The sequence below is a fragment of the Rudanella paleaurantiibacter genome (genome assembly GCF_009184635.1).
GTDB lineage: Bacteria > Bacteroidota > Bacteroidia > Cytophagales > Spirosomataceae > Rudanella > Rudanella paleaurantiibacter.
In genome coordinates, this window is sequence record NZ_WELI01000005.1 from 634,385 (window position 1) to 692,055 (window position 57,671).

At 54.3% G+C, this 57,671-nt stretch carries 49 protein-coding genes (2 of these 49 running past the window's edge); 26 read left to right on the plus strand and 23 right to left on the minus strand.

Annotation, left to right across the window (positions count from 1 at the left end):
• From F5984_RS14775 to F5984_RS14785, 3 genes are all read right to left on the minus strand, one after another.
• A protein-coding gene (locus F5984_RS14775; protein ID WP_152124994.1) for a M24 family metallopeptidase crosses the window boundary here: on the minus strand, window positions 1-907 show its 5' portion. Its footprint begins 440 nt before the window's first position; only the first 907 of its 1,347 coding nucleotides appear in the window; the start codon lies at window positions 905-907; its stop codon lies beyond the left edge, outside the window.
• 124 nt (window positions 908-1,031) lie between these two features.
• Entirely contained in the window at window positions 1,032-1,877 is an 846-nt protein-coding gene (locus F5984_RS14780; RefSeq protein ID WP_152124995.1) for an SDR family NAD(P)-dependent oxidoreductase, read from the minus strand.
• A gap of 64 nt (window positions 1,878-1,941) precedes the next feature.
• Window positions 1,942-2,448, minus strand: coding sequence for a Uma2 family endonuclease (locus F5984_RS14785; RefSeq protein WP_246169021.1), 507 nt, complete (start codon window positions 2,446-2,448; stop codon window positions 1,942-1,944).
• A gap of 135 nt (window positions 2,449-2,583) precedes the next feature.
• Here F5984_RS14785 and F5984_RS14790 point away from each other — a divergent pair, with 135 nt between their 5' ends.
• Window positions 2,584-4,215: an ABC-F family ATP-binding cassette domain-containing protein gene (locus F5984_RS14790; protein WP_152124996.1), complete on the plus strand. Its 1,632-nt coding sequence runs from the start codon at window positions 2,584-2,586 to the stop codon at window positions 4,213-4,215.
• A gap of 88 nt (window positions 4,216-4,303) precedes the next feature.
• Here F5984_RS14790 and F5984_RS14795 read toward each other — a convergent pair whose 3' ends face one another.
• The 3 genes from F5984_RS14795 to F5984_RS14805 form a co-directional block, all read right to left on the minus strand.
• A complete protein-coding gene (locus F5984_RS14795; protein ID WP_152124997.1) occupies window positions 4,304-5,713 on the minus strand; it encodes a glucoamylase family protein in 1,410 nt (469 codons plus the stop codon).
• A 232-nt stretch (window positions 5,714-5,945) separates the two neighbouring features.
• Window positions 5,946-7,445 carry a RagB/SusD family nutrient uptake outer membrane protein gene (locus tag F5984_RS14800; RefSeq protein ID WP_152124998.1) on the minus strand — a complete coding sequence of 500 codons (1,500 nt, stop codon included), beginning with the start codon at window positions 7,443-7,445 and terminating at the stop codon, window positions 5,946-5,948.
• A 13-nt stretch (window positions 7,446-7,458) separates the two neighbouring features.
• Entirely contained in the window at window positions 7,459-10,473 is a 3,015-nt protein-coding gene (locus tag F5984_RS14805) for a SusC/RagA family TonB-linked outer membrane protein (protein ID WP_152124999.1), read from the minus strand.
• A gap of 409 nt (window positions 10,474-10,882) precedes the next feature.
• Between F5984_RS14805 and F5984_RS14810 the strand changes: the two genes are divergently transcribed.
• From F5984_RS14810 to F5984_RS14820, 3 genes are all read left to right on the plus strand, one after another.
• Window positions 10,883-11,263 carry a hypothetical protein gene (locus tag F5984_RS14810; protein ID WP_152125000.1) on the plus strand — a complete coding sequence of 127 codons (381 nt, stop codon included), beginning with the start codon at window positions 10,883-10,885 and terminating at the stop codon, window positions 11,261-11,263.
• Window positions 11,264-11,307: 44 nt separating this feature from the next.
• The gene (locus F5984_RS14815; protein WP_152125001.1) at window positions 11,308-12,114 is read left to right on the plus strand and encodes an SDR family NAD(P)-dependent oxidoreductase; all 807 of its coding nucleotides are present in this window, start codon (window positions 11,308-11,310) and stop codon (window positions 12,112-12,114) included.
• Window positions 12,115-12,749: 635 nt separating this feature from the next.
• Window positions 12,750-13,769 (plus strand): LLM class flavin-dependent oxidoreductase, encoded by a 1,020-nt coding sequence (locus F5984_RS14820; protein WP_152125002.1) that lies wholly within the window; start codon window positions 12,750-12,752, stop codon window positions 13,767-13,769.
• Between the two features lie 162 nt (window positions 13,770-13,931).
• On the opposite strand, the gene F5984_RS14825 is transcribed toward F5984_RS14820, so the two are convergent.
• The 3 genes from F5984_RS14825 to F5984_RS14835 all read right to left on the minus strand — a co-directional run bounded on the left by F5984_RS14825 (window position 13,932) and on the right by F5984_RS14835 (window position 16,369).
• Window positions 13,932-14,708, minus strand: coding sequence for an alpha/beta hydrolase (locus F5984_RS14825; protein WP_152125003.1), 777 nt, complete (start codon window positions 14,706-14,708; stop codon window positions 13,932-13,934).
• 35 nt (window positions 14,709-14,743) lie between these two features.
• On the minus strand, window positions 14,744-15,553 hold the full coding sequence (locus F5984_RS14830; RefSeq protein ID WP_246169022.1) for a hypothetical protein: 810 nt from the start codon (window positions 15,551-15,553) through the stop codon (window positions 14,744-14,746).
• Between the two features lie 72 nt (window positions 15,554-15,625).
• Window positions 15,626-16,369 carry a DoxX family protein gene (locus F5984_RS14835; protein ID WP_185155520.1) on the minus strand — a complete coding sequence of 248 codons (744 nt, stop codon included), beginning with the start codon at window positions 16,367-16,369 and terminating at the stop codon, window positions 15,626-15,628.
• Window positions 16,370-16,793: 424 nt separating this feature from the next.
• Between F5984_RS14835 and katG the strand changes: the two genes are divergently transcribed.
• The 8 genes from katG to F5984_RS14875 all read left to right on the plus strand — a co-directional run bounded on the left by katG (window position 16,794) and on the right by F5984_RS14875 (window position 24,220).
• Complete coding sequence (gene katG / locus F5984_RS14840; RefSeq protein WP_152125004.1) at window positions 16,794-19,076, plus strand: catalase/peroxidase HPI; 2,283 nt, start codon at window positions 16,794-16,796, stop codon at window positions 19,074-19,076.
• A 208-nt stretch (window positions 19,077-19,284) separates the two neighbouring features.
• Window positions 19,285-19,743 (plus strand): nuclear transport factor 2 family protein, encoded by a 459-nt coding sequence (locus tag F5984_RS14845; RefSeq protein WP_152125005.1) that lies wholly within the window; start codon window positions 19,285-19,287, stop codon window positions 19,741-19,743.
• 248 nt (window positions 19,744-19,991) lie between these two features.
• Complete coding sequence (locus F5984_RS14850) at window positions 19,992-20,738, plus strand: Fic family protein (protein WP_246169023.1); 747 nt, start codon at window positions 19,992-19,994, stop codon at window positions 20,736-20,738.
• 36 nt (window positions 20,739-20,774) lie between these two features.
• On the plus strand, window positions 20,775-21,212 hold the full coding sequence (gene arr / locus F5984_RS14855) for an NAD(+)--rifampin ADP-ribosyltransferase (RefSeq protein ID WP_152125007.1): 438 nt from the start codon (window positions 20,775-20,777) through the stop codon (window positions 21,210-21,212).
• Window positions 21,213-21,245: 33 nt separating this feature from the next.
• Window positions 21,246-21,830 carry a YdeI/OmpD-associated family protein gene (locus F5984_RS14860; RefSeq protein WP_152125008.1) on the plus strand — a complete coding sequence of 195 codons (585 nt, stop codon included), beginning with the start codon at window positions 21,246-21,248 and terminating at the stop codon, window positions 21,828-21,830.
• A 7-nt stretch (window positions 21,831-21,837) separates the two neighbouring features.
• The gene (locus F5984_RS14865) at window positions 21,838-22,242 is read left to right on the plus strand and encodes a ribosomal maturation YjgA family protein (RefSeq protein WP_152125009.1); all 405 of its coding nucleotides are present in this window, start codon (window positions 21,838-21,840) and stop codon (window positions 22,240-22,242) included.
• Between the two features lie 63 nt (window positions 22,243-22,305).
• The gene (locus tag F5984_RS14870; RefSeq protein ID WP_152125010.1) at window positions 22,306-23,556 is read left to right on the plus strand and encodes an MFS transporter; all 1,251 of its coding nucleotides are present in this window, start codon (window positions 22,306-22,308) and stop codon (window positions 23,554-23,556) included.
• A gap of 85 nt (window positions 23,557-23,641) precedes the next feature.
• On the plus strand, window positions 23,642-24,220 hold the full coding sequence (locus tag F5984_RS14875) for a Crp/Fnr family transcriptional regulator (protein WP_152125011.1): 579 nt from the start codon (window positions 23,642-23,644) through the stop codon (window positions 24,218-24,220).
• On the opposite strand, the gene F5984_RS14880 is transcribed toward F5984_RS14875, so the two are convergent.
• Complete coding sequence (locus F5984_RS14880) at window positions 24,217-24,612, minus strand: DUF6326 family protein (protein ID WP_152125012.1); 396 nt, start codon at window positions 24,610-24,612, stop codon at window positions 24,217-24,219. The genes F5984_RS14875 and F5984_RS14880 overlap by 4 nt on opposite strands.
• 229 nt (window positions 24,613-24,841) lie before the next feature.
• On the opposite strand from F5984_RS14880, the gene F5984_RS14885 reads away from it, so the two are divergent.
• The 5 genes from F5984_RS14885 (at window position 24,842) to F5984_RS14905 (ending at window position 28,234) form a co-directional block, all read left to right on the plus strand.
• Window positions 24,842-25,243, plus strand: coding sequence for a hypothetical protein (locus tag F5984_RS14885; protein WP_152125013.1), 402 nt, complete (start codon window positions 24,842-24,844; stop codon window positions 25,241-25,243).
• A 92-nt stretch (window positions 25,244-25,335) separates the two neighbouring features.
• Window positions 25,336-25,914 carry a Crp/Fnr family transcriptional regulator gene (locus tag F5984_RS14890; RefSeq protein WP_152125014.1) on the plus strand — a complete coding sequence of 193 codons (579 nt, stop codon included), beginning with the start codon at window positions 25,336-25,338 and terminating at the stop codon, window positions 25,912-25,914.
• A 79-nt stretch (window positions 25,915-25,993) separates the two neighbouring features.
• On the plus strand, window positions 25,994-26,887 hold the full coding sequence (locus F5984_RS14895; RefSeq protein WP_152125015.1) for an alpha/beta fold hydrolase: 894 nt from the start codon (window positions 25,994-25,996) through the stop codon (window positions 26,885-26,887).
• Window positions 26,884-27,303, plus strand: coding sequence for a VOC family protein (locus tag F5984_RS14900; protein ID WP_152125016.1), 420 nt, complete (start codon window positions 26,884-26,886; stop codon window positions 27,301-27,303). The genes F5984_RS14895 and F5984_RS14900 overlap by 4 nt, the downstream gene beginning before the upstream one ends.
• Before the next feature lie 592 nt (window positions 27,304-27,895).
• Complete coding sequence (locus F5984_RS14905) at window positions 27,896-28,234, plus strand: potassium transporter KefB (protein WP_152125017.1); 339 nt, start codon at window positions 27,896-27,898, stop codon at window positions 28,232-28,234.
• A 113-nt stretch (window positions 28,235-28,347) separates the two neighbouring features.
• On the opposite strand, the gene F5984_RS14910 is transcribed toward F5984_RS14905, so the two are convergent.
• Together F5984_RS14910 and F5984_RS14915 are read right to left on the minus strand one after the other, a co-directional pair.
• Window positions 28,348-29,451 (minus strand): alcohol dehydrogenase catalytic domain-containing protein, encoded by a 1,104-nt coding sequence (locus F5984_RS14910; RefSeq protein WP_152125018.1) that lies wholly within the window; start codon window positions 29,449-29,451, stop codon window positions 28,348-28,350.
• A gap of 223 nt (window positions 29,452-29,674) precedes the next feature.
• Window positions 29,675-32,272 carry a YfhO family protein gene (locus tag F5984_RS14915; protein WP_246169024.1) on the minus strand — a complete coding sequence of 866 codons (2,598 nt, stop codon included), beginning with the start codon at window positions 32,270-32,272 and terminating at the stop codon, window positions 29,675-29,677.
• Window positions 32,273-32,646: 374 nt separating this feature from the next.
• Here F5984_RS14915 and F5984_RS14920 point away from each other — a divergent pair, with 374 nt between their 5' ends.
• The 3 genes from F5984_RS14920 to F5984_RS14930 all read left to right on the plus strand — a co-directional run bounded on the left by F5984_RS14920 (window position 32,647) and on the right by F5984_RS14930 (window position 37,464).
• Window positions 32,647-33,471 carry a class I SAM-dependent methyltransferase gene (locus tag F5984_RS14920; RefSeq protein WP_152125019.1) on the plus strand — a complete coding sequence of 275 codons (825 nt, stop codon included), beginning with the start codon at window positions 32,647-32,649 and terminating at the stop codon, window positions 33,469-33,471.
• 219 nt (window positions 33,472-33,690) lie between these two features.
• Window positions 33,691-34,542: a GLPGLI family protein gene (locus F5984_RS14925; RefSeq protein ID WP_152125020.1), complete on the plus strand. Its 852-nt coding sequence runs from the start codon at window positions 33,691-33,693 to the stop codon at window positions 34,540-34,542.
• A 12-nt stretch (window positions 34,543-34,554) separates the two neighbouring features.
• Window positions 34,555-37,464 (plus strand): outer membrane beta-barrel protein, encoded by a 2,910-nt coding sequence (locus tag F5984_RS14930; RefSeq protein ID WP_152125021.1) that lies wholly within the window; start codon window positions 34,555-34,557, stop codon window positions 37,462-37,464.
• Window positions 37,465-37,467: 3 nt separating this feature from the next.
• On the opposite strand, the gene F5984_RS14935 is transcribed toward F5984_RS14930, so the two are convergent.
• A complete protein-coding gene (locus tag F5984_RS14935) occupies window positions 37,468-37,857 on the minus strand; it encodes a hypothetical protein (RefSeq protein ID WP_152125022.1) in 390 nt (129 codons plus the stop codon).
• A gap of 152 nt (window positions 37,858-38,009) precedes the next feature.
• On the opposite strand from F5984_RS14935, the gene F5984_RS14940 reads away from it, so the two are divergent.
• The gene (locus tag F5984_RS14940; protein ID WP_152125023.1) at window positions 38,010-38,786 is read left to right on the plus strand and encodes an MBL fold metallo-hydrolase; all 777 of its coding nucleotides are present in this window, start codon (window positions 38,010-38,012) and stop codon (window positions 38,784-38,786) included.
• A gap of 136 nt (window positions 38,787-38,922) precedes the next feature.
• On the opposite strand, the gene F5984_RS14945 is transcribed toward F5984_RS14940, so the two are convergent.
• From F5984_RS14945 to F5984_RS14955, 3 genes are read right to left on the minus strand one after another with little or no spacing between them, the layout of a single operon-like run.
• Window positions 38,923-39,552 (minus strand): gluconate 2-dehydrogenase subunit 3 family protein, encoded by a 630-nt coding sequence (locus F5984_RS14945; protein ID WP_152125024.1) that lies wholly within the window; start codon window positions 39,550-39,552, stop codon window positions 38,923-38,925.
• Window positions 39,553-39,579: 27 nt separating this feature from the next.
• Window positions 39,580-40,038 carry a four helix bundle protein gene (locus tag F5984_RS14950; protein WP_152125025.1) on the minus strand — a complete coding sequence of 153 codons (459 nt, stop codon included), beginning with the start codon at window positions 40,036-40,038 and terminating at the stop codon, window positions 39,580-39,582.
• A gap of 44 nt (window positions 40,039-40,082) precedes the next feature.
• Window positions 40,083-41,828, minus strand: coding sequence for a GMC oxidoreductase (locus tag F5984_RS14955; protein WP_152125026.1), 1,746 nt, complete (start codon window positions 41,826-41,828; stop codon window positions 40,083-40,085).
• A 353-nt stretch (window positions 41,829-42,181) separates the two neighbouring features.
• Here F5984_RS14955 and F5984_RS14960 point away from each other — a divergent pair, with 353 nt between their 5' ends.
• Window positions 42,182-43,135, plus strand: coding sequence for an L-threonylcarbamoyladenylate synthase (locus tag F5984_RS14960; RefSeq protein ID WP_152125027.1), 954 nt, complete (start codon window positions 42,182-42,184; stop codon window positions 43,133-43,135).
• Between the two features lie 3 nt (window positions 43,136-43,138).
• Here the strand turns inward: F5984_RS14960 and F5984_RS14965 are convergent, their stop codons facing one another.
• Window positions 43,139-44,047 (minus strand): 1-aminocyclopropane-1-carboxylate deaminase/D-cysteine desulfhydrase, encoded by a 909-nt coding sequence (locus tag F5984_RS14965; RefSeq protein ID WP_185155521.1) that lies wholly within the window; start codon window positions 44,045-44,047, stop codon window positions 43,139-43,141.
• Between the two features lie 69 nt (window positions 44,048-44,116).
• Between F5984_RS14965 and F5984_RS14970 the strand changes: the two genes are divergently transcribed.
• A complete protein-coding gene (locus F5984_RS14970; RefSeq protein WP_152125029.1) occupies window positions 44,117-45,151 on the plus strand; it encodes an RluA family pseudouridine synthase in 1,035 nt (344 codons plus the stop codon).
• Between the two features lie 43 nt (window positions 45,152-45,194).
• Here the strand turns inward: F5984_RS14970 and F5984_RS14975 are convergent, their stop codons facing one another.
• From F5984_RS14975 to F5984_RS14990, 4 genes are all read right to left on the minus strand, one after another.
• Window positions 45,195-46,175, minus strand: a complete 981-nt coding sequence (locus tag F5984_RS14975; RefSeq protein WP_152125030.1) for a nucleoside hydrolase — start codon at window positions 46,173-46,175, stop codon at window positions 45,195-45,197.
• A gap of 162 nt (window positions 46,176-46,337) precedes the next feature.
• On the minus strand, window positions 46,338-47,381 hold the full coding sequence (locus tag F5984_RS14980; RefSeq protein WP_152125031.1) for a phosphotransferase: 1,044 nt from the start codon (window positions 47,379-47,381) through the stop codon (window positions 46,338-46,340).
• A 250-nt stretch (window positions 47,382-47,631) separates the two neighbouring features.
• Window positions 47,632-49,950, minus strand: coding sequence for a type IX secretion system anionic LPS delivery protein PorZ (gene porZ, locus F5984_RS14985; protein WP_152125032.1), 2,319 nt, complete (start codon window positions 49,948-49,950; stop codon window positions 47,632-47,634).
• 27 nt (window positions 49,951-49,977) lie between these two features.
• Entirely contained in the window at window positions 49,978-50,607 is a 630-nt protein-coding gene (locus F5984_RS14990) for a thymidine kinase (RefSeq protein ID WP_019990701.1), read from the minus strand.
• 221 nt (window positions 50,608-50,828) lie between these two features.
• Between F5984_RS14990 and F5984_RS15000 the strand changes: the two genes are divergently transcribed.
• The gene (locus F5984_RS15000) at window positions 50,829-52,157 is read left to right on the plus strand and encodes a hypothetical protein (RefSeq protein ID WP_152125034.1); all 1,329 of its coding nucleotides are present in this window, start codon (window positions 50,829-50,831) and stop codon (window positions 52,155-52,157) included.
• Window positions 52,158-52,400: 243 nt separating this feature from the next.
• On the opposite strand, the gene F5984_RS15005 is transcribed toward F5984_RS15000, so the two are convergent.
• Entirely contained in the window at window positions 52,401-52,586 is a 186-nt protein-coding gene (locus F5984_RS15005; RefSeq protein WP_152125035.1) for a hypothetical protein, read from the minus strand.
• 345 nt (window positions 52,587-52,931) lie between these two features.
• Here F5984_RS15005 and F5984_RS15010 point away from each other — a divergent pair, with 345 nt between their 5' ends.
• Together F5984_RS15010 and F5984_RS15015 are read left to right on the plus strand one after the other, a co-directional pair.
• Window positions 52,932-54,983: a ComEA family DNA-binding protein gene (locus F5984_RS15010; protein ID WP_394367414.1), complete on the plus strand. Its 2,052-nt coding sequence runs from the start codon at window positions 52,932-52,934 to the stop codon at window positions 54,981-54,983.
• 206 nt (window positions 54,984-55,189) lie between these two features.
• The gene (locus F5984_RS15015) at window positions 55,190-57,241 is read left to right on the plus strand and encodes a S8 family peptidase (RefSeq protein WP_152125036.1); all 2,052 of its coding nucleotides are present in this window, start codon (window positions 55,190-55,192) and stop codon (window positions 57,239-57,241) included.
• Window positions 57,242-57,313: 72 nt separating this feature from the next.
• On the opposite strand, the gene F5984_RS15020 is transcribed toward F5984_RS15015, so the two are convergent.
• On the minus strand, window positions 57,314-57,671 hold the 3' portion of the coding sequence (locus F5984_RS15020; RefSeq protein ID WP_152125037.1) for a DUF4249 domain-containing protein. Its footprint extends 593 nt past the window's final position; the window shows 358 of its 951 coding nt (coding positions 594-951); the start codon falls outside the window, past its right edge; its stop codon occupies window positions 57,314-57,316.

The following is a 57,671-nucleotide window of genomic DNA, read 5'->3' on the forward strand; positions in this document are numbered from 1 at the left end:
GGCGAAGCACGTAGGCATGTTGTTGTTGATCGGTGTTCAGGCGGAGGTACGTGATGCCAAAGTCAACATGCAGCAAATCGCCGGGCATGATGACCTCGCCGGAGGGACGCTTGGCAAACGTACGGAGATGATCAAACTTGGCGTCGTCGGCCCGCTGAATATCGACTGTCGGGTGAAACCACGTATCGAGTCCCAGTTCTGTGACCCGTTGACGATACCACCACACCACGTCATCGGTGGTGGTGATTCCCGGCTGAATCACTTTTTCGGATAGTCCCTCCTGCACTATTTGATGCGACAACCGGCAGATAAGCGGGTACACCGCCATTTCTTTTTCGGTGCGGGTTTCGAGCCAGCCTACGGCCAGGCGCTCGGCCGACACAAGCCGCTTTTGCAGATCGGCGGGTAGCTTAGCTGTAAATTCTTTTTGCTCGGTAAACGTCAGGCCGTCCGCGTGGGCGTAATGCTCGGAAAAGTTCAGGCCGATTTTTTTAGGGTTGCGCTTCTGGATAATATCAATGAGGGCATCCCACTGATTAGGCCGCACATCGATGTTCCATTCGCCTTTGAGCAGATTACCCACATCGTAGCGGGCAATGGCGAGCCGTTCTACGTCTTTCCCATTGTCAAAAAACACCATAATTGTCCGCCGACGCGCCGATAGCCAATTGGCGGGTAGCATGGTCTTAAGCACCGGGTCTTCGTTGTATTCGCGGGAAATAATCACCCACATATCGATACCCTCCCGGCGCATCAGTGTCGGCAACAGATTCTGAAACCGGTCTTCCAGTACCTCATCCACAAACCGGGCCCGGTCGCGCTCAGAGAGGATGGCGGTTGGCGTTTGGGCAAAGGAGAAAGCGAAGGAAAACAGGAGAATGAAGGAAAGATAAATGTGTTTAGTCATGGTTGTTTCTGAAGGGGGTGGGTAACATAAGGTGTCCACAAGTCCAAAAATGAATCAGACCGGGCGTATCTCCTACACCGGAGGAACAGTTTTTCGGGAAAGAGAGCAGATTACCGCGCTAGGGCTACGGGGTAAAGGTTTTTTCGAGCTGCCGCTTAAACAGGCGGGTGTACGATTTGGGCAACAAACGGGTGAGCCAGTCAATAAGCCGTCCGTCGGCCCCGATTACAATGCGGGTATCGCCCTGCCGTACGCCCGTCCAGATCTGCCGGGCCGCTTCGTCGGGCGAGGTACGGGCCATTTGCTTAAAGCTTGTAGTGGTTTGCGCGTGCATGGCGTCGGTTACGTAGCCACTTGCTCCCCGCCGGGCCGCTCGGGCAATGTTGGTGTCGATACCGCCCGGATGCACGCAGCTAACGCCTACGCCGGTGCCCATCAGCTCCATACGCAGGGTTTCGGTAAAGCCCCGTACCCCAAATTTGGCCGTGCAGTAGGCCGATTGCCCCTGAATACCGGCAAAGCCAAACACACTCGACAGGTTGACAAGGTGGCTCCCTCCCCCACCCGATCGGCTTTGTTCGAGCATATACGGCAAAAACGCCCGCGTCATCCGAATTACACCAAATAGATTGATGCTCAACAGCCAGTCGAACTCCTCGGCCGATGTTTCGGAAAACGGACCGCTGTTCAGGGCCACGCCCGCGTTGTTGACCAGAATAAGCGGCCGCCCGGCCAACGTCGGGATTACCCGACTGGCGAAGGCCGGAATAGCGTCGGCATCAGCCACGTCGAGCCGGTGCAGCATCAGGCCCCCTCCCGCGAGTTGGTTTGTCTCGGCCAGGCCAGCCTCGTTAATATCGGTAGCGATTACCTGCCCCCCGAGTTGGGCCGCTTGAATAGCCAACGAGCGGCCGATACCCGACGCAGCCCCGGTAATCAGAATTACGGAATTAGTCAGCGAAGACTTCATTAAGGTCTATTGTGAGGTCAGGAAAAATATGGGAACTAACTATTTCGTCAGAAAAAAGAGGAGGTTACGCCTGAAACTTTCCATCCTGAAGCGTGTAAACCAGTACGTTGTCATAAGCAGGTTGTACGATCCAGTATTCTCTGACACCTGCTTCCTCGTAAGCCTCGAACTTTTCCTTCATTTCCTTATTGGTATTACCCTTCGACAGTACTTCAATAACCCAGTCCGGTGCTCCCTTGCACCCTGCGGTATCCAACTTTGTCGGGTCACTGATAACACATAAATCCGGCTGCGTCACGGTGGCAATTTCCTCGTTTGTTACCTTGTGTTTCCGAGGTAAGCGTACATCAAAAAGGGTCTGATAAACCCGACATGGCTTTCCACGCAAGTACATCCATGTGTTGCCATGCAAATCACTGACAATTTTTTGATGCCGACGATTTGGGGCCGATATTTTCCGGACATACCCCCAAATCAGTTCAACCCGCTCCGAAAACTGCCAGGTCAGGTAATCGGCATAGGTGTATTGCTTGTTGGGATCAAGTTGGTCAAGACTGGTAATCGAGGCCATAACTGAAATTGCTGGTTTACGGTCAAAAATACAAAAAAACGGGCCGTTTCGACAGGGGCATTCGTACAGGTATTCGGGCCAAAACGACCTGTAAACAGCTAAAATTCCGTATCTTTGCGGTTCAATTCAGCAATCATGGTCAATGTATCTAACGTCTCGCTGCGCTATGGCAAGCGAGTTTTGTTCGACGATGTTAATATCAAGTTTACGCCGGGCAATTGCTACGGCGTAATCGGGGCCAATGGCGCCGGTAAATCAACGTTTTTGAAAATTCTTTCGGGTGAAATTGAGCCCCAAACCGGCTCAGTATCCATCCCGACCGGGCAGCGCATGTCGGTGCTCAAACAAAATCAGTCGGCTTATGATGAGTTCCCGGTGTTGCAAACCGTCATCATGGGTAACCAGCGCCTGTACGACATTACGCAGGAGAAAGACGCCCTCTATGCTAAAACCGACTTTACCGATGCCGATGGCGAGCGGGCCGCCGAACTGGAAGCCGAGTTTGCCGAAATGAACGGCTGGGATGCCGAGTCAGACGCGGCTACGCTGCTCTCGGGGCTGGGCATCAAAGAAGATATGCACTACGCCCAGATGACCGACCTCAACGGTTCGGAAAAGGTGCGGGTGCTGTTGGCGCAGGCTCTGTTTGGCAACCCCGACATTCTGCTGCTCGACGAACCAACCAACAACCTCGACGTTGAATCGAGTATCTGGCTCGAAAATTATCTGGCCAACTTCAAGAATACCGTCATCGTGGTTTCGCACGACCGTCACTTCCTCGATCAGGTCTGTACGCACATTGTGGACATTGACTTCTCGAAGGTGAAAATGTACGCAGGCAACTACTCGTTCTGGTACGAATCGAGCCAGTTGGCCCTCCGTCAGCGGCAGGATCAGAACAAGAAAGTTGAAGACAAGCGGAAAGAACTGGAAGAGTTTATCCGGCGCTTCTCGGCCAACGCATCGAAGTCGAAGCAGGCAACCAGCCGGGCCAAGCTGCTCGAAAAACTCACGATTGACGATATCGCCCCTTCGTCGCGGAAGTACCCATACATCAACTTCAAGCCCGAACGTGAAGTTGGTGATCAGATTCTGACCGTTGAGAGCCTGTCGTACACGGCCGAAGACGGCACTAAGCTGTTCGAAAACCTGTCGTTTACGGTTGGGCGGAACGACAAAATTTTCCTCTACAGCCGCGATGGTCTGGCAGTCACGGCCCTGATGGATATTCTGGCGGGCGAGCGCAAAGCCGACTCGGGAACATTCCGCTGGGGTGTAACAATCACGATGGCGTATTTCCCCAATGATGCTGGCCGTGAATCCTTTTTCCAGAACGACCTGAATCTGGTTGACTGGCTGCGGCAATATTCGGAAGAAAAAGACGAAAGCTTTATCCGGGGTTTTCTGGGTCGGATGCTGTTTTCGGGCGAAGAGTCGCTGAAGAAATCGTCGGTACTTTCCGGGGGCGAAAAAGTGCGGTGTATGCTGTCGAAAATGATGCTTTCGGGGGCTAATGTGGTCATGCTCGACGAGCCGACCAACCACCTCGACCTCGAATCCATCGAAGCCGAAAACCGGGGTCTGATCGAGTTTAAAGGACCGGTGTTGTTCAGCTCGCACGATCACCAGTTTGTGCAGACTATTGCCAACCGCATTATCGAGATTACCCCGAACGGTGTACTCGACAAGCTGATGACTTACGATGAGTTCATTTCCGACGCCCGCGTGAAACAGCAACGCGAGGAGCTGTACGGCGCTGCGGTGTAAAATTGAATTAGAGCAAACGCCAAAAGCGTCTGGTTCTGGGCCACCCTTGGCCTAAAACCAGACGCTTTTGCGTTTGCAGGCACGGCCCTTACTGCTCTAACCAGCCGCCCGTGAAGCCCGCCTTCACCAGCCCCCGTCGGATATGCGGATTCTTCTGCATCAGTTTCCAGATAAAGCCCGAACGCAGGTTTTCGGCCATGAGCAAAATCGGCCCCTGATCAATGCCGAGATAATCGATGTCGAACCAGCCCTGAGCCGTAGACCCGTTGGCCGACAAAGCCCGGTACCGATACGTCGGGTTAAAAGCATCGCGAAAGCCGTACGGGCCGTACAGCTTTGAGCCATAGCGGGTTTTCATTGCCCGGAGGGCGGGCAAACAAATTTCGGGTGCAAAGGCCATCGACCCACCCGCGGCTGTGGGGGCAATGGTGCCGTCGTCTACAATCTGCGTGCTGGCAGCCCCGCGCGCCCGGTACGAAAAGAACTGTCGGCCGTTCACGAGTGTATCTTTCGGACCGTCGCAGGCGGTAAGCCCCCAAATAGTGGGGCCGTAGTCTTGCCAGCGGGCGGGGTTAGCCATGCAATAAGCCCGGTTGGCGTAGGTAGCCCGGCGCGAATTTTCAAAGTAATCAATACCCCGCCCCCGCATGTACTCGTCTTTGATACCCCGAAAATCAATCCAGACGTGCGAATACTGATGCCCAAACAAGGGGTCGAAGTTGACGTGCGGCTGGTCGTAGAACGTAGCCCATGGGTACGATTGGGTCCACGCCCGCCATACGGCTGGCTCTAGCGGATGCGTGGGCGAGCCCAGCGCCAGTACGTACAACAACATGGCTTCGTTGTAGCCCCGCCAGTCGCTCTTGATAAACCCTGACTCCGGGTGCCAGCCCATCGACACGAACTTATCTTTGTTCAAAAACCAGGTCCAATCGGCGCGACCGTAGATAAGATCAGCTAACTGACGGATTTCAGTTTCGGCCGGGGTGTTGCCGTCAAAATAGGTTTGCGCGCTCAGAATCCCACCCAACAGCAACGCCGTGTCGATAGTCGATAATTCGACCTGCTTGAAGCGTGCGCCCGTTTTCATATCCAGAAAATGGTAGAAAAACCCTTTGTAACCGGCCACGCCTGCCGCCTGTTCGGACTGGGGTGCGTTGGCAAAAAAACGGAGTGTTTGCAGGGTTCGCTCGGCGGCCTGCGCCCGTGTGATGTACCCCCGCTCCACGCCCACGAGGTACGAGGTCAGGCCGAACCCAACAGCGGCAATGCTGGCAAAGGAGTTGGTGGGGGCTCGGTCGGACACGAGGCCGTTTTGCGAATTTGTTGTCTCCCAGAAGTACCGAAACGTGTCGCGTTGCAGACTATCCAGAAACGTCGCATCGCTCCCCGACAGGCTAAATGCAGGCATGGTCGGGAGCACCGTTTGCGGTCGGGACTGGCAGCGCGCCAACTGAACACAGCCACCCAGAAGGCATAAAATAAGGAGTTGCTTCATGAAAGAAAGGTATAAAGCCAGCTGTCAGCCGACTATAAAGCACAGAGATGACATTTCGCTTGGAGAAATGTCATCTCTGCTAAGATAACGTGAGTTATAGGAAATTACCGACGCGTAGGCCTTCGATAGCAAAATCTGTACTACAGACAGTTACAATCCATATCACCCCCAACTCACGTTAAAATAACAAGTTGAATAAAACTCAAGCTAAAAACTAAGAACCAGGCCCATCTTAATACCCCGGATTCTGAGTTAGCTGCCCCCCGCTGAGCTGAATTTGCGGCTGCGGAATCGGGAACAGTTCGTGCTTACCGGCCACAAAGTTTTTGCCCAGCGCCCGGTACACCTCAGCGGCCCGCCCCTGACGCACCAGATCGAAGTACCGGTCGTGTTCGAAGGCCAGCTCGACCCGGCGTTCGCGCCAGATAGCCTGCCGCAGGTTGGTTTGCACGGTCGAGGTCAGGTCGGGCAAAACGCCCGTAGCTCCACCCCGCGCCCGCGCCCGAACCCGGTTGAGGGCGGTCAGGGCTTTGGCCGACTGCCCCAGCTCGTTGGCGGCTTCGGCATTCATCAGCAGTACTTCGGCATACCGTAGTACCCGTACGTTTTTGCCTGTTTCCCATGTATTACCATTGTTGGTTTCGCGCGTAAAACTCACGTAAGCCTTGTAGTTGTACCGCGGATTTTCGGCATTGGGGCTCACTACGCGGCCATCCCAGAGAGTGGTGCCGCGCTCTATGATGGTCCCCGTCCGGCGCGTGTCACCTGTTTCGTAGGCTTTGGCCAGATCCTCGGACGGTGTGTTAAAACCCCAACCCCAGCCGTTTTCGCCCCGTGCGCCCTGCGACTCAAAATACCCTTGTACCCCTTTGTTGGGCGTTACGCCCCGGCCCTGAATCTCAAAAATCGATTCGACTCCGTTCTCCGACGACTCGCGCCAGAGTTCGCCATAGTTAGGCAGGAGCGAGTACTGCCCGGAGGCAATTACCTCGTCGGTGAGCCGGAGCACCACATCCCATTTTTTCTGGTACATCGACACCTTCGCCAGCAGCGTTTTGGCGGCCCCTTTCGACACCCGACCCAAATCGGCCGCGTTGTACTGCGACTTTTCGGGCAGGTTAGCAATGGCTGTGTTCAGATCAGTTTCGATTTGGGCGTACACCTGAGCGGCTGTAGACCGTACGCGCCCGTTCTGAATATCGCTTTGGCTGGTTGGGTCGGCCACTTTAGTAATCAGCGGCACTCCGCCAAACGCACGCACCAGATTGAAGTAAAAATAGGCGCGCAAAAAACTGGCCTCGCCAATAAGCCGGTTTTTGAGCGTATCGTTGATGCTCAGAGCAGGCAGGTTGTCCAGCGCCTGATTAGCGCGGGCAATGGCTTCGTAATGCCCACCCCACACTTCGTTGAACGAAATGCTCGACGGGGTAAACGAAAAGTTATCGAGCTGATCTTTATCAGTGCCGGTATCGCCGGGCGAGCTGCCCTTGTCGGCATCGTCGGAGGCAATGCTGGTGATACCATTCCACGAGAACGAGTGAAAATTCCAGTCGACCATTTTGGCATACACCGCATTCACCAAGCTCGTAGCCGCGTCGGCATTGCTCGAAAAGAAATCCGTGGGTGTTTGCTGACCCTGCGGAGGCACATCGAGAAACGACTGCGAACAGCCACCCGCAACCAAAAGACCGCCAACACAGGCGTAGGTTAGAATATTTTGAAGCGTTTTCATCTGCGTTGTTTACTTAAAAGCCAATGTTCAAACCTGCCAGATAAGCCGACGTGACTGGGTACGTGCTCAACTCGATACCGGCATTGAGGGGGTTAGAGCCGGGCAGCTCGGGTGTGTACCCCGAAAATGCCTTGATGGTCAGGGCGTTTTGTGCCGTTACGTAGAACCGAACCCGGCTTACTTTTAGGCTCGATACCAGCTCGCGCGGTAAGGTGTAGCCCAGCGTCACGTTATTGACCCGGAAAAACGAGCCCGACTCCACATAGTACGTCGAGGCAATGGGCACGGCATTACTGGCCCGTGGCTCGGTGGTGCTGGGGTTGGCAGGTGTCCAACGGTCAGCGCGCGACGCTTCAATATTTTCATTACCAAAGCGCTGGGCTTTTTTGCCATTGTAGACTTTGTTGCCAAAGTTGGCGTACCAGTCTGTCGAGAAATCGAAATTACGGTACGTAAAGCCACCATTTACCCCGAAGTACAGCTTAGGCTGGTACGAGCCCACAAACACGCGGTCGTTGTCGTCGATGACCCCATCGCCATTCTGGTCTACGTAGCGAAAATCACCGGGCTTGGTACCCTGAACTTTAGCGCGGGTGTTGTTCACCTCTTCCTGCGTCTGGAAAATACCATCGGTTTGCCAGACCCAGAAACTCCCGATAGGTTGCCCCACGGCGGTACGGGTGGTAAACTGTCCGTTGCCCAGGCCCCCCTCATTGATAGGCAGCCCGCCCTGTACGTCTTCAAGCTGATTGCGGTTGATGGTCGCGTTGACGCCCACGTTGTACGAAAACCCGTTGGTCGCATTGTTGCGCCAGTTGAGGGCAAACTCAAACCCCCGGTTGCGCACACTGGCAGCATTGGTCAGGTACGAGCCGTCGACATCACCAAAAATGGCATCAATGGGGCGGGTAAAAAGCGCGTCGGTTGTCCGCTTGTTGTAATAGGTGAACTCACCGGTCAGGCGGTTGCGGGCCAAAGCAAATTCCAGGCCGATGTCGGTGCCGGTGGTCACCTCCCAACGTAGGTTCGGGTCAATCAGGTTAGTAATGGTGCGGCCCTGTTGCAGGGTCTGATTCGCCCCAAACGCATAATCGAGACCACTGGCAATGGTGTATAAAAACGCGCTAGGGCTGATGCGGTCGTTACCGGTTTTACCCCAACTTACCCGCGCCTTGAGCTGGTCGAACGGGGTTTTACCGCGCAGGAATGGCTCTTCGCTCAGTACCCAGCCTACCCCCACCGACGGGAAGAACCCCCAACGGTTATTGGTCGGAAATTTACTCGACCCATCGTAACGGGCCGTAGCCGTGAGCAGATACCGGTCAGAATAGTTGTAATTGACCCGCCCAATGTACGACTGCCGGGTTTGAATACTGCCCGACTCGGAGTTGGTTGCCGTCGACGCGTTGCCGGTGTTCAGGTAGAAATAGTTCGACTGCGGGGGTACGTCCTGCCGGGCTGCGCTCAGGATATTATCTTGAAACCGCTCGGCCACGTAACCAGCCAGAATCTTCACGGTATGCTTTTCGGCAAACGTGCTGTTGTATTCCGCCGTGTTGGTCCATAACCAGCGTGCACTGTTCGACCGGCCCGTGTTGAGCGCGCTGATCAGGTTGCGCTGATTGGCCGACACCTGATACACCGGGTTGTACGTGTAGGCCCGGCTACCATTGCTTTCGATACCAAAGTTAGAGAGCAGCGTTACCTTTTTGAAAACCGTCAGATTCCCGTAAAACGACCCTTGTAACCGCAGTCCGCGCGAGCGGTAGTTGGTGTAATCGAGCTGAGCCACAGGGTTGGCCACGTTATTGCGCGAGGTAAACCCATAGCTACCATCGGCGTTGCGCACGGGTACGGTTGGAGCTTGCTTGTAGGCATTGGTAAACGCCGAAAAAGCCGCCGTACTGGGTAAAGCCGGGTCGCTGGTACCGGTCAGGTTCGAGTTGTCGTTGGCCAGGCTCAGGTTATGCCCCAGCTTGAAAGCGGGCGTCAAGGTGTACTCGTTGTTGAGCCGCAGCGTCAGGCGGTTGTAGTCCGAACCTTTCAGAATCCCTTTTTCGGTGAAGTAGCCCGCACTGAAAAGGTACGTCGACCGGTCGGTACCTCCGCTCACCGAGAGCGCGTGGTTTTGCTGGAAGCCCGTGCGGGTAATAGCCTTGAACCAATCGGTGTTAGTAGCCGTAGCCGTGGCCGGGTCGAATGGAAGCGGGGCCGTGGGGTTATCGTACCGGACAGCCTCGTTGCTGTAGGCCGCAAATAACTCCGAATCGGCCATGCGCACCCGGTAAGCGGGCGTTCGGATGCCCACATACCCATCGTAGGTTACGCTCGGTGCGCCGGTTTTACCGCGCCGGGTTGTGATGAGCACTACCCCATTGGCCGCCCGAACCCCGTAGATAGCCGTGGCAGAGGCATCTTTCAGCACGTCGACGGAGGTAATGTCGGCCGTGTTGATGTTGCGAATATCTTCGGTAATAATGCCATCGACTACGTACAGCGGGTCAGCACCGCCCAGGAGCGTACCCGTACCCCGAATCCGAACAACAGGTGCCTGCCCCGGTGCGCCGGAGTTGATAATCTGCACCCCCGATACCTTGCTTTGTAGGGCCTGCGTGGCCGACAGCACCGGTTGGCGGGCCAGTTCTTCACCTTTCACCTGCGCCACGGAGCCCGTCACGTCTATTTTGCGCTGGGTGCCGTAGCCAACTACGACCACCTCTTCGAGGGCGCGGGCATCGTCGGCCAATTGAACGTTAATGACCGTCTGATTACCCACCGGTACCTCCTGACTCGTCATGCCAATCATGCTAAACTGGAGCACCGCCCCACTCGGCACATTGAGCCCAAAGTTACCGTTCACATCGGTGGCGGTGCCAGTAGTGGTCCCTTTCACCAGGACGCTGACACCGGGTAACCCCTGTCCATCGGTTTTGCTAACCACCCGACCCGTAACCTGCTGATCCTGTGCATAAACACGACCGCATACGACGAGCCATAATCCTGTTAAGATGTAAGCGAGTGTTCTCATACGTGAGTTAATTTGAAAATAGGGGGGCAAATATAAGCGACCAATAGGCTCATTATACATTTGATCTATATAGTCACATCCAATCAACAATGAATCAGCCGCTTAGGGATAAAAATTTTATTAAATACCAGCTGAATGGCCAGAAACGGCTTTTTGAACCGAAATACGACTGAGTAATGAGGCCTTATAGGGTAGGTTGAAGCGGCTTTACGGCGTCGTTCTCTATAAACTGGGCAGACTGATTCAGTGCGCGTGAATCGACTGTATTTCTTACGGTTAAATTATTATCTCAAATATAGATAATAGAAAAATGAGGTTTATATTTACCAGCCGGTTTGGAACCTCGGCCTTCAACCAAGGCCTTTCCGCCGACCAGAATCGTTCATTTCACCGTTAAACCCTTAGTCCAATGCAACGCTCCCTGTTGTTTCTGTTTGTTTTCGTGCTGGGCCTGACCGCCACCAGCTTTGCTCAATCAACTACCCCGGCCACACCCGATTTTTTCGCGGGCAAATGGGAAATTGCCGTTGTAGGCACCCCACGGGGCGATGTCAAATTCCAGACCGAACTGATTCGGAAAGAGGGCAAACTCACTGGCGACCTAGTACTGGCCGATGATACAAACGGCAAGCGCCCCATCACCCGAGTGGTTGAGAACGGCAACAAACTCACTATTTATTTCAGCTCCTCACAAGGCGACGAAATTTCGATTGATCTGGAAAAATCAGACGAGAACACGTTGAAAGGCTCCCTTATGAGCTTTGATGCTACCGCCAAGCGGGTTAAATAATTTGCGGCCTGGGCAACAGCCTCATTCACAGTAATCCCACATTCATGAAACTTCAGGATAAATTGGTGATCGTGACCGGGGCAGGCAGCGGTATCGGTCGGGAACTGACCCTCCAACTACTGCAAAAAGGGGCACGCGTTGCCGGGGTCGACATTCATGCCGATGCCCTTACCCAAACGGGCCAACTGGCAGGGGTTGGCAGTGACCGATTCAGGGGATTTACGCTCGATATTGCCGACAAATCCGGAGTCGATGCCTTTCCCGAAACCGTTGCCGCTCACTTTGGCCACCCGGCCGATGGGCTCATCAATAATGCGGGCATTATTCAACCGTTTAAACCCGTAACCGAGCTGACCACCGACGAAATTAACCGGGTGTTCAACGTCAACTTTTACGGTACGCTGTACCTGACGCGGGCATTTCTGCCCTCGTTTCTGCAACGCCCCGAAGCCCACATCGTCAACATTTCAAGTATGGGCGGGTTTCTGCCCGTACCCGGCCAAACAATCTACGGCGCAGCTAAAGCAGCCGTAAAGCTGTTTACCGAGGGGCTATATGCTGAGCTAATCGGTACCAATGTGCGGGTCACGGTGGTATTTCCGGGGGCCATTGCCACTAACATCACCGAAAATTCGGGGCTGGGCACGCCCAAGGCAAGCACAGAAAGTAGCTCGATAAAACCGATGCCTGCCGACAAAGCCGCCGGGGCAATTCTGGACGCGATAGAAACTAACCGATTCCGGGTTACGGTCGGCTCTGACGCCCGTTTCCTCGATCTGCTCTACCGGTTCAATCCGCGCTATGCTACTGAGTTTATCGAGAAAAAGATGCGGCAGTTCAGGAAGATGTAGAACACCATTGAATGGTATCAACAGTCAGGCCCCAAACCTGACTGTTTTTTTTGGGGTGCCCAATTGGTTTTCATCCAGTCAGCTGACCAACTTCTCGAAGCCATACGCCCCTTGTTAGTCTGGATTCAGTACTGGACATTCAGATATTAGATGTATTGAGTGATAAGGTTGTTCTCCTTTTGGCTGTCCTGTACACTCCCTGCCAGTGGTTCCTTGCGAGAACAGCCTTGTCACCCAATACAATTAGACGTTAGACTTAATAACATTCTGTAGGGAGGTCTAACGTTAATGTCCAACATCTAATGTCCGGTACTGAGTACTCTGGAGGAAATTTTCGGCTAATCAACTCGTAAAGAGGAATTTCACACAAATTCACATTGAGCAATAGCCTTATTCCTCCTTGTCGACGTATATAGTCTGGATTCGTATCCGGTCAATTAGTCTTCATAGGTTAGAAAGCGGGCCTCCTCCCGGTCATTGATCGGGAGAAGCCTCCCCCTCCGCTCCCACTTCTACAGCTCGGTTACGCTACGCCGGGCACTCATTCGCCCTCGCCTGATGTTATCCAGAAACACACCCGACGGGCCATTGCCAACCGGGTTATTTTCTCAACGACCGTTTTTGTATTTCCAATTATGGCATCCATTCCGTTTTCGATACTTGATCTGGCCCCTGTTCCAATGGGCAGCACAGCCGCGCAGGCCCTCCGCAACACGCTCGATCTGGCTCAGCACGCCGAATGCTGGGGCTACCACCGCTACTGGCTGGCCGAACACCATAACATGACCGGCGTAGCGAGTGCCGCTACAGCCGTGGCCATTGGCTACGTGGCCGGAGGCACCCAAACCATTCGGGTGGGCTCGGGCGGAATTATGCTCCCCAACCACTCGCCATTGGTTATTGCCGAGCAGTTTGGCACCCTGGCCTCGCTGTACCCGAACCGAATTGATCTGGGTGTAGGCCGGGCTCCCGGCTCCGATCAGCTCACCGCGCGGGCTCTCCGCCGGAACCTGACTGGCCCCGACACATTTCCGCAGGATGTAGTGGAGTTACAGCGGTATTTCCAGCCCGCAGCCGACGATGGGGCAATCCGGGCCGTGCCCGGCGCGGGGCTTAATGTGCCGGTCTGGATTCTGGGTTCGAGCTTGTTTGGGGCGCAGTTGGCGGCTTTGCTGGGTCTGCCGTTTGCGTTTGCGTCGCACTTTGCCCCGAACGCGCTCATGCAGGCTATTGATATATATCGGAGTCAGTTCAAGCCATCTGAAAATCTGGCAAAACCGTATCTGATGCTGGCTATCAATGTAGTAGCTGCCCATACCGACGTCGAGGCTCAACGGCTGTTTACATCGGTTCAGCAACAGTTTATCAATCTCCGAACAGGCACACCGGGCTTACTGCCCCCACCGATCGACCATCCCGAACTGCTCAGCTACGCAGCCGAACAGGCGGGTATCAATCAGGCGCTACGCTACGCGGTGGTGGGCTCCCCCGAGACGGTGCAGCAGGGGCTGGAGCGATTTATCGCCCAAACCCAACCCGACGAACTGATTACCACGGCTCAGATTTACGACCACACGGCCCGGCTCCGGTCATTTGAACTGACCGCACACGTGCGCGATGCTCTGGCTCAGCAAGCTACGGTCCAACTCGTGTAATTAATTTATGAAGAGCCCCATGCGATGTCGTCTTATTCAGAAAGATGACATCGCTCGCCCGAGCAAAGAGTCGGGAAAATGCTTTTTTCGGACTATTCAGCTGTAGAGATGACATCTTGTTTGGAAAGATGTCATCTCTGTTCTGCGCATCTCTATTTTGCGCTACATATACCGCCCGAAAAACAGCAGGGTATCTTCCAGATGCGTTTCCCAATAGGGCCATTCGTGCCCGCCGGGGTATTCGGCGTATTCGTGCGGGATACTGGCTTGCGTGAGCGTTTCGTGCAGGGTTTGGTTGGCGGGCAACAAGGTATCGTCGGTGCCGCAATCGAACCGGAACGGGGGCAACCGGTCACGGTTTCGGAGCAACAACGCCCCCACCGATTCGTCGGCCGGATCGGCTTGTCGGTACACATCGAGGGGCTCTTCGACAAAATCGGCCATCTGCGTCAATTCTGTGATCGACGATAGCCCCGAAGCCGCCCGAAACTGTTCGGGATAACGGGCCATGAGTCGTAAGGCACCATACCCACCCATCGACAAACCCGCGACGAACCGCGATGAAACCGCCCCCGGACAAGCCGCCGGCACATCGTCGATTATCCAGCGGTCAAACCCATACCCATTATGCGGCAGATATCCGCTGCCATCACCCCAAAGGCCATCGGAGGGCATAGCCAACCGAAACGGCGGCAATTGACCCGCCCGTATGAGCCGGTCGGCGGTGCGGTGAGCACCCGCTTTCAGGCTCCAGGCCCAATGACTACCATACACCCCATGTAGCAGAATCACGAGCGGCAAGGGCGTATCGGCATCAAACCCTTCGGGCGACCAAAACGTAATATCGCCCCGCCCACGCAGGTTTGGTGTTTTGACGGTTACAGAACGGAGGCCCTCGTGCTCAAAGCGGGGGTCCGACAGCTCAATGGTGCGAAACATACGCGTAGCATTAGTTAAGAGTCAGCAACGAGTCTTTATCGAATCTCCGATACAATGACCTCGTTGCCTTTGCGGGTGATACCGTACAGAACAAGCGTACCGGTCACGCTCCGGTCGAAGGCAAACGCCTGTCCCTCGCTTACCGTCGGAATCGTTTTTACGTATTGCAGCACCGAGCCACGGTCGGGCAGTTTAAGTACGTACAGTTCGGGTTTGTCGTGCCCTGTGCAATACAGGAGCCCGTCGGGCCCCCAGCTTCCGCCGGAAGTGCTATAGGGCGAAAATGCCTGAAGCACCGGGGCTGGAAAGGTCCAGGATTCTACCGCTTTCCAGTCGGGCGTGTATTTCACCAGCATGGTCCAGCGGTTGTCGCGCCCCTCGGCCGACGCTTTATTGGAGTAGTTGGCAAAGGCTACCCACCAATGGCCCCGGTAAAAATCGGCCCAGGTTACAGAACCGGGCATGAGCCCAAAGCTATGGGTATCTACGTGCCGCAACGTGCGCGTGTCGAACAGCTCAATAGAACTGGTCATGGGCACATCGGGGTAGTTTGAATGCGTACAAATGAGGGTATTGCCCCGCACCAAACCGCTGTTCATGTGCTTGAGCAGGCCCGTGCTGTCTTGCCAGGCCGCCACCTGACGTCCGTCTTTTTTATCGTGCTTCGTGAGCGAATGGTTGTTGATAACGTAGAAAAACGCCTTGTCGACAGCCACGCCCTGCTGCACTTGCCCCACGGCATACCGCCGAATTTCGACCGCCCGCTGCGCTTGCCCTATGGCCAGGTGAGGGGCGTAAACCATAATGACTAGCAGGAATCGGATAAAGGCGACACGAAACGGCATACGTGAATGGATAAAGAATCGGGCAAATCCCAAATCGAGGAGTATAGGGTAAAGATCCAGGGCCGGGTCTTCTTACTTTCTGGGGGCTACCCATGTTCCATTTGGCTGAGCCGCCACTGCCCGGTTGTACGCGTCCAGGCAGCGGTTGAGCGGTTGGCCCTGCTGATGAATACAATCGCAGAACTCGGCACAGGCCGCCGGGTTACGGCTATCCCGACAATTTTGCTGACAGTCGTTCAGGGTGTTATACGGTTTCATGTCGAACAGGTTCAATACGGTAAAGCCCACCGTAACCACCGTGATTAGCCCCCCCCCGAAAAAGGCCAGAGGGAACTCGTTTGAAACCCCTTTCGAACGATTGACCAATACGGTACGGGGGTCGGGCAGTAGAATACCCTTCAGGCGGTCGTAATCCCAGCAAAGCAGGTACAGATTGGCCAACACCATCAACGGCGACGACACCAGCGACCCATCAAACCGTACCGAAAACGACAGAATGCAAATGTTCAGAATAATTGGAAAATAGAGCATGGCTCCCAGCAGGGCTGTTCGGGGAATGAGTAGCAAAATAGCAGCCGTCATCTGCGCCACGCCAATAAATGTGTAGTAATAACCGGTATGAAAGAGAGCTTCGAGATAATGCCCCATTGGGTGGTTATTCGACAGCGACGTGAATCGTTCCCCCGCAATTTTCACATAGCCCGATGGCAAAAAACCAAGTGCCAGCGCCACCCGGTTGAACCCCGTAAAATACCGCATCCAGCGGTTTTGTTTAGCCTGACAGTATAGCTGACTCAGTAAGAACGTAATTGCCATGTGCCTGAATATTTCCAGATAAAAAGAACTTTGTTTTGCAAAGTAAACAACAAATTTCCCCATGAACCAAATGGTTTTGAGGGTATTTGACGTAAACGGGTAAACCAAGCTCCCATAAACTTCTTCCGCATCCACTCTCCAGATACTCTATCGTCGGCCCCTTAACCGGCTTTTCTACCTGATGACTTAAGACCCCACCCACAGCAGCCGGGCAACCCTCAAAACAGCAAGACTGCCAGAATATAGATAAATTAGATAATAGTATAGAAAATATTAATTTGATCTATAAAGATAGAAATGGCAGATTTGTAGCGGAATAATTGGTAAGCGCATAATTTTACCGAACGACTCGGAATCGAGTCTCTCCAGTACTCGGCTTTTCTATCCGGGTCGGGTCGTACACATTCAAAAAACGATTAAGCAAATGAACCCATCAGAAACTACAAACAGCTACCAGACGAATGGGGCTAATGGCGTTCCCCATCATCACGCGGCTCTCGACGTAAACAGTGCCGATGCCGCCAAGTGTCCGTTCCTGAACGGTCAGTTGAACCACGTAGCCGGTGGCGGTACATCTAACCGGGACTGGTGGCCCAATGCCCTCAATCTGAGCATTCTGCGTCAGCACTCGTCGCTTTCTGACCCGATGGACCCCTCGTTCAACTATGCCGAGGAGTTCAAAAGCCTCGACCTGAACGCGGTTAAAGAAGACATTGTAAACGTACTGACTACCTCGCAGGAGTGGTGGCCCGCCGACTACGGTCACTACGGTCCGTTTATGATTCGGATGGCCTGGCACAGCGCCGGTACGTACCGGATTGCCGACGGCCGGGGTGGTGCCGGTGCCGGTATGCAGCGGTTTGCTCCGCTCAACAGCTGGCCCGATAATACGAACCTCGACAAGGCCCGCCTGTTGCTGTGGCCGGTGAAGCAGAAGTATGGCCGTAAACTCTCATGGGCCGACCTCATGATTCTGGCCGGTAACTGCGCGCTGGAGTCGATGGGCTTCAAAACGTTTGGTTTCGGTGGTGGCCGCGAAGACATGTGGGAGCCACAGGAAGACGTGTACTGGGGTGCCGAAACCGAGTGGCTTGGCGACAAGCGCTACACCGGCGACCGCGAGCTGGAAAACCCACTGGGTGCCGTGCAAATGGGTTTGATTTACGTAAACCCCGAAGGCCCCAACGGTAACCCCGACCCGATGGCGTCGGCCCGCGACATTCGCGAAACGTTCGGCCGGATGGCCATGAACGACGAAGAGACCGTAGCCCTGATTGCGGGTGGTCACACGTTCGGTAAAACCCACGGTGCCGCCGATCCGAGCAAGTACGTAGGCCGCGAGCCAGCCGCTGCTGCCCTCGAAGAGCAGAGCCTCGGCTGGAAAAACACGTTCGGCACGGGTAATGGTAAGTACACCATTACGTCGGGGCTGGAAGGTGCCTGGACGACAACGCCGATTCAGTGGAGCAACAACTACTTCGAAAACCTGTTTGGTTTTGAGTGGGAGCTGACCAAGAGCCCGGCCGGTGCATTCCAGTGGAAGCCTAAAGGTGGTGCTGGTGCAGGTACCGTACCCGACGCACACGACCCTGCGCTGAGCCATGCCCCCACGATGCTCACGAGCGACATCGCCCTGCGCGTTGACCCCGCTTACGAGAAAATTTCACGCCGGTTCTACGAAAACCCCGATCAGTTTGCGGATGCCTTTGCCCGTGCCTGGTTCAAACTGACGCACCGCGACATGGGTCCACGGGCCCGTTACGTAGGTCCCGAAGTACCCGAAGAGGTGCTGATCTGGCAAGACCCGATTCCGGCTGTTACGTATAAGCAAATCGACGACGCCGACATTGCCGCCCTGAAAGCCAACATTCTGGCATCGGGCCTGACGGTATCGCAACTGGTATCGACTGCCTGGGCGTCGGCCTCAACGTTCCGGGGTTCCGACAAGCGTGGTGGTGCCAATGGCGGCCGCATCCGGTTGGCTCCGCAGAAATACTGGGAAGTAAACAACCCAACTCAACTGGCCAACGTGCTGGATACGCTGACCTCGATTCAGTCGGAGTTCAATGCGATTCAGACCGACGGCAAGCAGGTATCGCTCGCCGACCTGATCGTACTGGGTGGTTGTGCTGCTATCGAGAAAGCGGCTAAAGCGGCTGGTTTCGACGTAACGGTGCCGTTTACGCCGGGCCGGGCTGATGCCTCTATCGAAGAAACCGACGTGGAGTCGTTTGCCGCCCTGGAGCCGATTGCCGATGGTTTCCGCAACTATGTGAAAGCACGCCATGCGGCCAAAGCCGAAGCGCTGTTGATCGATAAGGCGCAACTGCTGACGCTGACCGTACCCGAACTGACCGTACTGCTGGGTGGTATGCGCGTGCTGAACGCCAACTATAACGGTACCTCGCACGGGGTATTTACGAAGCAGCCCGAAACGCTCACCAACGACTTCTTTGTGAATCTGCTCGATTTAGGCACGACCTGGAAGGCTACGTCTGACGCGCAAGACCTGTTTGAAGGTCGCGACCGCGCTACCGGCGAGCTGAAGTGGACGGGCACCCGCGTAGACCTGATTATGGGTTCTAACTCGGAGCTGCGCGCTATTGCCGAAGTGTACGGTTGCTCTGACTCGCAGGCGAAGTTTGTGAAGGACTTCGTGGCGGCCTGGAACAAGGTGATGAACCTCGACCGTTTTGATCTGAAGTAAACCTCTGAGATGATAATCGGAAGCCCGGCGTCTACTGGATGCCGGGCTTTTTTTGTTGGCCGCCTTACTGAGGTATCTGACGATTAGGCTCGGTAGGCTTCGGTTAATGATCTATCCAAATTTATTTTACCTTCACCTACAACTAAAGCGAGCAGTCGGTATCTCTTCTGTTTTTAGTTTGTAACTCAAACCACTAAGCCACAAAACCATGCAGCAATTCTTTCTCATCATTTTGGCTGCCACCGCACTATTCTCTTGTGATCGTCAGAAGCTAACCACTGATTCGACAGCTACCCAAAACGAACGCCTTGTGCAGGAATACTACGCGTATTTCAACAAACACGATTGGGCCAACATGGCAGAGCTGTACACAGAGGTTGCCGACTTTAAAGACCCCTCGCTTGGTGAAGGTATTGTCAAACAGACCAGACAACAGACCATTAAGAAGTATTCGGAGCTGGGAGTGATGTTCCCTGACGTGAAAGACGAAGTTGTGCAAATATATTCCTCTGGTGAGAAACACGTCATTGTTGAGTTTATCTCATCGGGTACAGCACCCGACAGTACGAAATTTACACTTCCGATCTGCACCATTTTCACCATCGAGAACGGGAAAATCACAAAGGACTTTACTTACTACGATAACTTCGAGGATCCGAAACCTTAATTTCAATACCCGACATTCGTTCAATACGAAAGGAATGGTACGCGGATGAAACAGATTAAGCCAATTTTCGCGGATTGATGAAGAGAATCGGCGTACATCTACCCGATCCGCGTTCAATTGCCACCGATTGGCTAAGTCAATCGTCTGATTGTACATTTTGCCCAACACTGAGAGCCCTAATCAAAGCCGTTTAGCTGGTTTCGATTTTCAACCCATAAAGGATGCAGTTAACCATCATTCCCACAACATTGCTTCAGTCCTACCTTTTGGAAGTACCCAAAGGGTTGCAAGAGGCATTTGATGCGTTACACGACGCACCCTTATCGACACCTAATTTCAGCTTTTATACCTCGGTTGCATCTGTTTTCAGCAGTAAGATTGAAGGCGAAAACATTGAATTAGACAGCTACATCAAACACAAACGGGATGGCCTTCCGTTTCTGCCCGATTACACCAAAAAAATTGACGATTTGTACCAGACCTACGAGTTTGCTCAGCAACGCCCACTGAACAAAGAAAACGTAGTTGAAGCCCATAAACTTCTGGGCAAACATCTCGTCGCAACTGCCTGGCAAGGCCGGTATCGTATACAGAATATGTACGTATCTACTGAAGATGGACGCATTGAGTATGTAGCGGCTCCACCCGCTCAGGTTCCGACCGAAATGGCTAGCTTCTTCAGCGATCTGGAAACGCTCCAGAATACCCCGATGGCGATTGAGGAAGTTTTCTTTTATGCCTCACTCGTTCACCTGGTTTTTGTAAAAATTCACCCCTGGAACGATGGAAACGGTCGAACCGCCCGCCTGCTTGAAAAGTGGTTTTTAGCCCAAAAGCTGGGCGAAAAAGCCTGGTTTATGCAAAGCGAAAAAATGTACTACCAACAACACAGCGTCTATTACCAGAACCTTAGGCGATTAGGGCTCGAATACAACGAACTGGATTACGGAAAAGCCCTCCCTTTTTTACTGATGCTACCTCAGGCTGTGAGGTGAGTACAGACTTAGGAGAAACCGAGAACTTTCATACCCATGCAACCAACCCCTTCCAACCCCCTCAGCCCGACCGTTTTTGCCCAAACGTATTTCCACGGCACGAAGGCCAACCTCCAGCTCGGCGACCTCATCAGCGTCGGATTCAACTCGAACTACGGCGAACAGAAGAACGCCAAATACATTTTCCTGACGGCCACACTGGATGCCGCCATCTGGGGCGCCGAATTGGCCGTGGGCGAAGGCCGGGAACGGATTTATCTGGTTGAGCCAACCGGCCCAATTGAAAACGACCCCGACCTGACTGACAAAAAATTTCCGGGCAACCCGACCCAGTCGTACCGCTCTACCCATCCCTTCAGAGTGGTGGGTGAGGTAACGAGTTGGCAGGGGCACCCCGCCGAGCAGGTGAACGCCATGAAAGAAGCGCTGGAACGGCTGAAGCAACAGGGAATTAACTCCCTAAACGACGAGTAAACGACAGTCTAAACAAAGCAGAGCCCCTTTTTTATGAGCCCAACGAACCCCGCAGTCGATTGGTTTTTCGCTAAAACCGGCCCCTGGCAGGAGGCTTATTCTGAGTTGCGTGAACTGGTACTCGAATCTGGCCTGACCGAAGAACTGAAATGGGGCTGCCCCTGCTACACGGGTCAGGGCAATGTGCTTCTGATTCACGGCCTTAAAAACTATTGCGCGATCCTGTTCTTGCAGGGGGCTTTGCTCTCTGACCCACAAAAGCGGCTCGTGCAACAAACCCAGAACGTACAGGCTACGCGCCAACTGCGGTTTACGAGCGTGGAAGAGATTTTAGCGAACAAGTCGCTCATAACCGCCTACATTCAGGAGGCCATAGCCCTCGACAAAGCCGGTCTGAAAGTTGCGCTGAAAGAAACGGCAGCCTACCCTACTCCACCCGAGTTTCAGCAGGTGTTAAACGATATGCCCGAACTCCGAGCCGCCTTCGAAGCCCTGACACCGGGTCGGCAACGGGGGTATTTGCTTTACTTTTCATCGGCCAAACAGGTTAAAACCCGCGAAGCCCGCATAGAAAAGTACCTGCAAAAAATTCTGGATGGCAAAGGGCTCGACGATTAAGCACATCATGACACCCCCTACGTTCTCGTTTACCTGGCGCTATTTCCTGATCGCCGTGGCCTTGTTCGTGGTCGAGGTGCTGATTGCTTTGTTTGTGCGCGATCGGTTTGTACGGCCCTACGGCGGAGACTATCTGGTGGTTATCATGCTCTACTATGGCGTAAAGGCATTTGTACGGGCACCACCCCGGAGTATAGCCCTGGGTGTGCTGCTGTTTGCCTACACGCTGGAACTCCTGCAATATTTCAGACTTGTCGACCGGCTCGGGCTGTCGCACAATGAGGTGGCTAAAACCGTTATCGGCTACGGTTTTGAATGGTGGGATATGCTCGCTTACACACTCGGTATAATCACGGTATTAGTATGGGAGGAACGAAAAAAGCGACTTCGCCCTCTTTTGGATGAACTGTGACTTTTGTGACAAAACAACCGACGCAGAAAGGGGAAATTTGCAACTGGGTACTGCAAAACAGACATGACCAGAAACGTAAAACTTGGCCTTAAGCAAAACTGGAAACAGTTTTCCCTCCTGGTACTTATCAATGCCTTTGTGGGCGGAATGGTCGGTATGGAACGGACTATTTTCCCCCAGTTTGCCCAGGCACAATTTGGCATTGACTCCAAAACCGCAGTTCTTTTGTTTATCACCGCCTTCGGGCTCTCGAAAGCCGTTGCCAACTACTACACCGGGCGGCTGGCCAACACATTAGGCCGTAGAAATTTACTTTTGCTCGGCTGGCTAATTGCCATTCCGATTCCGTTCATGCTGATTTATGCTCCGAGCTGGAATTGGGTGATTTGGGCCAATGTGCTTTTAGGGTTTAGTCAGGGGCTGACCTGGAGCAGTACCGTTGTCATGAAAATTGATCTGGTTGGCGAACAGGATCGGGGCTTTGCTATGGGCCTCAACGAGTTTGCCGGGTATCTGGCCGTGGGCGTTGTGGCCTTCCTGACTGGGTTGGTGGCTGACCGGTACGGGGTTACGCCCTACCCGTTCTACATCGGGATATTTATTGCCACAACTGGCTTTCTTTTAACCCTTTTGTGGGTAAACGATACCCGAGCGTTCGTACAGCAGGAAAGTAAGACGGTCACCTCAACACAGGTTGACAATGTATTCTGGGAAACAACGGTCAAAAACAAAACCTTGAGTTCGGTTACGCAGGCAGGCCTGGTCAACAACCTGAACGATGGTATGATCTGGGGCTTGTTCCCGATTGTACTCCTGTCGCTGCATTATACCAACGAAACGATTGGTGTTCTCACCGCTATTTACCCCTCTGTTTGGGGGATTGGCCAACTCGTTACGGGCAAAATGTCTGACCATTACTCAAAGAAACGAATGCTTTTTTGGGGGATGCTCTTGCAGGGATTAGCCATCTCGATCATCCCGTTTATGGATGCCGTTTACGGGTTTGCTCTAATTTCGGGTCTTCTGGGATTGGGTACGGCTTTGGTTTACCCTACGTTCCTGAATACGATTGCCCAGGCAACCAATCCGCAGCAACGGGCCGAAAGTATCGGCACCTTTCGGCTATGGCGCGACTTAGGCTATGCATTCGGGGCCATTCTATCCGGTATCACCGCCGACCTGTTCGGCATTGATTATGCCATTTTTCTGATTGGGGCGCTTACACTATTGTCTGCCCTGATCATCAAAGTCCGTATGCCAGCGTCTGCACGCCCACCGGTTAACACAAATACCCTCAGCCGGGTGCATCCATGAGATAAACGAATTTTGGACAAAGCCCTCCTGGTTATGTCCGAGACCATTCAGTCCGAGACCATTCAGCCCAAAAACCATACACGCTGTGCATCATCCGTTAATCAGCTACTTCCTGAAAATAACCACACTTACGCCCCATGAAGTCGATACCCTCATTGCGAGCATGGAGGTTAAGCAATACCCTAAAAAAGCATTTCTCCTGAAGGAAGGCCAACAACACACCGACACCCTTTTTGTGCTCAAGGGCTGTGTTCGCCAATTCCATATCGTTGATGGCAACGACATTACCACCAACTTCTTTACCGAAGAGCAATGGATAATTGCACCCGATACCCTGAGCACAAAAAGGCCCTCACCCTATGCGCTAATATGTATGGAAGATACCACCGTAGTGGTAGGCAACGAGCAAAAAGCACAGGCTTTATTCCGGCAATTTCCCAAATTTGAAACCACTTCACGCCAGATTATCGAGGCTGTACTAATGGAACAGCAACGCTTGCTGACCTCTTACATCACCGACAGCCCGGAGCAGCGTTATCTAAACGTATTAGAAACCCGCCCCGACTTACTACAGCGCGTACCCCAGTATGATATCGCAACGTACATTGGCGTTAAACCTGAGTCGTTGAGTCGAATCCGACGAAAACTCCAGACGAAGCGTTAGGTAACCTCCTCCCTTAGCCAGCGCCATGCATACATTATGATAAACAAGGTAGTAGCTATCTCAATCGACGCAAAGAATATGTAATAAAGCGTAGCCGAACCTATAAAGAAGGTAGCAATCATGACGGCCGTTTTTATACATCCAGCCACAAGATTGGCCCAGCCATTCGCAGTTTTAGGGAGCACGTTTGCCAGCAGCACCATAGCAATAGGGATCTCCATCAGAATACCTGCGCCAAGCAGAAAAGGCTCATTGATCGTTAGCCCGTCAACCCTTCCGGTCAGGTATTGCCTTAACAGGTTTGCATCCATCAACCCGATCAAATCGCAATAGAGATAGTTCAATGTGACGAAAATCCACAGGATTGTAAGCAGTTCCTTTCTTGATTTCATAATGCCGCTGTTAGCAAGGTAGAGCGCAAAAGTATCGGCTCCGGTTTCGGCATTCGTTGACTTCGGTTAAGAAACAACACCCGAAAAACGCCAGATCCAATCAGCTAAAAGCATAGAAAACAACCCTTAAAAGAAAAAATTATCATAAATTTGTATATTAGTCTGCGCAACCTTCTGCGTAAAGTTTATAGGTATGGTAAAATGCCTTAGTTATATACTAGGCCTGTTTATGCTGGTCTCCTGCCTTCCTCAAAAAGAGGAAGTACCACCCTTGACGGGGGTTTATAAAGCCACGGCCCAATTTGTTACTTCGTTCGATGGGCAAACCAGCACCCAGGTTATCAACGGTACACTTACGGTTTATTCCGACGAAACAGACCAGATTACCTTTACTCAGGACATTTTGGGTCATAACGGGATCTACGAAGCCGACCGTACAAGCGATGTCGCCTTTACCCTGGTAAAATCGATTCAGAAAATCACGGTCAATACCGTCGAGTACGAAGGTGTGTTGCGAGGCAACGGGCAATTTTCGGCCGATAAGCGATCCCTAACCATGAACACAGCCACCGACCTGGTGATCAATGGTAAGCTGGCTTCGCAAACCATGCACCTTAACGCCAAACTTTAGCCTCCGCTTCGTTCGGCGACTTCTGCTATACTTGTAGTGGATTCACAACGTACCACCACCGAGCCCACAGGCACCCGGCGGCTACTTTATCGATGACAGACCGCTTAAACGACCTCCTGAAAAGCTTAGGCATTGCGAGCCAATTGTTGCGCGACGAGTTTATTGACCACTGCACTGTATCTGAGCTGCCCAAAAACACCGATATTCTGGTAGCTGGCAAGACCAACGCAAGCGAGTATATACTGGTGTCAGGAGTAGCACATCGCTACACGGTATCGGACAAGGGCGACCCGATCACCACCGGTTTTTACGGGTCAGGGGCGGTAATTACCCCGCATTTTGCGCGTACTCAAAACGGCCGGAATCTCTTCAGCCTGCAAACCCTGACCGATGCCGTTCTGGCCCAAATTCCGGTAAACCAGCTCGACCGGCTGCGGGCTACCCACGCCGACTACCGCGAGTTTGGCCAACGGGTACTCGAAAATGAGCTCGTGCAGGCGCTTCAGTTTGCGGTATCTTTTCGGTCGTTTAGTGCCAAAGAACGGCTGGTAGCTATGCGCACCCAGTACCCCAACCTCGAAAACCTCGTTCCGCACCACATTATCGCGTCGTATCTGGGTATTACGCCCGTGTCGTTCAGTCGGCTTCGCCACGAACTTTCGCGGGCCTGACGATTTTATCAAATGATAACGGTAACCCAACGGCCCCGCCCCAACTTTGCCTCATTGAAACGCCAACACCGTTCGTTCAATGAGCCATCAACCGACCACCGCACGCGTATTTGTCTCCCACCCGAAGGAGACCGCTCAAACCACTCATATCGTCAACCGGGGCGATACACTCTTTACCACATTTTACCCCAATCCGGGCTGCAAAACCGTAGTGCTGCTCCACGGCGGGCCGGGCTTTCCCAGCGATCTGCCCGAAGTTGTTGAGTGCCTGCGCAGCCGGTTTCAACTGATCACTTTCCATCAGCGTGGCACTCGACAATCACCTTGCCCTAGTCGCGACTATTCGATGAACGCCTACCTGAGCGACATCGAAGCCGTCCGGCAGCATTACGGTGTTGAGCGGTTTCATCTATGGGGGCACTCATGGGGTGGCCTTTACGCGCAAATCTATGCCGACCGCTACCCCGATGCACTCTTAAGTCTGTTTCTATGCTGCCCCGGCTCGGGTACAAACCTGGAATGGAAACAGACCGAGCATGAAGTAATGCAGCTCAATCGGTCAAAGTGTACAAGCTGGGAATGGGTACAAATGGGCTGGAATAATCTGCTGGGTATGCTGGGCAGCGACCGGGCCTATGAGCGGCTTTTTACACAGGTAATGAAAAACTACAACCACGAGTTTATTCAGACAGATTACCTGAGCGTCGACTTCACGAACCTGAAGGCCGAACCGATTAACCGAACGCGGCCCGAAATCCTGAAGTACCCGCTCCTACCCCAACAACCCCACCCGCCGTTTCCGGTCACGATTGTCTATGGCGATGGCGACATCTACCAATCGAGCAAAAACTTTGTTCTGAACCGGTACCCAACTGCTACCGTACAGACTATTACCCACTGCGGGCACATTCCGTGGCTACATAACCCAACCGACTACAAGGCTATATTGCAGCGTCATTATACCAACCCATGAAACCAACCCTTTCTGTACTTACGCTGGGCGTGACCAACCTCCCCCGCGCGGTGGCTTTCTACCGCGACGGGCTGGGCTTGCCCACAAACGGCATCATTGGTGAAGAATTCGAGAACGGGGCGGTGGCTTTTTTTCAGTTACAGCCTGGCCTGCGGCTCGCCCTATGGCCCCGCCAAAGTATGGCCCATGATACCGGCTTACCGGATGAGGGTTCCTCAACGCTCGCTTTTACACTCGGTCATAACGTGGATAGCCAGGCCGAGGTAGATACAGTGATGCAACAGGCCGAAAAAGCGGGTGCCCGGATTATAAAACCGGCCCAACCTACGTTCTACGGCGGCTACGCGGGCTACTTTGCCGACCCCGATGGGCACCTGTGGGAGGTTGTCTGGAATCCGCATCTGGATACGCTTTAGTAGCCCTTTTAATACTGCAAATAATTGACAGTAAAGCCATTATATAAAATACGTTAGAGTAAGTAATCAAGCAGAATTAAACTGAAGTATTTGGAATAGATGCTTTTGTCATCCCGACACAGGAGGGATCTTTCTAATTGACTGACTGTAAGATCCCTCCTGCGTCGGGATGACAAACCAAAGTTTAAACTAATTCTGCTTGACTACTTAAGTAACCGGACGGTTTTATTTTGTCATTCCGAGGAATGAGGAATCTTAGAATGACCTGATCATGAGATTCCTTGTTCCTCATAATGACAAAGACAACATTTAAATAATTGACTCTCACTACTTCCTTAAAAGCCGAAAAACAAGGTAACAGCCGTAAAACAGTTAGTAACGAGACGCAAAATAGTGTGTCTTTGCGCATAGCAAGGACACTGTTTTTTCTCTTTGGCTTGACATTTGGAAAATCATTTTTAACTTTGTAATACAAAGTACTTCGCAATCTGCCAACCAAAATTGTTCCTGCATAATAAAACAACCCGAGCGTTACCGCTCAATTTTTTGAACTATTTACTTTTAAAAACAAAGTACTTTAAAAAAATCAACTATGACACAGCCTGACAATACCCCAACCCAATCGCTCCATCCGACTCCATTGATCAACCGTGTGCTGGCAGGAGCGGCCCTTGGATTAGTCTTGATTTCAGTTTTTCTGCTGACCGCCGACGAACCGGACCCCAGTTGGCCTCAGTACTGGATGGTACGCCCGCTGCTGATTGTGCCGATGGCCGGAACTCTGGCGGGAGTTATTAATTACGCGCTTGATTTTGTGCGGGTTCAGGGAGAAAAGCAAAAGATTGTGGCCAACATCGCCAGCATTCTGATTCACCTGATCGGTCTCTTCATGGGCTTTGTGCTTGGCCTCGACGGTACCATGTGGGACTAACCCCTAACGATAGTACTTACTTTCATATTAGTAATGTAAAAATCCCGGCACCTCCTGGCTACCGGGATTTTTTGTACACGCTTAACAAGATGGCTATGCTTTCAAACAACTCGTCAGAACACCACCACCCCTTTGGCATTTCGGCCAGCGAGCATATCGTCGAAAGCCGTTTGTAGCTCATCGAGGGTGTAGGTGCGCGTGATGAGTTCGTCCAGCAGGAGTGCCCCCGTTTCGTATAGTCGTTGGAGGATCGGGAAATCAATATCGGGCCTGCACTGCCCGTACAACGGATTGATGTACACCTTATCCCACTCAAACAGGTTCATGTCGATGGCGATAGTTTGCTCAATACCGCTCACCTGCACGGCCATGCCCGCATTACGCACCATAGCGAGCGGAGCCGCGCCCAACTCCGGTATAGCTGTGCATTCAAACGCATAGTCGGCCCCGCGCCCCCCAGTGAGGGTTTTGACCTGCTGGGCCGCCTGAAGCAGGCCCGTATCAGCGCGGTCGGCCTGAATGGTGTGCGTAGCACCGTATTGCCGGGCCATATCGAGCCGGTTGGCGTTAATGTCGACGGCGATAATCATACTGGCTCCGGCGATGCGGGCACCTTGAATCACGTTCAGGCCCACGCCCCCGCTGCCGAGCACCACCACCGACCGGCCGGGCTTTACCTTAGCGGCATTAACCACCGACCCGTAACCGGTCATGACTCCACAACCAACAATAGCCGCCGACGGGAACGGCATCTCGGCCGTAAGTCGCACGGCCGCAGCCTCGCGGACTACTGTGTGGGTCGACAAAGTACCGAGACTAAACGCCCGCTCAATGGGCTGCCCCCGGTACGTGGTCCGTTCGAGGGCCGCGTGCCCCCCACTGGCCCGGTTGCCCGAAGTGACCGGCGAATTGACCTCGCAAATATGCTGATTCCCTTCCAGACACTGAAAGCAACGCCCGCACGGAATGGCCCAGTTCAGAATAACGGCATCACCCGGCCGGAACCGGGTCACGGCAGGCCCTACAGCCCGGACAATCCCGGCACCTTCGTGCCCCATGACAAGGGGTTTCTGCCACGACAACGAGTCGTAATCGGTGTGGCAAATTCCGGCCGCTTTCACCTCCACCAGAATCTCGTCGGTCTGGGGTGGGTTCACCTCAATGGTATCGATTCGGAAATGGCCATCGCCGGTGGCAATGGCAGCTTTTGCGAGCATGGCAGGTGGGTTTAGGTACCGCACTCCCTGTCAGTGCTCAAAGACCCTGACAGTGGAGTGCGGTGACTAGAAGGTACTGACAAGGAGGATTACCTTGTCTGGATGTTTCATTACTGACGAACTCTGCAACCACTGACAGGGTTTGTTAGGACCGCGAAGTCTACAACCACTGACAGGGTCTTTGACCACTGTCAGGGTTTGCGGTGTGGTCACCCAAAACTATCTACACCGTAACGGCTTTCGGCTTACGAAAACTCAGGAACACAGCGAGTGCGATAAAGGCAATCAGCAACCCGTTGAAAACGGCATCGAGCGTGTCGCCAAGGGCCACAACGGGCGGCTCAAACTTAAACTCGATAGTGTGCTTACCAGCTGGCACGCGCATAGCACGTAATACGTAGTTAGCGCGCAGGTGCGGCACCTTTTTCCCGTCGATGTACGCATTCCAGTCGGTATCGCCCCGGTAATAGATCTCCGAAAATACGGCCAACTGTTCGGTGGGGGCGTTGCTTTCGTAGGTCAGATGGTCGGGAATATAGTTGGTCAGGCGGATGGTAGCCCCGGTTGGGTCGAGGGTGGGCAGGCCATTGAGCTGATCAGCAAACCGCTTGTCGACCACCACCGAATCGCGGGGGTTGAGTGTCTGTACGGCGGCCATTTCAGCATCGGCATCGGGTACCTGCACAACGGTCCGCACGAACCACGCATTGCCCAGGGCTTCGGGGTTCGGCTGGGCAACCGGTGCCGAAGGCTGTTGCTGCGGGTTAGCCGGGTCAGGCTGAGGTTGCATAATGGCATACTTGCCATTGAGCATATTCAGGATATTGAGCGTATTTTTCGGAAAAGCGTATTCAATTAGTTCCTGATAACGGCGCAGCTTGGCCGCATGGTACCCCCCAATGGATTTGTGGAAAAACGACGTCCGGTTGTCGTTCATAAAGCTCCCGGTCTGATCCCACACCCGGTAGCTGAGCGATTTGTCTCCTAAAATCTGGGCATCGGCGGGAGTTTCCTCAAAAGCTGAGTTCACCTGCGTTTTTGGAATAAAGTTGCCGTTGTTCAGGAATCGCTTATCGACCATAAACAAATCGAACACCATCAGGGCCAGCAGCAGGGGAAAAAACACCCCGGCTTTCAGCTTCTTCAGCGCAAAGCCGTAGATGGCAGCAGCCGCCAGCAAAATGAAAATAACCGAACGGAACCCGTCGGCCCGAGCCATGCTCTGACGGTCGCTGATAAGGGCGCGCTGCATGTCGGTCGCCATAGCCTGATCGCCGAAGTACTGCATCAGCACCGGGATATCGTTGGCCGTCTGGAACGAGAAGAACACACCGCCCAGCAGCGCCAGCACCAGCGCCAGACCCGCCGTAAGCCCAACGCTGATGGCCAGTGGCTTTTTCAGTTGCTCGGCACTCAGGTTGCGGCTCACGATGGCATGAATCCCCAGCACAGCCCCACCCGCAAAAAACAACTGCGCCAGCCCCATGGTCATCGTAACAGCCCGGAACTTGTTGAACAGCGGAAAATAATCAAACAGCGGCCCGTTGATCACCAGCAGGTTTTTACCCATCGCAATGGCAATCATAAACAAGGCACCTACCAACAGATACCACCGAATACGGTGTGTGGAGAGGGTCAGGCCCAGCAAAAACAAAAACAGCAGCACGGCACCGGCATACGACGGCCCGCCCACGCCCGGCTGATCACCCCAGTACGTGGGAGCACCCAGCTCGACAAACTGCCGGGCTGCACCGGGGTCAACACCTTTGTTGACCAGGGCCTTGTAAAACTCAGAACCCTCGTCGAGGCCACCGCCCGAGCCGCCCCCGAAGAAATTCGGGATGAGCAGGTTGAGTGCTTCGGCCTTGCCGTAACTCCAGTTGAACGCATAGTCTTTATCGAGTCCGTCTTTGCTACCCGCGGCCGGTGCTGCAGCCGCGGCCGGTGCCGCTGCATCAGCGGTTTGGGCGGTTGTTTTGGCAGTCAGTTCCGAACGTCCCCGGATGGTTTCTTTCTGGTACTGGTTCAGCACAAGCAATCGCTTGCTGAAACTTGCGGCCCCCAAGCCCCCGGCTACGGCCAGAAAAGCCAGGCCCACAGCCAGTTGCTTCGCCTTACCCATCCGAACAAGGGCAATGCCTTCCATCAACACATAAATGGCTACCAGGATAAAGAGGTAATACGTGATCTGAAGGTGATTGGCATTCAGCTCCATACAAGCGAAGAAGGCCGTCAGGGCCGCCCCCGCCCAGTACTTACCCCGGAGTGTCTGAATTACCCCCGCCAGCACACCTGGCGCGTAGGCCATGGCCCACACTTTTGACACGTGTCCCGCTTCGACGGTCAGCATGAGGTAGGTACCAAACGCATACGCTACAGCGCCGGTAGCTGCCAGCCAACGCCGGGCCGCGGGCTTGTCGGGACTGGCGTCGTCGGGATCGGTGCGTCCAATCACGAGCAGGAGCAGGTACATGCTCACCATCGTGACGAACAGGAGGTTCACGGGCCGGGGAATGAGATTGAGCACCGACTCGACCGTGCGCCCTACAAACGTATAGGGATAATCGAAAGCGATCATGTAGGCGGGCATACCGCTGAAGAGGGCGTTGGTCCAAAGCGGAAACTCACCGGTTTGCTTTTTGAACTCACGCAACTCAATGGTTGATGCGTAGCTCTGCCGGATATCCTGCATGGGCAGCTCTTTGCCCTGAAACGCCGGAACAAAATAAATACCGGCTAAGACCAGAAAGCCCAGCACAAACAATAGATGCGGGCGCAACCGACTTAGACTCGGCCGCTCTAAGGGGGAATTTTGATTCATAGATCCAATTGGCAATGAGGGCAAAGATAGGGAAGGTTTTGGTCTCCTGAGATTGCCCCTACACAGTTGACAACGTAACCGGTAGCTCAACAACTATTTTTCCTGCTCCGCCCAGCCCAGTTTATATAGATATGTGGGCAAGCGACGATGTAGCTGCGTTTTCGTGGGCTCACTTCCACTAAACAATACCCTCTACGTAACCGCTTGTTGGCCTAACGTACTCATTCTGATTGACGGACAATTACGCAACATAAATTACAGCAACCGTTTACATAGAAATACCCTTTTCCTGGTATACAAACCAAAAAGAATGTGGTTATTAGCGCCCTGTTTGCATGTAAAGCTCACTTTCTATCCTCACACTTATCCTTCCCATGATCAACCAAACGCTCCGGCGCAGCCGCTCCCTTTTAAAAAAGGCGTATCAGCAGACCCTCGATACGGGCGAGCGACTTCTGGGTCTGCGCGATGCCCTTACCCCGCCCCGCTCCATGATTTTTGTGGGAGCCGGCGACTACAAAGAGGTTGGCGAACATTTTCGTACCCTGTTTATTGAGCTGGGGGGCCTCAAACCAACTGATCAGGTACTCGATATTGGCTGTGGCATTGGCCGCATGGCCGTTCCGCTGGTCAACTACCTCGCCCCGACTGCCCGCTACGAAGGCTTCGACATTGTAAAGTCGGGAATCGACTGGTGTCAGCAGCACATTACCCCACGCTACCCGAACTTCCGGTTTCAGCTGGCCGATGTGTACAACAGTCATTACCAGCCCACCGGCCGCTACCCGGCTACCGAGTACCAATTTCCGTTTCCCGACGCACAGTTCGATTTTATCTTTCTGACTTCCGTGTTTACGCACATGCCCAAGCCGGAGCTGGAAAATTACATCGGGCAAATTGGGCGGGTGCTCAAACCGGGCGGGCGGTGCCTGGCTACATTCTTTCTGCTCGACGAGGAGTCGCGCCGACTTATGCCCTCGCCCCGAAGCCGGTACAACCTGCAATACGAACTGGATGGGCGATACGTAGCCGATCTGAGCGATCCCGACATCTGTACGGGTTTCGACAAACAGTACGTGCTCGATTTACTGCAACAAAAAGGCTTTAACCCGGCCCCGGCCTTTTACCCCGGCACCTGGTGCGGTCGGCTCGAAGGCAAGTCGTTTCAGGATATTCTGGTTTTTCAAAAACCCGCCTGATCATCCCCCTCCTACCTTAGGCCCCGGCCCTCGTTTTAGCTTCCGTTTTATACGGAGCTGAGTGAGGCCGGGGCTTAATCTATTGATTTAGAAGACAAAGCAAGTCGACACATTCCGTTCGTCTATACATTTGGGGCATTCATCGATGTTTGGGCGGCATTTCGGGTCTGCGTATAAGCATCCGTGCAACTTTCGAGCGCAATTCTGTTTCTTTGGCGTATGAAAAAAATACACGCTTTTTTACCCCTTGCAGCCTTTCTGCTGACCCAGACGGTAACGGCACAAGACGCCATCACGTCGGGCGAAATTCGGTACGAAGCCACCCGCCGGATCGACCTTTCGCAAGTGCGGGTCAATATCAATGGCCAGGAGGTGCGGCCGGGTGGCACCTTGCCCAACGGTCAGACCTTCGATATGCCGCAAACAACCACCTACGGCCAATCGCTGCTGTTTTCGGGCGATATGGCGATGGAAAAACGAGACGCCCCGGCCATGATGATGCGCAGTATGCGCGTGGGTGGCCCCGAAGGACCCGGCGGAGCAGCTGGCGGTGACCGTGGCCCCGACAACCGACCCATGCGCAACCGGCAGTTTACGCCCCCTTTCGATAACAGCACGTACATCGATATGTCGTCGCAAACGATGATTACGGTGTTGAGCGTGAAAAAAGACTCGGTCACGACGGAGCATTATCGTAACGATGAGCCCATCACCCGCGACTCTACCTGGCGCGAAGACGATAAGACCAAGAAGCTGCTGGGCTATAAATGCAAGCGTGCAACGGCCAATATTCGCAATACACCCTATACCATCTGGTACACCACCGAGATTCCGCTGACGTACTCGCCCGTGGCCCGGCTGACGCCCGACAAAGGTGTAGTGCTCCAGATCGAGAGCGACCAGGAAGCCTTTAAAGCCACTAAAATTGAGTCTAAGGCCATCGAAGCAGCCACGCTACGGCCCAATGCCAAAGCACAGCTGGTATCGAAAAAACAGATGGAAGAAATCCGGCGGAAATCGATGGCCAGTTTCCGGCAACGCATGATGGCCGAAAACCCCATGCGGAATTAAGCCCTCTTTTTTATGCGCCTACTCCTACTTTTCACTATTCTACTGGCTTCCCTTTCCTCCTTCGCGCAGAACCGAGGTATTGGCACCATTCGGGCCTCGGTTCTGGACTCGACCACCAAACAGGGCCTGCCCGAAGCAACCGTTTCGCTACTTCGCGGACGCGATTCGTCGCTGGTTACGTTTCAGGTGACCGGGGGCGAGGGCGAATTTATGTTTCGCAACGTGGCTGAAGGCCCCTATCAGCTTCTGATTACGTATGTAGGTTACCAGACGCTCCGGCGCAATGTGACCATCACCGCGGCCGAGCCCACCCCTAATCTGGGGCCGTTGTACATGGCTACGGAAGCCAAATCGCTCAACGAAGTCACGGTGCAGGGTGCGCCGGTTGTGATCAAAGGCGACACGCTCGAGTTCAACGCCGGGTCGTTTAAAACCCAGCCCAACGCCGTGGTCGAAGACCTGATCAAGAAACTACCCGGCATGGAGGTAGAACGCGACGGGACCGTAAAAGCACAGGGGCAGGAAGTAAAACGGATTCTGGTAGATGGCAAGCCATTTTTTGGCAACGACCCCAAAATGGCCACCCGCAACCTGCCCGCCGAGATGATTGATAAGGTTCAATTGTACGACCGGCAGTCGGAGCAGTCGCAGTTTTCGGGGGTTGATGATGGCGACCGCGAGAAAACCATCAACATCACCACCAAGCGCGACCGGCGCAAGGGCGTGTTTGGGCGGCAATCGCTCGGAATGGGTCAGGAGCCGCCCAGCGGACCTACCCGCTACCAAGGTCAGGTAGGAATTAACCGCTTCGACAACGGGCAGCAGCTATCCGTTATCGGGTCGGCCAACAACATCAATCAGCAGAATTTTTCGGCCGAAGGGCTGGGAAATGGCGGGGGACTGGGTGGTTTTGGCGGGGGTAACAACTTCGGTGGAGGAGGCATGGGCGGCAACGGTGGCAACCGGGGTGGTCAGGGTGGTAATAGCGGAGGCAATTCGGGCCTGCCTACAGGACAGCAAACGAACCTGACCCGCGCCATTTCGGGGGGTCTTAATTTCTCCGACGGCCTGACTTCCAAAGTTGATTTCAGCGCCAGCTATTTCTACAACAATACCCGCACCATAACCGAGCAGACGTCACGGCGCGAGAATATTCTGCCGAGTGCGGCCCTGCGCGGTGCACCCTACCCCGATTCGACGAACATCACCAACCGGCAGTCATCGTCGGTCAGCACGTTTGGCAATCACCGGGTCAATGCCCAACTGATTTGGCGAATCGACAGCATGAATACGCTGCGCGTGATTCCTAACCTCGTGTTCTCCGACAACGTGTCGAACAGCCTGAGCGACTCGCGCACGGCCTCGAACCGGGGTACTCCGCTCAATAGTAGCCTCACCAATTACGACGCCAACGGGCGGGGAGTATCCGGAACCAATACGTTGCTCTGGACGCACAAATTTAAGCGCCGGGGCCGCACGTTTTCGGCCAACCTCAACACCACGCTCAACTCGCAGGTTACCAATGGCTTCAATCGCTCGAAAAACGAGTATTTTCAGTCGATTACAAACATTCCGCTGTCAAGTTCGATCACGGGTGGGGGCTCGCTGACGGGGGTTGGTGGCTTATTTGCGGCCAATATCAACCAGCGCAACGAGCAACAGACTGACGCCATGACCAGCAACCTCAACCTCTCGTACACCGAGCCGTTGTCGTTGGCGAAAACCCTTGAGTTTCGGTATAATCTGAACACCAACGACAATTCCTCAGACCGGCAGGTGTTCGACTTCGACGAGCGGGTCAACGCTTATACCTTACCCAACGAACGGCTGACCAACCGGTTCGACAATATTTTCCGCACCCAACGGGCGGGGGTGTCATTGCAAACCCGGCGGTTGAAATACAATTATACCTTTGGGTTCGATGTGCAGGATGCCAACCTTCAGACCAACAACATCTCGCGCGATATTGAACTGACCCGGTATTACCTCAACCTGTTGCCCAACGCCCTGTTTACGTACAACGTGTCGCGCAATCAGCGATTGATGATCAACTACCGGAGCCGGATTCAGCCACCCTCGGTCAATCAGTTGCAGCCGGTGCTCAACAATAGCAACCCGCTCAATATTCAGACCGGCAACCCCGACCTGAAACCGGAGTTTGCCAACACGTTGAATATCAACTATAACAACTTCGACCCGACGACTTTCCGCTCGTTGTTTGCGTCGATCAACGTAAATCAGATTAACCGCCGGATTGTGAATGCCACCGCTTTTAACAGCGCCGGTGGTCAGGTAACCAAACCGGTCAACGCCGACGGGTATTACTCAATCACGGGCTTCCTGAATCTGGGTCGTTCCATTGACTGGAGCGGACAGCGCGTAAACCTGAGCTGGGCTACCAACGGCAGTTTTGTGAATAACATCAGTTTCGTAAACGACCAATTGAACAAGGGCCGGAACCTGAGCGTGGGGCAGCGTGTGAGCATCAACACGTTCTGGAAAGACAAGCTCGACCTGAACCTTTCAGGCAATGTCAGCTACCAGTCGGCACAATACTCCCTACAGCCGCAACAGAACAGCAACTTCCTGTTTACGTCGCTTAACGCCTTTGTTTTCTACCAGTTGCCGGGCCGGTTTACCCTGACTTCCGACTTCAGCTACAATGCTAACTCGGGCCGGGCTGCCGGGTTCAACCAGCGGTTTGCACTCTGGAACGTGGGCGTAGCCAAACAGTTGTTTAAGCAGAAGCAAGGTGAGTTGCGCCTGTCGGTCTACGACTTGCTGAACCAGAACCGGAGCATTATCCGCAACGTAAATGACACGTACATCGAAGACGTACAGAGCCTGGTGTTGCGCCGGTACGTGATGCTCACCTTCACGTACAACCTCCGCAAGTTCGGTATGACCTCGACCCGGCGATAAGCCTCAGCGCGCGGCAAACGATATAGTTTGCCCACCCGAGCTCAGCACTAATTCGTTGGTGCTGAGCTTTTTTATTTGCCAGTCAACACCTACGGTTAATGCAGACAGGGCACAGTTAACCAATGCACATTGTGGGTCAGGGGTTTGAGGCCATAAAAAGCGCACAATTGTCCTGGTCGATGTAAAGGTAGCTGGCGAGCAACACCAGGCAGGCCGTTTGTCGGGGCCATACAACAGTGTGCCGTCGCGCCGGAACTCCACGACCACCGGATAAGGCACGGGCTGTCCGCTGGCTGTCTGCGTCCAGGTGCGGAATAGCAACTCTGGTCTAACGTCTTCTTCTTGCCGACAACCCAACAAGCCTATCAACAGAAGTATCAGAATCTTTTTCATCACGTTTGGATCAGAAATGATGCGTTTAGCCATAGACCCTTAAACTACCCTGACGGTTGGAACGAAACTGAGTAAATTTGTCTGTACATACCCACGGCCGGAACGTCGACCTTGCCGCCGGGGTTGTATACTAAAGCCCCCGACAACTGCTAATGTCCTTATTTATTTCTTCCCTGAACTCGGGCAGCAATGGCAACTGCTATTACGTTGGTAATCATCAGGAAGCCGTACTCATCGACGCCGGTATTTCGTGCCGCGAAACCGAACGGCGCATGGATCGGCTGGGCCTGTCGATGAAGACGGTGAAAGCCATTTTTATTTCACACGAGCATTCAGACCATATTGTCGGCGTCGACCGCCTGGCCCGTAAGTACAAGCTGCCGGTGTACATTACGCCCGGTACCCTGCGCAACACCCGCCTGTCGGAGTCGGCCATTACGTTTCAGCCCTTGCGTGGGTACGAGCCGGTCCTAGTTGGCGACTTGTCTGTAACGGCTTTTCCAAAGCAACACGATGCGGCCGACCCGCACAGCTTTCTGGTCAGTTTTGGGGGCATCAACGTGGGCGTGTTCACCGACATAGGTACGCCCTGCACACACGTAATCGATCATTTTAAGCAGTGCCATGCCGCCTTTCTGGAGGCCAATTACGACGATGACCTACTGGCTCTGGGCCGGTACCCTTACTTCCTGAAACAACGTATTTCGGGCGACAACGGACACTTATCCAATCGGCAGGCGCTCGACCTGTTTCTGAACCACCGGCCGGTGCACATGAGCCATCTGTTACTGGCCCACCTCTCGCGCGACAACAACAGCCCACAGGTAGTGGCCAATCTCTTTGCTCCTCACCTCGCTCACACGCAATTGGTAGTGGCGTCACGCTACGCCGAAACGGCTGTTTACCAAGTCAGTGGAGTGATGAAATAGCAAAAAAAGAGATGACATCTTGTTTGGAAAGATGTCATCTCTGGTGCCGCACAAGTCAGCCCGGTGCTGAAGAACAAAAAAGAGATGACATCTCTCGAAACGAGATGTCATCTCTGATACTCTACAAGCAGCTTGCTTATTTTTTCTCGCTGACGTGCGCGTCGTAGTTCACGCCGTACTGTTTGAGCACCGGCTCAGGTACGCCATCCCACTGATTGGGGACGTTGCCCACATAGCCCAGATCCTGAATACCCATTTTTGAGGTCCAGAAACCGGTTGATGTCATGTTGCGCATCATGTTGAAGAACGCAACTCCCTGGCTCATTTCAGGTTTTGCCTGCTTCGGATAGGCGATCTGATCGACCATCTTGATTTGCTGCTCACCCGTGCACTCGGCAAACGGCTTACCGAACTGCTTGCGGCACTGGTTATCGAGCCACCGCAGGCCACCCCGCATGGGGGTCTGGTTGGCGGGCTGATCCTTCATCATAAACTCGATAAAGGCCGGTACACGCGCCTGCGACGCACTCCCCGACTTTTTGTCGGCCGGAATGATGATGTCGCACAGCAGGGTCACGGTTTTCAGCTCCTGTGGCGTGAAGAACTTCTCAGCCATCAGCTTCGCATCGCGCTCTGCTTCAAATTTTTGCCGACCGCCCGGTATTTTCACCGCGGGGGTTGGTGGTGGCACCGCAGCCTCGACCGGCCCTACGGCCAACCCGAAACCACTCAAACCTATTGCCTTAAGTGTGTCTCTGCGTTTCATCTGTAAAAAGAGTTTTTGGTTTTTAGTTTATCGTTTTTGGTTGTCTGAAACTCCATCTGGATCGTCGAAGCCTACATTGTAAGAAATCAGCTCTTCGCTCAAAAACCGGACGCCTTTGTAATCTGTCTCTTGTAGATACTTCATGAAATTGATAAGCATCCGGGTAATGACATCCGATTCAGAATAAAGAATTTCAAACGTTTTCGGATCAATATGCCCCCGGTCAGACGCCCGATAAAGTTGTGACTTTACTTCGGTATTTGAGCCGAGCGCGTAGCTTAAAAACTGTTTAAACTCTGCCCGGCTCCCTCGTCCAAAACCTTCAGCAATATTGTCCATGACTGACCCACTGACTCGCGTTATCTGATTGCGAAGTTCAATGTCTTTCGAAAATGAGCCTCGCAGTGTCAATGGGTAAATTAATCCATCAACATAACGAGCTTTCTTCCAAACATTTAAGTCTTCGAATCGCTGAACCGTTGCCATTATGCACCAACCATATACCAAAAACGATAAACCAAAAACTACATTTAGATATTCTTCTTCTTCACCTCGTCAATCAGGTATTCGCTCGTGCGCATCGAACTGGCCAAAATGGTCCAGGTTACGTTTTTGTCGCCCTGCGAAACAAACGGAGCCGCATCGACTACAAACAGGTTCTTACACTCGTGTGCCTGCTGAAACTTGTTCAGGGCCGACTTCTTCGGGTCATTACCCATCCGAACCGTACCGATCTCGTGGATAATCTTACCGGGAGCCTCCAGACCGTAGCCGTGGTTGGTGTTCGGGCCGGGCTTCGGTCCCATCGGGATACCACCCAGAGCATGGATAATTTCTTCGAACGTATCCTGCATGTGCTTAGCCTGCTTCACTTCGTAGTCAGACCACTTGTAGTTGAACCGAAGCACCGGAATACCGTACTTATCCACCTTGTTCGGGTCGATTTCGCAGTAGTTGTCCTCACGCGGAACCGGCTCGCCCCGACCTGCCATGTGCACGTAGGCACCGTAGTAACGGCGATAGTCATCTTTCAGACCAGCTCCGTAACCACCTACCGGCCGGGTCCGACCGGGCTCCACTGCCTGCGTATTTTCAATACCTGAGCCGAAACCATAGCCCGGCATACCCATGCCACCGCCGTACTCGATGTGGTAGCCGCGTGGGAAGTCGAGTTTCTTGTTATCGAGCCACCAGGGCGTAAACACGTGCATACCGCCTACGCCATCTTCGTTGTAGCGAACGCGGTCCATCAGGGCAGGCACAAATGCACCCCGCGAAGCACCGGTTGAGTCGTTGAGGTATTTACCCACCACGCCACTGCCATTAGCCAGACCGTTGGGGTACCGTGACGATTTTGAGTTGAGCAGAATCCGCGCCGACTCACAAGCACTTGCACCAAGCATAACCGCTTTGGCACGTACCGTATGCTCCTGCAACGTACCCGTGTGCACATAGCTGACACCCGTAGCCAGGCCCGTTTGCGGGTCGGTGAGTACCTCGCGGCACATAGCGCCGTTAATGAGCGTCACGTTGCCCGTTTTGATAGCCGGAATACACAGTACCGACGACGACGAGAAGTCGGCATACGCCTGACACGCCCGTCCGCACTGATGGCAATAGAAACACTGCCCACGCTCATTGTTGATGGGCTTCGTGAGAATCGACAAGCGCGAAGGAACGATCGGTACACCCGCATTTTTGCCCGCTTTTTGCAGCAACAGCTCGTGCAGACGAGGCTTTGGCGGAGGCAGGAAGTACCCATCCGGCTCGTTCGGGAAATCGGGGAGGTTGGTCCCAAACAAGCCGAGCGTTTTGTCGCAGCGGTCGTAAAACGGCTTGAGATCTTCGTAGGTAATTGGCCAGTCGTCGCCTACACCCGTAAGCGAACCCCGCCGGAAGTCATCAGGTCCGAAACGGAGCGAGATACGCCCCCAGTGATTGGTCCGCCCACCGAGCATCCGCGACCGGAACCAGTGAAATTCGGTACCGGGCTTGGCTGAGTACGGCTCGCCATCGATATCCCAGCCACCCCAGGCGGCATCGAAGTCACCAAACGCCCGGGTAGTACCCGCACCCCGCCGGGGCGATTCGTACGGCCACTTCAACTGAGTAATGTATTTAGGATCGGCGGGGTCAAAATACCCACCTGCCTCAAGCAGGATAACTTTGGCTCCGGCTTTGGCCAGCATATATGCCGCCATACCACCGCCAGCGCCCGACCCGACGATTGCTACGTCGTACTCGACGGGGGCCTTTTTAATTTGTGGAATGTCCATGTAGGAAGACGATTCTGGTTTACTCAATCAAAAGAACAACGTTAAGCAATTTTAATGCTTTCGGGGCAAGATTGCCGACGAAGTTGCCCAATACCCGCTTATTTTTTTGCTGACCGCTTAAAATCCCGAATTTTTAGTCACTTCTGGACGGATTTACGACCAAAAACCGCAAACGGGCAGGTACCCGGAGGGGAAAATGAGGAATGAGGAGATAGGAGTGAGAAGGGAGAATGCAGGAGATAGGAGATAGGAGGTAGGAGTGAGGAGTTGCTGACGCGTAAGCAATACTCATGCGTCAGCAACTCCTCACTCCTACCTCCTCACTCAATCTTATACTATCTTTGCCGATAATTATGGCACAAATCGGGACGGATTGTTTAGCCGCCAAGGCATTTTTAGAAGCGGGTGATGTTGTCGGGATTCCGACCGAAACGGTGTACGGGTTGGCGGGTAATGCGCTCAACCCTGACGCGGTACTCCGCATTTTTACGGTTAAAAACCGGCCTGCATTCGACCCCCTCATCGTCCATACCGACACCCTCGATAAAGTAAACCGGTACGTGACCCACCTGCCCGACGCAGCCCGCCAACTCGCCGAAGCCGTATGGCCCGGCCCACTAACGTTGCTGCTGCCCAAACGAGCACTGGTGCCCGACCTGACTACATCGGGACTGCCAACCGTGGCGATTCGCATTCCGAACCACCCACTCACGTTACATCTACTTAGCCAGCTCGACTTCCCGTTGGCCGCCCCAAGTGCCAACCCGTTTGGTTACATCAGCCCTACCACGGCGGCCCACGTAGCTGAGCAGTTGGGCGATCAGATTCCGTATGTCCTCGACGGCGGCCCCTGCGGTATCGGGGTCGAATCAACCATTATTGGGTTTGAGAAGGATCAGCCTACCGTGTACCGGCTCGGTGGTATGGCGCTCGAACAACTGACTGCCCTCGTGGGGCCACTCACCGTCCGCGATCACTCAACCTCGAACCCACAGGCACCGGGAATGCTCAGTAGCCATTATGCCCCGCGCAAACCGGTTTTTCTGCTCGACCCCGGCGAGCAACCAGCCGAAACAGACGAACAAACCGGTGCGCTTGTTTTTACCGATCCCTTGCCGGGCATTCCGCTCGAAAATCAGCGAATATTGGCTCCGGGCGGCACCGTGACCGAAGCCGCCCGCAATCTGTTTGCCCACCTGCGCGCCCTCGACCAACTACCCCTCGCCCGCATTTACGCCCAACGTGTACCGCCCGAGGGTCTGGGCAGAGCAGTCAACGACCGGCTCAAACGGGCAGCGGCCCGGTAGCTTTCACTGTGCGTTGGACGGGGCCACCACCGGCAGGCGATCCTGCGGCAGGCGGCCCTGCAAGCCTCCAGTATGAATAGCCACCACGCGGGCACCGGGCTCGAAAAACCCCTGACGCGCCAAATCCAGCAAGCCGTAGAGCATTTTGGCCGTGTAGACCTGCTCAATCAGCACACCGGTCTGGGCTTCGAAATCGGCCATGAACTGAAGCAGTTCGGGATGGGTTTTGGCGTATCCCCCAAAGTGATAATCGGTCAGGTAGTGCAGATTCGGGCAGGCCGGATCGAGGGGCGGATGCCAGCCTTTGAGGGCCATAAAACCCAGCACCTTCGTCGATTGGGGAGCCGACCGGGCCAGGCCCGCTACGGTACCGCCCGTACCGACGGCACAACAGACGGCATCAGGCGCTGTACCCAGTTGTTCGGTCAGTTCGGGCATAATTTCAGCCGCCCCCCGGATAGCCTCTTCGTTGGTTCCGCCTTCGGGCAATACATAGGCAGGGCCGTACAGCTTATGCAGCCCATCCAGAAATTGGGAGGATTCTTTTTCGCGAAAGGCCGCCCGGCTCACCAGGTGCAGGTGCATACCGGCCGACGCGCAAAACTGAAGCGTAGACGACTGCAACAGAGCAGGTTCATCGCCCCGCACCACCCCGATTGTCCGAAACCCAATCAGTTGCCCGGCCGCAGCCGTCGCGTACAGGTGATTGGAACGGGCTCCGCCAAAGGTGAGCAACGTATCGAAGCCCGCCTGTTTGGCAGCTAACAGATTGTATTTCAACTTACGCCACTTATTGCCCGATACCAGCGGATGCAGCAGATCGTCGCGCTTGAGGTAAAGCTGAACCGGCAACGAACGGGTCAGCGGCACGTCGATACGTTGCAGGGGCGATGGCTGTTGAAGGGGTAACATGGGCAGATAAACAGGTCGGGTAGCGGTTTGGTTGGGCAATCCCGTATTTTTGTACCGACAAGATTAACTATGACAGAGGAAATCTCAGAGTCTTTAGAAGAAGACGACTTATACGAACACCATCGGATTGTGGTCGACGGGGGCCAAAGCCTGCTGCGCATCGACCGGTTTCTGATGATTAAACTGCCCAACGCGAGCCGAACCAAGCTACAGGCGGCCATCGATGCCGAATCGGTGCGGGTAGCGGGCAAGCCCACCAAGGCAAGTTATAAGGTAAAACCGGGCGACGTGATTACGGTGGCGCTGGCACATCCGCCCCGCGAAACCGACCTGGTGCCCGAAAACATTCCGCTCGACATTGTTTTCGAGGACGACGACCTGTTGGTGGTCAATAAGCCCGCAGGGATGGTAGTTCACCCGGCTTTTGGCAACTGGACGGGTACGCTCGTCAACGCGCTGGTGTACCATTTTCAGCATCTGCCTTCTATGGCGCCCAGCCACGCGCAGGCCAACGTAATCCGGCCGGGGCTGGTTCACCGAATCGACAAAGACACGTCGGGATTGATGGTGATTGCTAAAACCGAGCTGGCAATGGCGCACTTGGCCCGGCAGTTTTTCGATCACTCCATTGAACGCACTTACTACGCCCTGGTATGGGGCACCCCCGACCCGCCCGAAGGCACCATTACGGGCTACATTGGCCGCAGTGTCCGCGACCGCAAGGTGATGTCGATTTACGACGACGAAACCAAGGGCAAATGGGCCGTAACGCACTACCGCACGCTGGAGCCGCTTCAGTACGTATCGTTGGTGCAGTGTAACCTCGAAACCGGACGAACCCACCAGATTCGGGCTCATTTCCAGCACATTGGCCACCCCCTGTTCAACGATGCGAGCTACAGCGGAGACCGGATTCTGCGGGGTAACCCCAACGGGTCGTTCAAAGCCTTTGTCGACAATGCCTTCTCGTTGCTGCCCCGGCAGGCTCTGCACGCCAAGTCGCTTGGGTTTACGCACCCCCGCACGGGCGCACGGCTTCAGTTCGACTCCGAACTCCCGGCCGATTTTGCGGCCGCTCTTGATAAATGGCGGAAACGCGGCTAATTAAAAAGCCGGATGGGGTAGCTTTTCCCGTCCGGCTTTTTGGTTATTTCAATACATCCAACACGATCTCCTCGAAGCCCGGAAGCGTTTTGTACGCGTACACGGCCCGCCACTTGGTGTCTTTGTAATCGTACGACACTTCGAGGTACGGCTTGGTTTGAGCCGGGTCGGTATCGCTCTGCCGGGTGTTGATGCACACCGGAATATCAGTATAGTATTTGAAGTATTCCGGGTGTGTCAGGTAACCCAGGGGCGTGGTATCCCAGGGCACAAACCCATCCACTCCGAACAGCTCCTGGTTGAATTTCTGCCAGGGCCGAAACTGCTCGTACAGCCACTTGTCGCCGGGACGCTTGCTCACGTTCAGAAAATCAATGTCGGTTTTGCCAAACAGCGTGTACACGCTACACTCGTAGCCCGACAGTACCACCCGCACGCCCGACTCAAACAGCACCCGAAATGCTTCGGGGTCCATTTCAAAGTTGTAGTCGCCCACCGACAGTTTTTCCAGGCCCGGCTTGAACGGGAGTCCCGGCGTGCGCCCGGCACAAACCACCACCTCTTCGATTTGTGGAATCAGGTCCGGGTGGTTTTTGATGAGCGTAGCTACGTTTGTCATGGGCCCAATGGCCAGAATCGGCATTTTTTCGCGCCGGAGTGCGGCCGCCATAGCCCGTGTAGCGTCGTTTTCACGGCCGATGTCGCGCAGGGTATCGGAGCCGCGGTACACCGGAATCGGACGGGCAGGTTTTCCGCCTTTGGGCGTATTGTACCAATTCAGGAGTTTCTGGGTTACGTCGTAGCCATAGTTGACGTAGGTAACGGTACTGATTCCCACCAGTTCGACCTTGTCGGCATGGCGCAGGGCCATCAGCAGGGCCACCGCATCATCGACCTCACGCGGGGTTTTGTCTTTCATCCCGACCATGATGTCGGTATCCAGCCAGATACGCCGGGGTTTGGTCGGGGTGGTTTGGTCTACAGCGACGGTGGTCAGCAGAGCGAGCAAAAGAGCTTTGTACATCGTTTGTATTTAAGTGAATGAACCATGTAGAATGCATATTCAGTACTGGACATTCGGACTTCAGACACTGGACGTTAGACTTATTACCTTTATAGATGGAGGTCTAACATCTAATGTCCAGTACTCACATTATTCATTATACATTGAATTCAGTCTGACTACTTAGTGCAGGAGATGGGCCGCCCGGTCGAGCAAAGCCACTTTGGTTTCAAGGGATAACGACAATGGAAGTTGGGCCAGTCCGATAAGCCGACGCATAATTTCGACGCCTGTAAACTGACGGAGCAGGTTTTCATCAAACCCATCGGGGCGGGCATATTGCGCCAGCACCGCGTCGATTTGGGAAGTCGGTTGCTCACTCATGTGTAGGTGTGCGAGCATCACGCCCAAATCAAATTCGGCCGGGCCGTAGAAGCAAAATTCAGGGTCGATAACCCGCACCGACACCCCGTTGGCATCGGCCTGCTGTAGCCGGAGCCAGCTACCGGGATAATAATCGCCGTGCAGGAGTGTAGGGGCCGACCCACGTTGTACCTCGCCCAGATACACCCGCCCCAGTTGGGTAATGGTTTCTTTGAGGGCTTCGTTCAGCTTGTACGGCATGGCGGCTTCCTGCAACCCTGCCCCGATCCCGTTCAGGTCGAAGCCATTATCGGGCATAAACGGATACCGGAACATGTGCTCGTGATTGAGCGCCCGCATCGCCTTGTTGGCAAAAGCCGGGTCGGGCTCGGCCTGCCGGAACTGGTTGTGCAACGTACTCAGATAGTCGACAAGAGCGTTCTGTTCAGCCTCGGTCAGGGTAACGCCCGGCGCGTAGAGATCGGTAAAATCACGCGACGCACCGAGGTCTTCCATAACCAGAATATGGTTGTCGGCATCGAGGTCCAACAGCTCAGGCTGCCGGGCGCTAAGGGCAGGTACCCGCCCCGTTTTGCGGTAAAACTGCCCTTCGATAACGGCCCGGTCGGCGGGTGCGGCAATGCTTGGGTACTTCTCAACATACCCCCGCGACTGCTTCACAATAAGCGAGCGGTTTACTGTTGTACGGTCATCTTCAAGCCGGCTTGTCCGCACCCGAAGTGTATAATTCATGTTGCCTTCGCCCGGCTTCTCGGCCGCCACAACCGACTCCTCTTCACTAATCCACCCCCGGCGAGTCAGGTACTCCTGTATGGCCTGAGGGTTCTGAGCATCTAAATGCATGGGTTATATGATAGACGTTATTGTTTAGATATTTCTTCGCGGTGAGGTCGCGGTAGTAACCACCCCCTGCCCCCCTCCTGAAAACAGGAGGGGGAGAACTTATCAGTCCAACAAAGAGGCTTTTGCAGTCTCTTTATTGGTTCGAGATTGGGTTTACACGCCCCCTCCTGTTGTTCAGGAGGGGGGCAGGGGGTGGTAACCCTATTAACCCCTACTTTACAAATACGAAGAATGAGTCTCTTCCGATTGGTTAGCGCACTACGGCCACTTTGCCGGCAATTCCCTGTTGCCCGTTAGCACCTATTACCACTACCAAATAAATGCCGGTTTGAGCCGGTCTCCCGCGATAATCGGCCAAATCCCACGTAGCCGTGCCCCCCTGCGACCGGGTTTCATACGTCAGAATACCACCCGCATCCAGAATTTTCACCACGGCATTATCGGTCAGGCCCCGAATACTCACCAAACCGGTATAATCGGGCCGCACAGGGTTCGGGAAAATGGTAATACCCGTCAGTGCCTCGGCCGGTTCGGTAGCCAGCCCACCAAACGACACCAGCCCGCCCGAACTCGAGATAAACACCCGACCGCTCACCGGTTCAACCGCCAACGCGTTGATGTCGGCAGAAGGCAACGGACTATCGGCCGGGGTAAACCGGACATCGAGCGTAGTGCCATCGGGACCAAACCGGTACAGTGCCGATGCCGTCGCAACCCATTTGTAATTCCCTCCGTCGACGGTCATGGCCGTGATGGCCTCGGTAGCCAACAACCGCCGACGTTCGAAAATAGGCGCGTTGGCCGACACATTGCCCGTAAACGCGCCCGCCGGATCGTCGAACACGGTGACGCCCCGCTCCGTACCCACCCAGATAAACCCACTGCGGTCACGGGTTAGGGCCGTCACGGTATTACCGGGCAAATTACCGTCGCCCGGTGCGGATGAAAAATAGCGTTGCTGTCCGGTTTTGGGGTTAAATGCAAGCATGACACCGTAACTCAAGCGGAGCCATAGGCTTCCGTAATCATCGGGAACAATCTGCACGATGGGTAACGACCGCAACTGCCCGAATGACTCAAAACGACCGTCGGGCCGACGTACATGGAGCGAAGCCGTTCCCTGCCCCGTGCCAATCCAGAGATTACCCTCAGCATCGGTAGCCAGAGCCGAAATAGCCGGATTTACGGACGTAGGCAAATTGACCCGCGCGGGAGCCCGCGTTTCGGTCTGTGTCCATAAACCAGCCCCGTATCCACCCAGAAAAAGTTGCCCTTCACCGGGCAGATAAGCCGCTGCATTAAACGGTTGCCCCACGCCCACAGCCGGGTTAGCTTGCCAGCGACCCGTTGGCACTTCGTAGTAATCGGCGGGGGGCTGACCAACGCGCAGGCCCGTACTCAATTCTTTATCACCCGTGAGGGCCACCACACCATTTGGGTAGGCAAATACATCAGCAAACGTATCGGCAAAAGGACCTTCGGGAGTTATGCGGGTGGCCAGATTGGGCGCCCGCAGGTCGAGCAGGCCGCTTGTGGTGTCGGCCACCCAAACCCGGTTGCCATTGGCTACGACCTCGGCCGGGGCTTGCAACAACGGGCTTGTCAGGGCGCCCGTACCCGGTACCGTTAGCGCGGGGGAGCCCGCTGCATTCAGGACAAATGTACTTGCCCCGGTCGGGCCGGCAAATACACCCGCCGGCCCCGAGCTACTAGCCACCGACGACCACAGCCCGCCCACCGGCCGGGCAAAAATGGCTCCACCCCGCCCAGCCGTACTCACCAGCAACCGATTGGCCTCGGCCACAAGCCGGGTAAGTTGGCCCGCTTCGGGTGCGGGTGAGAGCCGCCAATTGGCAGGGTCGGCGAGGTTGACAGTGGAGGCCAGCCGTACTGCCCGAATGGCCGTTGTACTGGCAAACTGATTCGGACGAGTCAGGGCATACAAACTGTCGCCCAGGATGGCGGTCATCAGCACCGGCCCCGGTGTACCGCCTGTGGTGGGACTAAAATACGTATCCCGAATTTCGTTGCGGACCAGGTCGAACACGACCACGCCAAAATCGGTGCTGAGGTAAGCGATATTGCCCTGCCGGTTGATGTGATTGATGCCCCGAAATGCCGGTTGGATACGGCTGGATGCGACAATTGTGTTCACATTGAGCACCTCGCCCGGTGTGCCGTCGGGGGCAACGGCCAGAAAATCAATGTTTCCCGACCGGTACACCAGCATCAGTCGTTGTTGGTCGGGCAGAGCGAGCAGTTGGTTCACGCCCACATCGCTCAGGCCATTGTCGCGGGTCAGAAGCCGGATTTCGGACGTTGATTTGTCGAATCGATACAGTCCATTCCGGGTAGCGGCATACACCCCGGAACCCAGTACGGCTACCGACCGCGCCGAGCGATAACTAAAATGGGTTTGCCAGGTGCCGGGCTGGGCAAATGCGCCGTGTGTGACGGTAAAATGGGTAATGAGTAAGGCACAATGAATAAACCACAACAGGCGTCTTGACCGCCAAACCGGCCTCTGTCCGGGCGTTTCGCTTACGTGGTTGTATGCTTCATTATGCATCACGCCTTCCTCATTAGGCATTACCCGTTATTCATTAAACATCTGCCGACCGGTTCCGCTCACCAAGTGCACGGCCTCAGGGCCCAGATGGAAACACCGGCGGCAGCGGGCTTCGTAGCTATCGGTTTCGCCCAACAGCACCCGCGCCTGCGAGGGCACCAGGCGGTATGAGTAATGCGCAATGTCGCCACAGACCACGCAAATGGCATGTACTTTGGTCACGTACTCGGCAATGGCCATAAGCTGCGGCATACAACCAAAGGGCTTTCCGGCAAAGTCCATATCGAGCCCCGCCACAATAACCCGCTTACCGCTGTTGGCGAGCTGCTCGCACACATCGACAATAGTGCTATCGAAAAACTGGGCTTCGTCGATACCCACCACGTCGCAATCGCCGGTATGCAGGAGAATATCGGCGGGTTTTTGTACAGGAATCGACGAAATTGAGAGCGAGTTGTGCGAGACAATATCGGCCTCGTGGTAACGGGTATCGATACCGGGTTTCACAATAACCACGTGCTGCCGGGCAATGCGGGCACGGTTAAGTCGGCGGATCAATTCCTCGGTTTTTCCGGAGAACATAGACCCACAAATCACCTCGATCCAGCCGGTTCGGAGGTGAGGGGGTTCGCGCCGGGAAGCCGGTTCAATAAACATAGTCGATCAGTCGTTGTTGAGGCACACAAGCCGGTTAGGCATCAAATTTGCTACCTTCCCGATAATTTCACCTGTTTTCTGAATCAATGGCTCGATAACTTCTCCGGCAGTCAGGAAAAGCTTGATAATATCAGAAAAAAAAGGCTTTTTGGCATTAGTATTGTAGGCCAGAAGCTGTTGATTCCGCATACAACCCTCATACAAAGCAACGAGTTTTACCAATGTCGAACAAGTTCCACCAGAGCGTCCTGACCGAATACTCCCGCTCGTATGCGCGTCGGGTTTGCGCCGATTTTTTTAGTAATCACACATTTATCTCCGGTAAACAGATTTTGACGCTGACACCCATCGGCCAGATAAATTTGTTTATCGTCAGTAATCTGTTCGACAAGTGGAAGTCCGACGCCGAAAAGTTTCGCAGCCCTTATTTCGACTTTACGCATCCTGAAGTAGAGGAAGCCATGCGGTCGTTTATGAACGTGGTTTCGCAACACATCGCCGTTCGGCGCGAACACCTGGAGCCTATGCTGGCCGACGCGCTCCGCAAAACGCTCACGCTTATCTTCGATCCGCGTTATTTTTTCGATGATCTGCTGCGCAACCAGCCCGACTTCACGCTCACCTCCGATGCCGCCAAGCAGATTGTCCGCTACACGCAGATTAACAAGTTTGTAGCCAATTACCTGGTGGAACGCATGAACGGCAAACCGTTTATGTACGTCAATCAGGCCCTGAACTGCCTTGATGAAGTACTGTCGCAACGGGGGCACGAACTGGAGAAGTACGACCGGTACGTGGCCATTCTGTCGGAGAAAGTACCCATAGACCTAAACGCCCTCCTGCGTACCTCGCCGGGTGTTGCCAATGGGAGTCCGGCCCGTTCGTTTTTTGATACCGAGCTCGAATCGGACAATACGGGTGCGCAAAGCCCAAACGTCGGTGGGGCAGCCGAAGCGTCGGGGAACCAACCCACCGACCTATCGAGCGCCCCGCTGCGTCCGACCCTGCTGACCGAAACAGGTCAGCGCACGTTCAGCCCGGCCGAACCGCCCATGAGCCAGCCAGCCGTACCCGCCGACTCGTTCAGCGACTCACCCGGCGTTGGCGTTCAGTTCTCGCCCGATGAGTCGGATCGGTACACCCGCGAGCCAGTAGCCGCGCCGGTTGCTGCCCCTGTGAGTCAGGCATCGCCCTTCGCCAGTGGAACCCTGAGCCAGTCGCCCAGTTTTGAAGCCCCCCGCCTGTCGGCCGATAGTGACTCTCGGTCTGGTACAGGCGAGCCAACGAGTGTAGCCGAAGCGTTTCACCGCGCCCCCATCGAAAGTATCGGCAAGAGTATTTCGCTGAACCAGAAATTCCGGTTTATCAATCAGCTTTTCAGCGGTAGCAGCACCTCATACGCGCAGGCTATTGAAGAGCTCGACCAAATGGAGAACTACGGGCAGGCCCTAGATCTGATTTCGTACCGCTACGCCAGCCAGTATCTCTGGGATATGAGCAGTGACGAAGTAAGCGAGCTGGTCGAGATTTTGAAGCGTCGGTTTGCTTAACGAAAGAATGGACAATATGTAATGAACAATGCTGTTGACAACCTGATTGCTACTGCACGTTTTCATTGCGCATCATCTGTCTGATTTCGCTTTCGCATTACACATAGTATACTGTAAATCAATTTTTTATAATGTCTAACTTATCCCGTTAGGGGCTTATCCGCAAGTCTAGCGACTGGTAAGCCCCTAACGGGCGGTCCGACGTTTCGGCAACGGGTTGTTGAAAGGCTCTGAGGCATTTTTTCACCTGGAGCCTCTGCTAAACGCAAACCCAATCCATACACCGAAAATAATCAGGTTAAGCCCGATATTGGCGTTTGAAGTAAACTCAAAGTCAGGCAGCGCATACGGTATCAATATCTTGACGAACGTCAACACATAAACCACCGGCAGAACCCAGTATTTTTTCAAGAAATCAACCGCTTTCATCGTTTCAAATTCATTGTCCCCGGGCTCCGGTCTGGTTTTACAATATCAAGCTATACTTAAAAAGTAAACTTTCAAAACTACGAAAATTGTCACCCTATCCTGGCAGCAATAAACTATTAATCAAGCTCTAATGCCCATCAGTTGGAACAAACCCAGCGGTGTACCATATTACGCCACACAAAGTGACATCGGCCCAGTTTGGTCGTCTTACTCAGGCGTAATGATCAGATGCGGGGTACCGCGTCTCTACTTTTCTTTTCAACCGGATTGATGCCCCGGTCGTAGGCGGCATCCCTTGATCAGAACCGCTTGCGAGTCCTCTACCCCATCCTTCTTTTACTACCCCTGTGCCTACCTATCCGGGCTCAGCAACCACCCAAGCCCCCGGTCGATCTGAATGGCTTCTTACAGGGGTTGTTTCCGGTACAGGCCGAAGGCATCGATTACCAATCGGTTTTCGATAACCTCGCTCAACTTTACGCCACCCCACTCGACCTCAACACGGCCACGCGCGACGAACTCGCGGCTACGTACCTGCTCGACGAGCGGCAACTCAACAGCCTGCTTACCTACCGTGACCAGTACGGCGATTTACTCTCGGTCTACGAACTTCAGGCCGTACCGGGATTCGATGTACCTACTATCCGGCGGCTGATGCCATTCGTCGAAATTGGTACATCAGCTCTGTCGGGGCGCTTACCAACACCTGTCGACCATTATCTGCTTCTACGATATGAGCAAACTGTGGAAGAGCAGAAAGGCTTTTCGGCGGCTTTGCCCGACAAAAATGGCAAGTACCCTACGCGCTACGGGGGTGGGTCAGCGCAGTGGTTTGCCCGGTACCGGTACAGCCGGCCACGGGCCTACAGCCTCGGTCTGACCGTGGAAAAAGACCCTGGCGAAGCGTTTCGGTGGCAACCCGGCAACCGACAGTGGGGGGCCGACTACGTGTCGTTTCACGCACAGGTCCAAAACCGGGGGCGCTGGCGCAACCTGATTCTCGGCGACTACCAGCTCCAAATTGGTCAGGGCCTTGTACTGTCGGCCGGGTTTGTGCTGGGAAAAAGTTCTGAAACCGTGCAGACCGTCCGGCGGCCCACGCTGGGTGCCCGCCCGTACACCTCACTCACCGAGTACGGGTATTTTCGGGGGGCTACGGCTACCTACGCACTCACCCGAAATATGGACATTACGCTGATGGCCGCCCGCAATCGGCGCGATGCCAACACCGCCCCCTCGACCGCGACAACCGTGGTAGAAGGCACCATTGCCACCTCGCTGCAAACCTCAGGGCTGCACCGTACACCCTCCGAACTGGCCGACCGGGGTAGCCTGCTCGAAACCAACGTGGGCGCGCACCTGCTGTACCACCGGGGGCAACGCCTGCAACTGGGGGCCACGTTGTTGCACACCCAATTCGATCTGCCCCTTCTCCGGCGCAACCTAACCTACAACCGGTACGAGTTCACGGGACGGCAAAACACGGTTCTGGGCCTGCACGGCGGCTACATCTGGCACAACCTGAACTTTTTTGGGGAGGTAGCCCACAGCCACGGCTCGCTCACCAACAGCGGGGGCGTCGGGGCCGTGGGCGGTATGCTCGCCAGTTTCAACCGGCGCGTCGACGTGTCGGTGGTAGCCCGGCATTACGACCGGAATTTTCATAGCTTTTACGCCAACGGGTTTAGTGAAAACACGCGCACTATCAACGAAACAGGCTTATATGCCGGGCTGAAATACACCGTTTACCGCAAGCTGACCGTGGGAGGCTATGTGGATGTAGTTCGGTTTCCGTGGTGGCGGTATCTGGTCGACAAGCCTTCGCGTGGTTTTGATTTTCTAACGCAAGCTACGTACACCCCTAATCGCCAGACATCGTTCGCGCTCATTTTTCACGAAGAACACAAGGAAAAGAATAAGCCCGGTAGCAAAACCACACCGCGCGAGGTGGTAGGCACCACCCGCCGGAGCCTGGCTCTTACGGCCGAGTACCCGCTGGGCCCCCGCCTAACCCTGCGCTCTCGCGTACAGGCGGGCACATTTGCCTACACGAGCCTGAGCCCCTCGCGGGGGTTTGCCTTGGTACAGGACGCAAGCTACGCGTTTAAACGGTGGCACCTGAGCGGACGGATGGCCCTGTTTGGCACCGACGATTACGATAGCCGACAGTATGTGTACGAACGCGATGTGCTGTACGCCTTTTCGTTTCCGGCTTACTTCAACCGGGGCGTCCGGCACTATGTGCTCGTACAGTACGATGTGAGCCGCCATCTTGACCTCTGGCTACGCTGGGCCCGCACCGACCTCACCAATCAGGACACCGTTGGCTCAGATCTCGATCAGATCAATGCCCCGCACAAATCGGAGCTGAAAGTACAGGCTCGCTGGCGGTTTTGAGTTCGTTCAGCCGGTTATTACCTGTTATTACACCGCTTGCTTTATCAACCTCGAACCCTTTTTAGCACTTTACAAGTACACCCAATATCTATTTTGTCAACTTTTAGACGTAAAGTCCTGATCGAGTTTTCAATTGTCTAAAGGAGTAGACTGTATCTCGCAAGAATCTGCCTAATTTTCAGGTCTGAGCTATAAACTGCCTGATTATGAAGTACTTTCTCTACTTACTCACTTGGTTAACTACGATTCTTGCTGCATCGGCCCAAACGCCATTACCTTCTAAAACCGACAACCGACTCAGCGGACATCTCCGCTCTTTGTCGGATGCGTACAACCAAAACAAACGACTCGACTCATCAATCGTCAACTCCCGGCTCATCAACTTCGACAAAAACTCCGGGCGGGTGTTAGTCAACGCCATTGCTGAAGGAAATACAGAGGCCCTCAGCGCCGAACTCCGGCAGGCGGGCATTGACATTGTAAGCAGCCGCGCTCAGATTGTTACCGGCTGGGTTCCGGTGGCCAAGCTATCGACGCTCGAGAGCCTGACCAGTTGCCGGTCGGTGCGGCCCGCATACCGCCCGCGTTTGCGTACCGGTCCGGTCAACAGTCAGGGCGATTCGGCACAGCGTTCGGGCGTGGCCCGGCGTCAGTTTGGCGTGATTGGTCAAGGGGTGAAAGTAGGCGTTCTGTCTGACAGTTATGCCGCCCTGCCGCAATCAAATACAGGTGTAACTACAGGCGAGTTGCCGGGCATTGGCAACCCCAACGGCTATACCACGGCCGTAACCAATGTGCTGGATTATACCGTGTCGGGAGCGTCGGACGAGGGCCGGGCCATGCTCGAAATTATCCACGACGTTGCCCCCGGTGCTCAACTCTTTTTCCGAACCGCCTTTATTTCCAACACCGATTTTGCGGCTGGTATTCAGCAGTTAGCCAATTTGGGCTGTAAGGTCATTATCGACGACATCGGCTATTTTGAAGAACCCTTTTTCCAGGACGGTGTGATTGCTCAGGCCGTCGATAATGTGAAGAACAACAACGGGGTCACGTATTTTTCGGCGGCAGGCAACTCCGGCAATGCCTCGTACGAAGCTAATTATCAACCCTCTACGTACCGGCCATTTAGTGGAACTACAAACCCTGAGGTGGCCCATAATTTCGGCACAGCAGCCGCCCCGGTGTATTTTTTACCCATTCGGTTACCAGCACTGGGTGAAGCGGTTATTTCGTTTCAATGGGATGACCCATTTTTTTCGGTTACCGGAAACCGACAGGCAGATGCGCAAACCGATTTAGACATTTATTTACTCAATGCCATTCCAAGCTCGACAACCGCTACTGTAGCGTTAAACTCAATTGTAGCCCGAGGCTATGATGACAATCTGGCAAGTGGTGACCCTGTCGAAATTCTGAGCTACGCCAACCCCAGCAATACTCCCCGGACTTTTTACATCATGATTGTAAAGTACGCGGGCCCTAACCCCACCCGAATTAAGTACGTTGAAAATTACGACTCTACGTTTCCGGCCGCAGCCAGTGCCATTGTGGGTATCAATGCAAGTACCTGTTACGGGCACCCCAACGCAGCGGGGGCCATTGCTACGGGGGCTGCTTTCTTTCTGGAAACACCCGCGTACGGCATCAATCCTCCCTTGGTCGAGGACTTCTCCTCGAAAGGTGGTACTCCTATTTACTTCACCCCCAACGGCACCCGTCTCGCCAGCCCCGTAACGCGGCAGAAGCCGGAAATCACCGCGCCCGATGGAGCTAATACCTCATTTTTCTTTAGAGATAGCCCGTCAGACACCGACACCTCACCCAACTTTTTTGGGACTTCGGCCGCGGCTCCGCATGCCGGGGCTGTGGCAGCCCTGATGCTTCAGGCTAACCCCACGCTGACGCCAGCAGCCGTCCTGACCGCCCTGACCGCTTCCTGCCTCGACATGGATGACCCCACCACACCCAGTTTCGATACGGGGTTTGACTTTATGACTGGACATGGGCTGGTCCGGGCCGACGTAGCCGTACAAAATGCCATCCCGGCTTCGTTACCGTGTGTCTCGCTCACGTCGGGCAACTGGAACACTGCAGCAACCTGGTCATGCGGGTTTATTCCACAGCTAACCAACCCCGTAAGTATCGGCAACGGGCACATCGTCACAATTAGCGGCCAAACCGCTCGCGCCCAAAAAGTTACCTTTAGCGGCACCGGTAAACTCAATTTCCTCAGCAACGGGAAGTTGGGATATTAGAAAAAGGAGGAAAGGAGAAGGGTTGCAAGCGCCGTCACTCCTTTCCTCCCTCCTCCTTTTCCCCCTTCTTCCCTATTTCCTAATCATCTCATCCGTTACGCGGGCGGTGCGGCTCCGAACGGCGGAGGTCACGAAAAAGCCCGTTGCGGCTGGGCCATTGGTGTTTACGTTCCGAATATTAGTGGGCACATTAGCAGGCGGGGTGGCAAACAGCCCCCCATTGCTAATCTGTGTTCTCAGCTCAGCCAGGAAAAAGAACGCTTCGGGTGTAATCGATTGTATTTCAACGCGCACCGTATCGTTTCGGGCATACAGCCGTTCGGGATTGATCGACTGCCGAATTGGGCGAATAAACAAGAGCCCATCGGTATTGCCGTTGCTGCTAAAGCCTGCATCGTAGACCGTAATCAGGTCGTTGGGGCGGTTCTGA

Excerpts from the sequence above, each read along its gene's own strand:
- F5984_RS14780 (WP_152124995.1), bottom strand. The coding sequence starts at position 1,877 with ATGAAGTCTTCGCTGACTAATTCCGTAATTCTGATTACCGGGGCTGCG.
- F5984_RS14785 (WP_246169021.1), bottom strand. The coding sequence starts at position 2,448 with ATGGCCTCGATTACCAGTCTTGACCAACTTGATCCCAACAAGCAATAC.
- F5984_RS14790 (WP_152124996.1), top strand. The coding sequence starts at position 2,584 with ATGGTCAATGTATCTAACGTCTCGCTGCGCTATGGCAAGCGAGTTTTG.
- F5984_RS14795 (WP_152124997.1), bottom strand. The coding sequence starts at position 5,713 with ATGAAGCAACTCCTTATTTTATGCCTTCTGGGTGGCTGTGTTCAGTTG.
- F5984_RS14800 (WP_152124998.1), bottom strand. The coding sequence starts at position 7,445 with ATGAAAACGCTTCAAAATATTCTAACCTACGCCTGTGTTGGCGGTCTT.
- F5984_RS14805 (WP_152124999.1), bottom strand. The coding sequence starts at position 10,473 with ATGAGAACACTCGCTTACATCTTAACAGGATTATGGCTCGTCGTATGC.
- F5984_RS14810 (WP_152125000.1), top strand. The coding sequence starts at position 10,883 with ATGCAACGCTCCCTGTTGTTTCTGTTTGTTTTCGTGCTGGGCCTGACC.
- F5984_RS14815 (WP_152125001.1), top strand. The coding sequence starts at position 11,308 with ATGAAACTTCAGGATAAATTGGTGATCGTGACCGGGGCAGGCAGCGGT.
- F5984_RS14820 (WP_152125002.1), top strand. The coding sequence starts at position 12,750 with ATGGCATCCATTCCGTTTTCGATACTTGATCTGGCCCCTGTTCCAATG.
- F5984_RS14825 (WP_152125003.1), bottom strand. The coding sequence starts at position 14,708 with ATGTTTCGCACCATTGAGCTGTCGGACCCCCGCTTTGAGCACGAGGGC.
- F5984_RS14830 (WP_246169022.1), bottom strand. The coding sequence starts at position 15,553 with ATGCCGTTTCGTGTCGCCTTTATCCGATTCCTGCTAGTCATTATGGTT.
- F5984_RS14835 (WP_185155520.1), bottom strand. The coding sequence starts at position 16,369 with ATGGCAATTACGTTCTTACTGAGTCAGCTATACTGTCAGGCTAAACAA.
- katG (WP_152125004.1), top strand. The coding sequence starts at position 16,794 with ATGAACCCATCAGAAACTACAAACAGCTACCAGACGAATGGGGCTAAT.
- F5984_RS14845 (WP_152125005.1), top strand. The coding sequence starts at position 19,285 with ATGCAGCAATTCTTTCTCATCATTTTGGCTGCCACCGCACTATTCTCT.
- arr (WP_152125007.1), top strand. The coding sequence starts at position 20,775 with ATGCAACCAACCCCTTCCAACCCCCTCAGCCCGACCGTTTTTGCCCAA.
- F5984_RS14860 (WP_152125008.1), top strand. The coding sequence starts at position 21,246 with ATGAGCCCAACGAACCCCGCAGTCGATTGGTTTTTCGCTAAAACCGGC.
- F5984_RS14865 (WP_152125009.1), top strand. The coding sequence starts at position 21,838 with ATGACACCCCCTACGTTCTCGTTTACCTGGCGCTATTTCCTGATCGCC.
- F5984_RS14870 (WP_152125010.1), top strand. The coding sequence starts at position 22,306 with ATGACCAGAAACGTAAAACTTGGCCTTAAGCAAAACTGGAAACAGTTT.
- F5984_RS14880 (WP_152125012.1), bottom strand. The coding sequence starts at position 24,612 with ATGAAATCAAGAAAGGAACTGCTTACAATCCTGTGGATTTTCGTCACA.
- F5984_RS14885 (WP_152125013.1), top strand. The coding sequence starts at position 24,842 with ATGCTGGTCTCCTGCCTTCCTCAAAAAGAGGAAGTACCACCCTTGACG.
- F5984_RS14890 (WP_152125014.1), top strand. The coding sequence starts at position 25,336 with ATGACAGACCGCTTAAACGACCTCCTGAAAAGCTTAGGCATTGCGAGC.
- F5984_RS14895 (WP_152125015.1), top strand. The coding sequence starts at position 25,994 with ATGAGCCATCAACCGACCACCGCACGCGTATTTGTCTCCCACCCGAAG.
- F5984_RS14900 (WP_152125016.1), top strand. The coding sequence starts at position 26,884 with ATGAAACCAACCCTTTCTGTACTTACGCTGGGCGTGACCAACCTCCCC.
- F5984_RS14905 (WP_152125017.1), top strand. The coding sequence starts at position 27,896 with ATGACACAGCCTGACAATACCCCAACCCAATCGCTCCATCCGACTCCA.
- F5984_RS14910 (WP_152125018.1), bottom strand. The coding sequence starts at position 29,451 with ATGCTCGCAAAAGCTGCCATTGCCACCGGCGATGGCCATTTCCGAATC.
- F5984_RS14915 (WP_246169024.1), bottom strand. The coding sequence starts at position 32,272 with ATGAATCAAAATTCCCCCTTAGAGCGGCCGAGTCTAAGTCGGTTGCGC.
- F5984_RS14920 (WP_152125019.1), top strand. The coding sequence starts at position 32,647 with ATGATCAACCAAACGCTCCGGCGCAGCCGCTCCCTTTTAAAAAAGGCG.
- F5984_RS14925 (WP_152125020.1), top strand. The coding sequence starts at position 33,691 with ATGAAAAAAATACACGCTTTTTTACCCCTTGCAGCCTTTCTGCTGACC.
- F5984_RS14930 (WP_152125021.1), top strand. The coding sequence starts at position 34,555 with ATGCGCCTACTCCTACTTTTCACTATTCTACTGGCTTCCCTTTCCTCC.
- F5984_RS14935 (WP_152125022.1), bottom strand. The coding sequence starts at position 37,857 with ATGAAAAAGATTCTGATACTTCTGTTGATAGGCTTGTTGGGTTGTCGG.
- F5984_RS14940 (WP_152125023.1), top strand. The coding sequence starts at position 38,010 with ATGTCCTTATTTATTTCTTCCCTGAACTCGGGCAGCAATGGCAACTGC.
- F5984_RS14945 (WP_152125024.1), bottom strand. The coding sequence starts at position 39,552 with ATGAAACGCAGAGACACACTTAAGGCAATAGGTTTGAGTGGTTTCGGG.
- F5984_RS14950 (WP_152125025.1), bottom strand. The coding sequence starts at position 40,038 with ATGGCAACGGTTCAGCGATTCGAAGACTTAAATGTTTGGAAGAAAGCT.
- F5984_RS14955 (WP_152125026.1), bottom strand. The coding sequence starts at position 41,828 with ATGGACATTCCACAAATTAAAAAGGCCCCCGTCGAGTACGACGTAGCA.
- F5984_RS14960 (WP_152125027.1), top strand. The coding sequence starts at position 42,182 with ATGGCACAAATCGGGACGGATTGTTTAGCCGCCAAGGCATTTTTAGAA.
- F5984_RS14965 (WP_185155521.1), bottom strand. The coding sequence starts at position 44,047 with ATGTTACCCCTTCAACAGCCATCGCCCCTGCAACGTATCGACGTGCCG.
- F5984_RS14970 (WP_152125029.1), top strand. The coding sequence starts at position 44,117 with ATGACAGAGGAAATCTCAGAGTCTTTAGAAGAAGACGACTTATACGAA.
- F5984_RS14975 (WP_152125030.1), bottom strand. The coding sequence starts at position 46,175 with ATGTACAAAGCTCTTTTGCTCGCTCTGCTGACCACCGTCGCTGTAGAC.
- F5984_RS14980 (WP_152125031.1), bottom strand. The coding sequence starts at position 47,381 with ATGCATTTAGATGCTCAGAACCCTCAGGCCATACAGGAGTACCTGACT.
- porZ (WP_152125032.1), bottom strand. The coding sequence starts at position 49,950 with ATGCATAATGAAGCATACAACCACGTAAGCGAAACGCCCGGACAGAGG.
- F5984_RS14990 (WP_019990701.1), bottom strand. The coding sequence starts at position 50,607 with ATGTTTATTGAACCGGCTTCCCGGCGCGAACCCCCTCACCTCCGAACC.
- F5984_RS15000 (WP_152125034.1), top strand. The coding sequence starts at position 50,829 with ATGTCGAACAAGTTCCACCAGAGCGTCCTGACCGAATACTCCCGCTCG.
- F5984_RS15005 (WP_152125035.1), bottom strand. The coding sequence starts at position 52,586 with ATGAAAGCGGTTGATTTCTTGAAAAAATACTGGGTTCTGCCGGTGGTT.
- F5984_RS15015 (WP_152125036.1), top strand. The coding sequence starts at position 55,190 with ATGAAGTACTTTCTCTACTTACTCACTTGGTTAACTACGATTCTTGCT.